General features: G+C 66.2%; 44 protein-coding genes and 1 tRNA gene. 18 read left to right on the forward strand and 27 right to left on the reverse strand.

Features of this window, described 5'->3' with window-relative positions; all coding sequences use genetic code 11:
- Positions 1-198: 198 nt before the first annotated feature.
- Positions 199-283: transfer RNA gene (locus RR928_RS09215), tRNA-Leu, on the reverse strand.
- Between the two features lie 41 nt (positions 284-324).
- Here RR928_RS09215 and cysM point away from each other — a divergent pair.
- The 3 genes from cysM (at position 325) to RR928_RS09230 (ending at position 2081) form a co-directional block, all read left to right on the forward strand.
- Positions 325-1230, forward strand: coding sequence for a cysteine synthase CysM (cysM, locus tag RR928_RS09220; protein ID WP_332535631.1), 906 nt, complete (start codon positions 325-327; stop codon positions 1228-1230).
- Positions 1231-1293: 63 nt separating this feature from the next.
- Positions 1294-1842, forward strand: a complete 549-nt coding sequence (locus RR928_RS09225; protein WP_332535632.1) for an NUDIX hydrolase — start codon at positions 1294-1296, stop codon at positions 1840-1842.
- Between the two features lie 11 nt (positions 1843-1853).
- The gene (locus RR928_RS09230; protein WP_332535634.1) at positions 1854-2081 is read left to right on the forward strand and encodes a sulfurtransferase TusA family protein; all 228 of its coding nucleotides are present in this window, start codon (positions 1854-1856) and stop codon (positions 2079-2081) included.
- 120 nt (positions 2082-2201) lie between these two features.
- Here RR928_RS09230 and galU read toward each other — a convergent pair whose 3' ends face one another.
- The 10 genes from galU to hemC form a co-directional block, all read right to left on the reverse strand.
- On the reverse strand, positions 2202-3092 hold the full coding sequence (gene galU / locus RR928_RS09235) for a UTP--glucose-1-phosphate uridylyltransferase GalU (RefSeq protein WP_332535636.1): 891 nt from the start codon (positions 3090-3092) through the stop codon (positions 2202-2204).
- Positions 3093-3163: 71 nt separating this feature from the next.
- The gene (locus RR928_RS09240) at positions 3164-6073 is read right to left on the reverse strand and encodes a valine--tRNA ligase (protein ID WP_332682270.1); all 2910 of its coding nucleotides are present in this window, start codon (positions 6071-6073) and stop codon (positions 3164-3166) included.
- 145 nt (positions 6074-6218) lie between these two features.
- The gene (locus tag RR928_RS09245; RefSeq protein ID WP_332535640.1) at positions 6219-6845 is read right to left on the reverse strand and encodes a VOC family protein; all 627 of its coding nucleotides are present in this window, start codon (positions 6843-6845) and stop codon (positions 6219-6221) included.
- A gap of 263 nt (positions 6846-7108) precedes the next feature.
- Entirely contained in the window at positions 7109-7684 is a 576-nt protein-coding gene (locus RR928_RS09250; protein WP_332535641.1) for a YceI family protein, read from the reverse strand.
- A gap of 76 nt (positions 7685-7760) precedes the next feature.
- Complete coding sequence (locus RR928_RS09255) at positions 7761-8330, reverse strand: YceI family protein (protein ID WP_332682273.1); 570 nt, start codon at positions 8328-8330, stop codon at positions 7761-7763.
- A 61-nt stretch (positions 8331-8391) separates the two neighbouring features.
- Positions 8392-8967 carry a cytochrome b gene (locus RR928_RS09260; protein WP_332549052.1) on the reverse strand — a complete coding sequence of 192 codons (576 nt, stop codon included), beginning with the start codon at positions 8965-8967 and terminating at the stop codon, positions 8392-8394.
- Positions 8968-9191: 224 nt separating this feature from the next.
- The gene (locus RR928_RS09265) at positions 9192-10469 is read right to left on the reverse strand and encodes a heme biosynthesis HemY N-terminal domain-containing protein (RefSeq protein ID WP_332535646.1); all 1278 of its coding nucleotides are present in this window, start codon (positions 10467-10469) and stop codon (positions 9192-9194) included.
- A gap of 21 nt (positions 10470-10490) precedes the next feature.
- Complete coding sequence (locus RR928_RS09270; RefSeq protein ID WP_332535648.1) at positions 10491-11588, reverse strand: uroporphyrinogen-III C-methyltransferase; 1098 nt, start codon at positions 11586-11588, stop codon at positions 10491-10493.
- Entirely contained in the window at positions 11585-12379 is a 795-nt protein-coding gene (locus RR928_RS09275) for a uroporphyrinogen-III synthase (RefSeq protein WP_332535650.1), read from the reverse strand. The genes RR928_RS09270 and RR928_RS09275 overlap by 4 nt, the downstream gene beginning before the upstream one ends.
- 15 nt (positions 12380-12394) lie before the next feature.
- Complete coding sequence (gene hemC, locus RR928_RS09280) at positions 12395-13342, reverse strand: hydroxymethylbilane synthase (protein ID WP_332535652.1); 948 nt, start codon at positions 13340-13342, stop codon at positions 12395-12397.
- Between the two features lie 82 nt (positions 13343-13424).
- Here hemC and ppc point away from each other — a divergent pair, with 82 nt between their 5' ends.
- Positions 13425-16262, forward strand: a complete 2838-nt coding sequence (gene ppc, locus RR928_RS09285) for a phosphoenolpyruvate carboxylase (RefSeq protein WP_332535654.1) — start codon at positions 13425-13427, stop codon at positions 16260-16262.
- Positions 16263-16316: 54 nt separating this feature from the next.
- The gene (gene yccS, locus RR928_RS09290; protein ID WP_332682276.1) at positions 16317-18488 is read left to right on the forward strand and encodes a YccS family putative transporter; all 2172 of its coding nucleotides are present in this window, start codon (positions 16317-16319) and stop codon (positions 18486-18488) included.
- Positions 18489-18532: 44 nt separating this feature from the next.
- Here the strand turns inward: yccS and RR928_RS09295 are convergent, their stop codons facing one another.
- The 6 genes from RR928_RS09295 to RR928_RS09320 form a co-directional block, all read right to left on the reverse strand.
- Positions 18533-20596: a TonB-dependent receptor domain-containing protein gene (locus tag RR928_RS09295; RefSeq protein ID WP_332682278.1), complete on the reverse strand. Its 2064-nt coding sequence runs from the start codon at positions 20594-20596 to the stop codon at positions 18533-18535.
- Positions 20597-20975: 379 nt separating this feature from the next.
- A complete protein-coding gene (flhC, locus tag RR928_RS09300; RefSeq protein ID WP_332540111.1) occupies positions 20976-21518 on the reverse strand; it encodes a flagellar transcriptional regulator FlhC in 543 nt (180 codons plus the stop codon).
- Between the two features lie 42 nt (positions 21519-21560).
- Positions 21561-21887 carry a flagellar transcriptional regulator FlhD gene (gene flhD / locus RR928_RS09305; protein WP_159918110.1) on the reverse strand — a complete coding sequence of 109 codons (327 nt, stop codon included), beginning with the start codon at positions 21885-21887 and terminating at the stop codon, positions 21561-21563.
- A gap of 325 nt (positions 21888-22212) precedes the next feature.
- Positions 22213-23121, reverse strand: a complete 909-nt coding sequence (locus tag RR928_RS09310; RefSeq protein WP_332682282.1) for a sulfurtransferase — start codon at positions 23119-23121, stop codon at positions 22213-22215.
- A gap of 107 nt (positions 23122-23228) precedes the next feature.
- Complete coding sequence (locus RR928_RS09315; RefSeq protein WP_332540109.1) at positions 23229-24113, reverse strand: DMT family transporter; 885 nt, start codon at positions 24111-24113, stop codon at positions 23229-23231.
- An 87-nt stretch (positions 24114-24200) separates the two neighbouring features.
- The gene (locus tag RR928_RS09320) at positions 24201-25340 is read right to left on the reverse strand and encodes an aromatic ring-hydroxylating oxygenase subunit alpha (RefSeq protein WP_332540108.1); all 1140 of its coding nucleotides are present in this window, start codon (positions 25338-25340) and stop codon (positions 24201-24203) included.
- A gap of 327 nt (positions 25341-25667) precedes the next feature.
- Between RR928_RS09320 and xseB the strand changes: the two genes are divergently transcribed.
- From xseB to RR928_RS09365, 9 genes are all read left to right on the forward strand, one after another.
- The gene (gene xseB, locus RR928_RS09325) at positions 25668-25910 is read left to right on the forward strand and encodes an exodeoxyribonuclease VII small subunit (RefSeq protein ID WP_332540107.1); all 243 of its coding nucleotides are present in this window, start codon (positions 25668-25670) and stop codon (positions 25908-25910) included.
- A gap of 53 nt (positions 25911-25963) precedes the next feature.
- Positions 25964-26836, forward strand: a complete 873-nt coding sequence (locus RR928_RS09330) for a polyprenyl synthetase family protein (protein WP_332540113.1) — start codon at positions 25964-25966, stop codon at positions 26834-26836.
- A 127-nt stretch (positions 26837-26963) separates the two neighbouring features.
- Positions 26964-28847: a 1-deoxy-D-xylulose-5-phosphate synthase gene (gene dxs / locus RR928_RS09335; protein WP_332549495.1), complete on the forward strand. Its 1884-nt coding sequence runs from the start codon at positions 26964-26966 to the stop codon at positions 28845-28847.
- A gap of 244 nt (positions 28848-29091) precedes the next feature.
- Entirely contained in the window at positions 29092-30174 is a 1083-nt protein-coding gene (locus RR928_RS09340; RefSeq protein WP_332537932.1) for a TRAP transporter substrate-binding protein, read from the forward strand.
- Positions 30175-30314: 140 nt separating this feature from the next.
- Positions 30315-31394, forward strand: a complete 1080-nt coding sequence (locus RR928_RS09345; RefSeq protein WP_332537933.1) for a TRAP transporter substrate-binding protein — start codon at positions 30315-30317, stop codon at positions 31392-31394.
- Between the two features lie 144 nt (positions 31395-31538).
- Entirely contained in the window at positions 31539-32543 is a 1005-nt protein-coding gene (locus RR928_RS09350; protein WP_332537934.1) for a Bug family tripartite tricarboxylate transporter substrate binding protein, read from the forward strand.
- 26 nt (positions 32544-32569) lie between these two features.
- Positions 32570-33172, forward strand: coding sequence for an amino acid synthesis family protein (locus RR928_RS09355; RefSeq protein WP_332549494.1), 603 nt, complete (start codon positions 32570-32572; stop codon positions 33170-33172).
- Positions 33159-33959 carry an alpha/beta fold hydrolase gene (locus RR928_RS09360; protein WP_332549493.1) on the forward strand — a complete coding sequence of 267 codons (801 nt, stop codon included), beginning with the start codon at positions 33159-33161 and terminating at the stop codon, positions 33957-33959. Before RR928_RS09355 ends, RR928_RS09360 begins: the two co-directional genes overlap by 14 nt.
- A gap of 171 nt (positions 33960-34130) precedes the next feature.
- A complete protein-coding gene (locus RR928_RS09365; protein WP_442881642.1) occupies positions 34131-34736 on the forward strand; it encodes a GntR family transcriptional regulator in 606 nt (201 codons plus the stop codon).
- Positions 34737-34805: 69 nt separating this feature from the next.
- Here the strand turns inward: RR928_RS09365 and RR928_RS09370 are convergent, their stop codons facing one another.
- From RR928_RS09370 to RR928_RS09395, 6 genes are all read right to left on the reverse strand, one after another.
- Positions 34806-36629 carry a TRAP transporter large permease gene (locus tag RR928_RS09370; RefSeq protein ID WP_332537938.1) on the reverse strand — a complete coding sequence of 608 codons (1824 nt, stop codon included), beginning with the start codon at positions 36627-36629 and terminating at the stop codon, positions 34806-34808.
- A gap of 18 nt (positions 36630-36647) precedes the next feature.
- A complete protein-coding gene (locus RR928_RS09375; protein ID WP_332682286.1) occupies positions 36648-37262 on the reverse strand; it encodes a TRAP transporter small permease subunit in 615 nt (204 codons plus the stop codon).
- 228 nt (positions 37263-37490) lie between these two features.
- Positions 37491-37859, reverse strand: coding sequence for a hypothetical protein (locus RR928_RS09380; protein ID WP_332537940.1), 369 nt, complete (start codon positions 37857-37859; stop codon positions 37491-37493).
- Positions 37860-37895: 36 nt separating this feature from the next.
- Positions 37896-38723, reverse strand: a complete 828-nt coding sequence (locus RR928_RS09385; protein ID WP_332537941.1) for a LytR/AlgR family response regulator transcription factor — start codon at positions 38721-38723, stop codon at positions 37896-37898.
- Positions 38720-39805, reverse strand: coding sequence for a sensor histidine kinase (locus tag RR928_RS09390; RefSeq protein ID WP_332682289.1), 1086 nt, complete (start codon positions 39803-39805; stop codon positions 38720-38722). Before RR928_RS09390 ends, RR928_RS09385 begins: the two co-directional genes overlap by 4 nt.
- Before the next feature lie 35 nt (positions 39806-39840).
- The gene (locus RR928_RS09395; protein ID WP_332537943.1) at positions 39841-40140 is read right to left on the reverse strand and encodes a 2TM domain-containing protein; all 300 of its coding nucleotides are present in this window, start codon (positions 40138-40140) and stop codon (positions 39841-39843) included.
- A 228-nt stretch (positions 40141-40368) separates the two neighbouring features.
- On the opposite strand from RR928_RS09395, the gene RR928_RS09400 reads away from it, so the two are divergent.
- Positions 40369-41196, forward strand: coding sequence for an undecaprenyl-diphosphate phosphatase (locus RR928_RS09400; protein ID WP_332537944.1), 828 nt, complete (start codon positions 40369-40371; stop codon positions 41194-41196).
- A complete protein-coding gene (locus RR928_RS09405) occupies positions 41193-41498 on the forward strand; it encodes a hypothetical protein (RefSeq protein ID WP_332682291.1) in 306 nt (101 codons plus the stop codon). Before RR928_RS09400 ends, RR928_RS09405 begins: the two co-directional genes overlap by 4 nt.
- Here RR928_RS09405 and RR928_RS09410 read toward each other — a convergent pair.
- Positions 41477-42256 (reverse strand): AraC family transcriptional regulator, encoded by a 780-nt coding sequence (locus RR928_RS09410; RefSeq protein ID WP_332682293.1) that lies wholly within the window; start codon positions 42254-42256, stop codon positions 41477-41479. The genes RR928_RS09405 and RR928_RS09410 overlap by 22 nt on opposite strands.
- Positions 42257-42340: 84 nt before the next feature.
- Between RR928_RS09410 and RR928_RS09415 the strand changes: the two genes are divergently transcribed.
- Together RR928_RS09415 and RR928_RS09420 are read left to right on the forward strand one after the other, a co-directional pair.
- The gene (locus RR928_RS09415; RefSeq protein WP_332537947.1) at positions 42341-43522 is read left to right on the forward strand and encodes an MFS transporter; all 1182 of its coding nucleotides are present in this window, start codon (positions 42341-42343) and stop codon (positions 43520-43522) included.
- Between the two features lie 70 nt (positions 43523-43592).
- The gene (locus RR928_RS09420) at positions 43593-44297 is read left to right on the forward strand and encodes an SDR family oxidoreductase (protein ID WP_332549762.1); all 705 of its coding nucleotides are present in this window, start codon (positions 43593-43595) and stop codon (positions 44295-44297) included.
- Here RR928_RS09420 and RR928_RS09425 read toward each other — a convergent pair.
- From RR928_RS09425 to mutS, 3 genes are all read right to left on the reverse strand, one after another.
- Positions 44294-45109: an alpha/beta hydrolase gene (locus RR928_RS09425; RefSeq protein ID WP_332537949.1), complete on the reverse strand. Its 816-nt coding sequence runs from the start codon at positions 45107-45109 to the stop codon at positions 44294-44296. The genes RR928_RS09420 and RR928_RS09425 overlap by 4 nt on opposite strands.
- A gap of 13 nt (positions 45110-45122) precedes the next feature.
- A complete protein-coding gene (locus tag RR928_RS09430; protein ID WP_332537950.1) occupies positions 45123-46139 on the reverse strand; it encodes a proteasome-type protease in 1017 nt (338 codons plus the stop codon).
- The coding region (mutS, locus tag RR928_RS09435) for a DNA mismatch repair protein MutS (protein WP_332682296.1) at positions 46136-48736 on the reverse strand (2601 nt) is incomplete at its 5' end. The genes RR928_RS09430 and mutS, both read right to left, overlap by 4 nt.

Raw genomic sequence — 48736 nt, forward strand, 5'->3', positions numbered from 1 at the left:
GCGCGGCGCGGGCGGGCGTTGAAAGGCGAAGGTACAGCGGTCTTTGCAGGGGGGGCACGCATGCGGTGTGCAGGCCCGTTTTTCCATTCCCTCAAGGTGGGCATTTGGAGATTTTGCGCCTATGTCTCTCCGCTGCGCAGGCAGAAAAGACCATGAAAAAAGCCGCTAAGTCATTGAAACTTAACGGCTTTTTGCGTTTGGTGCCCGGGGCCGGAATCGAACCGGCACACCTTTCGGTGGGGGATTTTGAGTCCCCTGCGTCTACCAATTTCACCACCCGGGCTTGAATTTGTGCAGACGCGAATTATGGCACATTTGAGGCTTATGAAAACGTATTTGACCATCGAAGACGCAATCGGCCAGACGCCCCTGGTTGCGCTGCAACGTATTGGCGCTGAGGACAACAAGGAGCGCGGCAACGTGGTTCTTGGCAAGCTGGAGGGCAACAATCCGGCGGGTTCGGTCAAGGACCGGCCGGCGGTGTCGATGATCCGCCGCGCGGAGGAGCGCGGTGAGATCAAGCCCGGCGATACGCTGATCGAGGCGACTTCGGGCAATACCGGGATTGCGCTGGCCATGGCTGCGGCGATCAAGGGCTATCGCATGGTGCTGGTCATGCCCGAAGACCTGTCGGTCGAGCGCGCCCAGACCATGAAGGCCTATGGCGCCGAGCTGATCCTCACGCCCAAGAGCGGCGGCATGGAATACGCGCGCGATCTGGCCGACCAGATGGTGGTGCAGGGCAAGGGCCGCATCCTCGACCAGTTCGCCAACCCCGACAACCCGCGCTCGCACTACGAGACCACGGGCCCCGAGCTGTGGGAGCAGACCGGAGGCGAGATCACCCATTTCGTCAGCGCCATGGGCACGACCGGCACCATCACCGGCGTGGCCAGGTACCTCAAGGAAAAGAATCCCGCGATCCGCATCATCGGCGCCCAGCCCCAGGAAGGTTCGCGCATTCCCGGCATACGCAAGTGGCCCGAGGAATACATGCCCAAGATCTACGACGCTTCGCTGGTCGATGAAACGGTGTCGGTGAGCCAGGATGATGCCGAAGACCTGTGCCGCCGGCTGGCGCGCGAGGAAGGCATTTTTGCCGGCATCTCGGCGGCCGGTGCCTGCTGGGTCGCGCAGGAGATTGCCAAGCGCGAGAAAAACGCGACCATCGTGTTCGTGGTCTGCGATCGCGGCGATCGCTACCTGTCCACCGGCGTCTTCCCGGCCTGATCCGGCGGCCTGCCGGGCTTTGCTGCGCTGGCAGCGTTTCGCGTTCTGTTCAAGGATCTGCGCATGCAGTATGAAACCCGGTTTTGCAGCCATTGCGCCACCCCGCTGCAGTGGCTCACCGTTGCCGAAGACGGCGGCGACGTGCAGCGCCTGCGCTGCCCGGCCTGCGGCTGGACGCATTGGAACAACCCCACGCCCGTGCTCGCGGCCATCGTCGAGCACGAGGGCCGGGTGCTGCTGGCGCGCAACGCCGCCTGGCCCGAGAAGGTCTTCGGGCTGATCACCGGCTTCATGGAAGCCGGCGAATCGCCCGAGCAGGGCATTGCGCGCGAAGTGCTGGAGGAAACCGGTCTGGTGGTGCAGTCGCAGCAGCTGATCGGCGCCTACGAGTTCCTGCGCATGAACCAGGTGATCATTGCCTACCATGTGGAGGCCACGGGGCAGGTGCAGCTGTCGCCCGAGCTGCTTGAGTACCGACTGGTTGCGCCCGAGAAGGTGCAGTGCTGGCCCGCGGGCACGGGCCAGGCGCTCGCGACCTGGCTGCGCAGCCGCGGCCATGAGCCCGAGTTCATCGATTTCTGGCGCCGCGACGAGAATGCCGCGACGGCTTAAAATGCAGCGCTATGGACATCCACAAAGAAATCGATACCCGCGGCCTCAATTGCCCGCTGCCCATCCTCAAGGCCAAGAAGGCCCTGGCGGAGATGGTGACCGGTCAGCTGCTCAAGGTGGTTGCCACCGACACCGGTTCGATGCGCGACTTCCAGGCGTTTGCACGCCAGACCGGCAATGAGCTGGTCGAGCAGCAGACGCAGGGCAACGAGTTCATTCACATACTGCGCCGGCGCTGAGCCTTCGGCGCGGCCGTTCCCGTCTGGAGGACGGGCCGTTCATGGTTCGACAAGCTCACCACGAACGGTTTTGCGCGTTCACACCTCGATCAACAAGCTGTGCTCCAGGCGAGCCGGCGATCAAAGCGCCAGCGTCTTGAGATACGCGCGGAACTCGTCGCCCACCTGCGGGTGCTGCAGCGCGAGTTCGACCGTGGCCTGCAGAAAGCCTTCCTTGCTGCCGCAGTCGTAGCGCTTGCCCTGGTACTGGAACGCATAGACGGCTTCGTGCGCCATCAGGCGTTCGATGGCATCGGTCAACTGGATCTCGCCGCCCACGCCCTGGGGCTGGTTGCGGATCTCATGGAAGATGCGCGGCGTGAGCACATAGCGGCCGGCCACGCCCATGCGCGAGGGCGCGTTTTCGGGCGAAGGCTTTTCCACGATGCGGTCCACGCGCATCAGCGCGCCGCCCGCGGCTTCGCCGGCCACAATGCCGTAGCGCTTGACCTGGTCCAGTGGCACTTCCTGCACGGCCAGCAGCGAGCGGCCCTGCTTCTGGAAGGCTTCGGTCATCTGCGCGAGCACCGGCTTGCCGCCTTCGGGGCCGACCATCAGGTCGTCGGCGAGCAGCACCGCGAACGGTTCATCGCCGACCAGCGCTTCGGCGCACAGCACCGCATGCCCCAGGCCCAGCGAACGGTGCTGGCGCACGAAGGCACAGTTCATGTCGGCGGGCTGGATGGAGCGCACCAGTTCCAGCAGCTCCTGCTTGCCGGCGGCTTCCAGTTCGTTCTCGAGCTCGTAGGCGGTGTCGAAATGGTCTTCGATCGCGCGCTTGCTGCGTCCCGTGACGAAGATCATGTGGCGAATGCCGGCGGCATAGGCCTCTTCCACGGCGTACTGGATCAGGGGCTTGTCGACCACAGGCAGCATTTCCTTGGGCGAGGCCTTGGTCGCGGGCAGGAAGCGCGTGCCCAGGCCGGCGACGGGAAATACGGCTTTGCGCACGTGGGTGGTGGTAGTGGGCATGAAGTCTCTCTACGGGAAGCGGGAAAAGGCGTGCACTGCGCGCCGGGGGCAGGCCCCCGGCGGCCGGTGCATCAACCCAGGCGGGCGAGCTGGTCGCGCAGGCGGTTGAGCGTGGCGCCGAAATCGGCGACGCGCTTCTTTTCCTGCTCGATCACGGCCGGCGGCGCCTTGGCGACGAAAGCTTCGTTGCCGAGCTTGACGTTGGCGCGGGCGATCTCGCCTTCGATGCGCGCGGCTTCCTTGGCCAGGCGGACCTTCTCGGCGGCAATGTCGATCTCGATGAACAGGCACAGGCGGATGTCGCCGACCACGGCCACGGGCGCGGCCTGGGCGGCAGCGGCCCAGGCGGCCTCGTCATCGAACACCTTGACTTCGCTGAGCTTGGACAGCGCCTGCAGCACGGGCGCCACGGTGCGCAGGAAGGCGCTTTCCTCGGCGTTGCCGGCGACGGCAAACAGCGGCACGCGCTGTGCGGGCGAGACGTTCATTTCGCCGCGCAGCGTGCGGCAGGCGTCGACCATCGACTTGATGCGCGCCACATGGGCGATCGCGGCTTCGTCGATCTTCTCGGGCTGGGCTTCGGGGTAGCGCGCAATGCTCACCGACTCGCCGGGCAGGCCGGCAACCGGTGCGACCTTCTGCCACAGTTCTTCCGTGACGAACGGAATGATGGGGTGGGCCAGGCGCAGGATGGCTTCGAGCGTGCGGATCAGCGTGCGGCGCGTGGCGCGCTGCTGGGCGGCATTGCCGTGCTGGATCTGCGTCTTGGCGATTTCCAGGTACCAGTCGCAGAACTCGTTCCAGACGAAGTCATAGAGCGTGTTGGCGACGTTGTCGAGGCGGTACTCGGCAAAGCCCTTGGCAATCTCGGCCTCGACCTTCTGCAGCTGCGAGGTGATCCAGCGGTCGCACTGGCTGAACTCCATGTAGCCTTCGAACTCGCCGCCGCTTTGGCATTGCTCCTTGGTGTGGGCCTGCAGGCCGCAGTCCTGGCCTTCGCAGTTCATCAGCACGAAGCGGCTGGCGTTCCAGAGCTTGTTGCAGAAGTTGCGATAGCCTTCGCAGCGCTTGCTGTCGAAGTTGATCGAGCGGCCCAGCGAGGCCAGCGCGGCAAAGGTGAAGCGCAGCGCGTCGGCGCCGTAGGCGGGAATGCCTTCGGGGAATTCCTTTTGCGTGTTCTTGCGCACCTGGGGCGCGGTCTCGGGCTTGCGCAGGCCCACGGTGCGCTTGTCGAGCAGCGCGTCGATATCGATGCCGTCGATCAGGTCGACCGGGTCCAGCACATTGCCTTCGGACTTGGACATCTTCTTGCCCTGGGCGTCGCGCACCAGGCCGTGCATGTAGACATGCTTGAACGGCACGCGGCCCGTGAAGTGCGTGGTCATCATGATCATCCGGGCGACCCAGAAGAAAATGATGTCGTAGCCCGTGACCAGCACGGACGAGGGCAGGTAGAGGTTGAAGTCGTCGTCGGCGGCGTCGGTCTGGTTGGGCCAGCCCATGGTGCTGAACGGCACCAGTGCCGACGAGTACCAGGTGTCGAGCACGTCTTCGTCGCGGCGCAGCGTCTTGCCCGGGGCCTTGGCCTGGGCTTCGGCTTCGTCGCGCGCGACGATCACGTTGCCGTCCTCGTCATACCAGGCCGGAATCTGGTGGCCCCACCAGAGCTGGCGCGAGATGCACCAGTCCTGGATGTTGTTCATCCACTGGTTGTAGGTGTTGACCCAGTTCTCGGGCACGAACTTGACTTCGCCCGAAGCCACGGCGTCGATCGCCTTCTGCGTGATCGACTTGCCCGTGGCATCGCCTTCGCCGACCTTGGTCATGGCGACGAACCACTGGTCGGTGAGCATGGGCTCGACGACCTGGCCGGTGCGCGTGCAGATCGGCACCATCAGCTTGTGTTTCTTGGTCTCGACCAGCAGGCCCAGCGCGTCGAGGTCGGCAACGATGGCCTTGCGCGCCACGAAGCGGTCCATGCCGCGGTACTTCTCGGGCGCTTCGTCGCTGACGGTGGCCTGCAGCGTCAGCACCACGATCATCGGCAGGTTGTGGCGCTGGCCGACCTGGTAATCGTTGGGATCGTGCGCGGGCGTGACCTTGACCACGCCGGTGCCGAATTCCTTGTCTACATAGTCGTCGGCAATGACCGGAATCTCGCGGCCCACCAGCGGCAGCGTCACGGTCTTGCCGATCAGGTGCGCATAGCGTTCGTCTTCGGGGTGGACCATCACGGCCGTGTCGCCGAGCATGGTTTCAGGGCGTGTGGTCGCGACCACGAGCTGGCCCGAGCCGTCGCTCAGCGGATAGGCGATGTGCCACAGCCAGCCATCCTTTTCCTCGCTCTCGACTTCGAGATCGGAGACCGCGGACTGCAGCTTGGGGTCCCAGTTCACCAGGCGCTTGCCGCGGTAGATCAGGCCTTGCTCATAGAGGCGCACGAAGGTCTCGTTGACCACCGTGGACAGCTTGGGGTCCATGGTGAAGTATTCGCGCTGCCAGTCCACGCTGTCGCCCATGCGGCGCATCTGCGTGGTGATGGTGTTGCCCGACTGTTCCTTCCACTCCCAGATCTTGCTGACGAAGTTCTTGCGCGCTTCGATGGGCGTGGAGCCCATGTCGTGGCGGCTGATGCCCTGCTCCTGCAGCTGGCGCTCGACGACGATCTGCGTGGCAATGCCCGCGTGGTCGGTGCCCGGCACCCAGGTGGTGTTGAAGCCCTTCATGCGGTGGTAGCGCGTGAGGGAATCCATGATGGTCTGGTTGAACGCATGGCCCATGTGCAGCGTGCCGGTCACATTGGGCGGCGGCAGCTGGATGGAGAACGAAGGCTGGGCGGCGTCGGCCTTGCCCGTGCCGCGCACGCCGCCCGCGCCGTAGCCGCGCTTTTCCCATTCGGGTCCCCAATGGGCTTCGAGGGCCGCGGGTTCAAAGGATTTGGAGAGGCTGTCGAGGCCCGGCTGTGCAATGGAGTCGCTCATGGAGGGGGTGCCAATGCAAACGGCATCGCCCCCATCGAAGGGGGAAGATGCCGTCCACAGGGGTTAGTAGATGACGGATTTGCGTTGATTTTACCGACCCTGCCGGTCTGCGGGCGCGCCGCGGCCAATATCCGTCGCAAAGCCCTCAGGCCTGGCTCTTTTGCGGCACGAATTCGGGGCGGTCGTTGCCTTGGGGCTTGAGCGGTTCGGCGGCCTTGCCGGCTGCGCGCTCGCTGCGCCACTGCTTCTTGCGCTCGGTCCATTCGGCCAGGCGCGCATGGGCGGTGGTGCTTTCCTTGGCCATCTGCACCGCATCGGCGAGCTGCGCGGAAAGCTCCAGGCGTATGCCGTTGGGGTCGAAGAAGTAGATGCTCTTGAAGATGTGGTGGTCGGTCACGCCCAGCACTTCGACGCCATGGGCCTGCAGCCGCACCTTGGCGTTCTCGAGTTCCTCGACGGTGTCGACGCGGAATGCGATGTGGTTGACCCAGGCGGGCGTGTTGGGCGAAGGCTCGGCCGCGAGGTCGTCGCCCAGGTCGAAGAACGCGATGAACGAGCCGTCCTGCAGGCGGAAGAAGAAGTGGGTGTAGGGGCAGTACTCGCCCGTGCTGGGCACATAGTCGCTCTGGATGATGTGATAGAGCGGCAGGCCCAGGATGTCTTCGTAGAAGTGGCGCGTTTCCTCGGCGTCACGCGCCTTGTAGGCGAAGTGATGCAGCTGCTGGATGGGCGCGGCGGGCGGCAGCGCGGACAGGGGCGAGAGGGCAGCCATGGAATCTCCTGAAATAGTGAGTTGCTCTATTTTAAATCAATTCACCTAAACGTAATCTTTTTTCTTTCGAGCGCGCGCCGAAGGCGAAAAAAAACCGACACCTCTTGCGAAGTGCCGGTGGTGGCGGCCCGTCAGTGATTCATAGCGATGGCCACAGCCTATGAAACTGGCGCACCCCAGCATGGGGGCACCGAGCAAGGGCCGCCCCGCAGCGATGGTGCCGTCCCCTGGGGGAAGCGGCGCCAGCCGCTCAGGGGGGCTAATTACTGCTTGACGGCTTCGATCTGCAGCACCAGGCGCACTTGCTTGGCCGCGCCGAAGTTCACGCCGTAGTCCAGGCCGAAGGCTGTGCGGTCTATCGTGGCTTCGAAGTCGCCGCCGCAGACTTCACGCTTTTGCAGCATGGGGCTGGGGTAGCAGTTGAACTTGTTGGCCTTGAAGGTCACGGGCTGGGTCTTGTCGAGCAGCGTCAGCTGGCCCGTGACTTCCTTGACCTTGTCGCCGTCGAACACGAACTTGTCGGAAACGAACTTGGCGGTAGGGAACTTGGCGACATTGAAGATGTCGGCGCTTTGCAGGTGCTTGTCGAAGTTGGGCGTGCCCGAGTTCACCGACGTCATGTCCAGCGTCACTTCGACCTTGCCGCTCTTGCCTTCGCGGTCGAATTCCACCGTGCCCTGCTTCTTGTCGAAGCGCGCGCGGTTGGTGGTCGCGCCCATGTGGTCGATCTCGAACGTCGCGAAAGTGTGGGTCGGGTCGATGGCGTAGGTCGCGGGAGCGGCCTGGGCAGCGGAAGCGAACAGGCCGGCGGCGGCGAGAGCGAAAAGCGTGGTGCGCATGTAAAAACTCCTGAGTGAAAAGGGGTAGCGAGACAAAAAATCATGTCCTGGCCGCAGCCAGGGCGCGGGAAAAGGGTCAGAGCTTGCCGACGCCGGTCAGCGCGAGCTTGAACGTGACCTGCACATCATCGGCGACCATCGAGGTGTCGGTCCATTCGCCTTCGCCGATCTTGAACGTCAGGCGCTTGATCGGCAGCGTGCCGGCGGCAATGGTGGTGGCACCGGTCTGCGTCAGCGTGACGGGCACGCTCACGTTCTGCGACTGGCCCTTGATGCTCAGCTTGCCGTCGACCTGGTACTTGCCGCTGCCCAATGCCTTGACGGCCGTGGACTCGAAGCGTGCCTGGGGAAACGCGGGCACGTTGAACCAGGTGGCCTTGGGCAGTTCGGCGTCCGTTTCCTTGGAGCCCATGGTGGCGCTGCCGGTGTTGACGGTGAACTGGATCTTGCTGGTTTCGGGCTTGGCGGTGTCGAACTGCACATTGGCGTCGAACTGCTTGAACTGGCCTTGCAGCGGCACGCCCATCTGCTTGATGGTGAAGCCCACCGAGCTTTGGGCGGGCACGAGCTTTTGCTGGGCAAAGGCGGCGGGCGAGAGCACGGCGCCGGCCAGGGCGATGGAGGAAACCAGGGTACGCAAGGTCATGAAAAACTCCGGATATTCAAAGAATCAAGGCAGAAAGTGGGTGCAGGTACGGGTGCTGGATTCAGCCGCGGCGCTCGGGCAGCATGCGCAGCAGCAGGCCGTCGCGGTCGATGAGCTGGTGCTTGAGCGCCGCGGCAATGTGCAGCACGATCAGGCCGGCCAGCGCATAGGCGCTCCACTGGTGCAGCGGCTTGATGGTTTCGGCCAGCGCGGGGCTCACGGGCACCCAGTCGGGCAGCTGCACCAGGCCCAGGAACACGATGGGAAAGCCTGCCGCCGAGCTATACGCCCAGCCCAGCAGCGGAACCAGGAAGAACAGCGCGTAGAGCGCATGGTGCGTGCCGTGGTGGGCCTTGTGCTGCCAGGCGGGCATCTTGGCCGCCATGGCCGCGGGCAGCGCGGGCGGCCTGTTGGCCAGGCGCCAGCCCAGCCGCAGCAGGCTCAGCGCCAGGATGGACACGCCCAGCCACTTGTGCCAGTTGTAGAGCTTGAGCCGCTGGGGCGAGAACGACAGGCTGACCATGTACAGGCCTATGCCGATGGCGGCGATCAAGGCCAGCGCCAGAATCCAATGCAGCAGCTTGGCGGTGGCGGTATAGCGGGCGGGAGCGTGGGTTGTTATTGGTTTTGAAGACATGGCTGGGAATTGGCGGACTGTCCGTCACATGCCGGCTGGCATGTTTTTCCCAGTATAGGAAGCGTTGGAATGAAAAGAGTTCAGTGAGATTGATGGCTCAATTCAAAAAAGATGAAGTCGAGCGATTCTGGCGGGCTCAACCCGTTCGGGCTGAGCTGGTCGAAGCCGGATTTCTCTGGAGCCCACCCCGAGCGCGGCCGGCGCGTCGGGGTGAATGCTGCGGCTCAAATCCCCAGCGCTGCCTGCTTCCACGCCGCGGCCGCGGCTTCGCTGTCGTTGCGGTGCTCGGCCATGCGCGCGAGCTGCTGCCAGGCGTGCACGCGCAGCGGTCCCGGGCCCAGCTGCGGTGCGCACTGGGTCAGCTGCTGCTGGGCCTTGCCCCACAGCTGGCGCTGCACGCAGGCCATGCCGGCAAGGTATTGCAGCCGCGGCTCGCGCGGGTTGTTGCGGCTTGCGGTCTCGATGCGCGCCAGCCACTGGCTGTCGAGGCCGTCGAGGCAATCCTGCAGTGCCAGCACCAGCGTCTGCATCTGGCTCTCACTGAGCACATCCATGCGCGCGGTCGCATATTCCCAGACCGGCAGCAGCCAGGCGCGCGCCTGCGACAGGTCGCCGCCCAGGCGCACCAGCTGGCGCGCCGCGGGAATCGCGATCTCGGGCATGGCGCGCTCGTCGGGGTCCAGGTCCAGCCAGAGTTGCTGCAGGCGGCCGGTGTCGCGCGCGTCATTGATCAGCTCGAGCACCAGTCCGCGCACGATGCTGGCCGAGGCCGCAGGCGAGAACGCGCGGTGCTTGGCGAGCATGCGCGCGGTTTCCAGCGCATTTTCGGTATGGCGAGCGAGGCGCGCGGCCTTGAGCTTGATGCGCAGCGCCAGCGTGCGCCGGCTCGCGCCCTGGGGCAGGGCCGCGAGGCGTTCGAGCGCCAGCAGCGCGTCGCGGTCGTCGAGTGCCCAGCGCGCGGCGCGCATCTGCGCGCCTTCGCGGGTCTCCTGCTCGACGGCCGTGCCGTCGTGCGGCGCGCATTCGAGCACCTGCGCCAGATGGATTTCGCGCTGCGGCGTGTCCTGCAGCGCATGCGAGCCTTCGGCTGCGACCATGTGGGCCGTGGCGCGCAGCTGGCGGCCGTGCGGCACGTCGGCCAGGGCCGTGGACAGCGATTCCTCCAGCGCGAGCGCCGACAGCGCGGACTTGCGCGCGCGCAGGAAGCGTCCGGCCTGCAGGTGCGACAGCGCGTCGAGCAGCGCGTGGTGCATGGCGCGCTCCTTTTGCTGCTCGCGCCAGCGCCGCGCCTGGCGGGGCAGCTGGGTGAGCACCGACAGCCCGCGCAGCGCCGCATGGCACAGAAAGAAGGATGCGACCAGCAGCAGCAACACCATGTTGAGCGACAGGTCGATGCGATAGGGCGGCCAGAACAGGGTGACCGTGCCCTGGTTGTTGCCCACGAACAAGGCCACCGCGACAGCGATGCCAAACAGGCCGATGAACCAAAGTGCAGCGCGCATGGATATTCCTCGTCGTACGGACTAGCGCCCGGCAGCGGCTGTTGCCAGCGCGGCCAGGGTTTCGTCCAGTGAGGGTTGCTCGTTGCTCTTGAGGTGCAGCTGGATCTGCTCCAGCAGCGCCTGGGCGTTGCGCGTGCGGCGCGACGCCGGATCGAAATACTTGCCCATGGCGACGCTCGCCGAGACCAGGTCGTTGCGCGCGGCGTCGTACTGGCGCGCGAGCACGCCCAGGCGCGCGTTGAGCAGCGTCAGCTTGAGGTTTTCACGCAGGAAGAAACCCTGGTCGGGCGACAGCAGCACGGCTTCGGGCTGGTCAATGCGGCTCACGCGCACCAGATCGTAGATTTCCGCGCGCACCACGTTCCAGGCGCGTCCCCCCCAGGCCTGCCACCAGGCCCAGTCGGCTGCCGACAGCGCGGGATCTTCGGGCGTCGCGGGCACGGGCGCGGGTGCGCCACCGCGCACGGCGCTGGGCTTGGCGACGGCATTCGTCAGCGGCAGGTCGTCGACGCCGCGCGACAGGTCGTCGAGCCGCGCGAGCAGGCCCGCGGTGTCGGTCACCGCAAGGCGAGAAATGGATTCGAGGTCGCGCTCTATGGCGCGCTGCACGGGCGTCAGACGTGCCTGTGCCGTGCGCTCTATGCGCTGGCTCGCGCTGCGCAAGGTGGCGACCAGCGGATCGAGGCTGCCGGTCAGCTGCGACTGCTGCTGGGCCATGCGGACCGCGGTGTCGATATCGACAATCAGCGTGTCGTCGCGCGTGCGCGAAAGGCTTTGCACCAGTTCTTCCAGCTGGCTGCGCTGCAGCGCGACTTCGCCTACGCGTGCTTCCATGACCGAAATGCGCGCCGCGCTGTCGCGCGCCAGATCTTGCGCATCGCGCGCCATGGTGCGCGCCTCGATGGCCTGGGTGCCGGAATCGGCGCTCTGGCGGGCAAGCTGTTCCTGGATGCTGCTCATGCGCTGCCACAGCATGCCGCTGCCGACCAGCGCCACCACGGCGACCGTACCCAGCAGGTACAGGGCCAGCGGCGAGGAAGGGCGCGCTGCGGGTGCGGCAAGGCCCTGGGCCGCATGGGGCCCAGAGGTTGGCTGGTCGTGGACGGCTTCTGTGCTCATGGTGCTGATTCTATCGAGGCCGCCACGTCATTTAGCGAAGGCCGGCATTCCTGTACATGGCCAAAGCCCGCGCGGCGTGCGGCGGCAGCGATGCGCGGGTGGGTGGCAAGAGCGCGCGCCTGCTGCCAGTCTGTGTCGGGCAAGATTTGTTGTAAATTAGCAACGGCCTCGGAACTGCTGAACAGCCACAGCGTGCCGTCTTGCGCGGCTTCGCGTGCCAGCGCCTGCTCCGATGGCGCGAGTTGCGGCGCGCGGCGCTGGTAGACGGCGATGAACTCGAGCGTGGCACCGGCCTGGCGCAGCTGGTCGGCAAGCCACTCGCGGCCCTGGCCGTTGGCGGCCGCCGCCTGGCCCTGGCTGCCGCGCACGATCAGCACGCGGTCTGCGGGCAGGATCTGCGCGCGCACTTCGGGCCACAGCGATTCGGAGTCGAATTGCGCGGCGTCCGCCGGCGGGCCGTCGATCTGCTGCACGGGCACGCCCGCGGCCTGCAGCGCCCTGGCCGTGCCCGGGCCCGGCGACCACGCGCGCGTGGGCGCTGCAATGCGCGTGGGCGCGCACGGGTCGAAAAAGAACTGCACCGCATTGCCGCTGACGAACATCACGGCGCGGTAGTGGCCGGGCGTGGCGCAGTCGCGCCGCGCCTGTTCCAGTTGCGCGGCCGCGGGCGTGCAGGCGACGATGTCGATCAGCGGCAGCGCCACGGCGTTCAGGCCGCGCGCCTGCAGCAAGCCGGCCCAATGCTGGGCATCGGGCGCGGGGCGGGTGACGAGGATGCGGGCCGGGCGCATGGATGCGCTCGCGGCTCAGTCGCCGCTGCCGGGCAGGGCCGTGCGCGCGCCGGCGGCGCGCAGCTGGGCCGCGACGGCTTCGCCCAGCGCTTCGGCCTGCGCATGTGTGGTGACCACGGCGTGGTCGTCGACCTGGACCAGCGCGAGCTGGCCGTCGAGATCGCCCCAGGCGGCCTGCAGATGCAGCTCGTCGCCATGCCAGATGCCGTGCGCGGCCAGCGGCATGGAGCAGCTGCCGCCCATCGCGCGGCTGACCGCGCGCTCGGCCGCGACGCCCAGCCAGGTGGGCTGGTGGCTCAGCGGTGCGAGCGCGGCGATCAGGTCGGCGCGCTCGGCGCGCACTTCGATGCCGAGCGCGCCCTGGCCGGCCGCGGGCAGCATGTCTTCAATCGCAAAGCAGCTGCGGATGCGCGCTTCGAGGCCCAGGCGCTTGAGGCCGGCGGCCGCGAGCACGATGCCGTCGTAATGGCCTTCATCGAGCTTGCGCAGCCGCGTGTCGAGGTTGCCGCGCAGCGGCGTGATCTTCAGGTCGGGGCGCAGCGCCTGCAGCAGCACCTGGCGGCGCAGGCTCGAGGTGCCGACGTTCGCGCCCTGGGGCAGGTCGGCAAGCGAGGCGTAGTTCGGCGACACGAAGGCATCGCGCGGGTCTTCGCGCTCCATCACGCAGGCCAGCACAAAGCCTTCGGGCAGCTCCATGGGAACGTCCTTGAGCGAATGCACGGCGATATGGGCGCGGCCTTCCTCGAGCGCGACCTCGAGTTCCTTGACGAACAGGCCCTTGCCGCCCACCTTGGACAGCGAGCGGTCGAGAATCTGATCGCCCTTGGTGGTCATGCCCAGCAACTCCACCGCATGGCCCAGGGCCTGCAGCCTGGCCTGCACATGCTCGGCCTGCCACAGGGCCAGGCGGCTTTCGCGCGTGGCGATCACAAGGGGGGTATCGGGGGAAGTAGCGGTGTTCATGGCATCGACGGCATCGGCCTCAGGGCAACGGGGAATGCTAGCATGCTGCGCTGCACTCGTTTTGGCTCAGGAAATATCCACCATGACCCACCCTTCTCGCAAGAATGACGACCTCTCCGCCGGAAAGAACGGCCGCAAGACAGACAAAGACGGGCCGCTGATCGAGGACATCCGCCTTTTGGGCCGGATTCTCGGCGATGTGATTCGCGAGCAGGACGGCGTTGCCGCCTACGAGCTCGTGGAGCAGGTGCGCCAGCTGTCGGTGGCGTTCCGCCGCGATGCCGACCACGACGCCGACCGCCAGCTCAAGAAGCTGCTCAAGAGCCTGAGTGCCGACCAGACCGTGAGCGTGATCCGCGCATTCACCTATTTCAGCCATCTGGCCAACCTGGCCGAGGACCGCCACCATATCCGCCGGCGCGCGCTGCACGAGCGCGCGGGCAACACGCAGGAAGGCAGCATTGGCGTGGCGCTGGCGCGGCTGCGCTGGGCCGGCATCGCGCCCGGCACCATTGCCGAGACGCTGGCGCAAAGCTATGTCGCGCCCGTGCTCACGGCCCATCCGACCGAAGTGCAGCGCCACAGCATTCTGTCGGCCGAGCGCGACATCGCCCAACTGCTCGCCACGCGCGATGACGTCAGCGAGCGCGCCCAGCTCTACAACAGCGCCAAGGACGCGCTCACGCCGCGTGCACTGGCCGACAACGAGGCCCAGCTGCGCGCGCGCGTCGCCCAGCTGTGGCAGACGCGGCTGCTGCGCCGCTCCAAGCTCACCGTGGCCGATGAGATCGAGAACGCGCTGACCTATTACGAAGCCACGTTCCTGCGCGAGATTCCCAAGCTCTATGCCGAGCTCGAAGAGGAGCTCGGCGACCTGCCCGTGGCGAGCTTTCTGCGCATGGGCCAGTGGATAGGCGGCGACCGCGACGGCAATCCCAACGTCACGGCCGACAGCCTGCAACTGGCGCTGCGCCGCCAGGCCGAAGTCGCGCTGCGCCATTACCTGACCGAAGTCCACTACCTGGGCGGCGAGCTGTCGCTGTCGGCCCATCTGGTGCAGCTCACGCCCGAGATGCAGGCGCTGGCCGAGCGCTCGCCCGACACCAATGTGCACCGCCAGGACGAGCCTTATCGCCGCGCGCTGACCGGCATCTATGCGCGCCTGGCCGCGAGCCTCAAGACGCTGACCGGCGGCGACGCCGCGCGCCATGCGGTCGCGCCGCAGAACGGCTACGCGCGCGCCGAGGAGTTTCTCGCCGATCTGCAGGTGATCGACCAGTCGCTGCGCAGCCACCATGGCGGGCCGCTGGCCGCGCAACGCCTGCGCCCGCTGATACGCGCGGTGCAGGTGTTCGGTTTCCATCTGGCCACGGTGGATCTGCGCCAAAGCTCCGACCAGCACGAGATCGTTGTTGCCGAGCTGCTGGCGACGGCGCGGCTGGAGCCCGACTACAGCCGCCTGCAGGAGCACGCCAAGCAGGCGCTGCTGGTGCGCCTGCTTGAAGACGCGCGCCCGCTGCGCGTGATGGGCGCGCAGTACTCGGCGCACACCGAAAGCGAACTCGCGATCTTCGAGACCGCGCGGCGCATGCGCGAGGCCTATGGCACGCAGGCCATACGCCACTACATCATCAGCCACACCGAGACCGTCAGCGATCTGCTCGAAGCATTGCTGCTGCAAAAGGAAGTCGGGCTGATGCAGGGCACGCTCGACAACGACGGCCGCTGCGATCTGATCGTCGTGCCGCTGTTCGAGACCATAGAAGACCTGCGCAATGCCGCGCCCATCATGCGCGCCTACTACCAGCTGCCCGGCGTCGCGGCCCAGGTGCAGCGTTCGGGCGGCGAGCAGGACATCATGCTGGGCTACAGCGACAGCAACAAGGACGGCGGCATCTTCACCAGCAACTGGGAGCTGTACCGCGCCGAGATCGCGCTGGTCGAGCTGTTCGACGAACTCGCTGCCAGCCACGGCATACGGCTGCGCATGTTCCACGGCCGCGGCGGCACCGTGGGCCGCGGCGGCGGTCCGAGCTACCAGGCCATCCTGGCCCAGCCGCCGGGCACGGTGCGCGGCCAGATCCGCCTGACCGAGCAGGGCGAAGTCATTGCGTCGAAGTACGCCAACCCCGAGATCGGCCGGCGCAACCTGGAAACCCTGGTCGCGGCCACGCTCGAGGCCACGCTGCTGCAGCCGACCAAGTCGGCCACGCCGGCGTTTCTCGCGGCCGCGGCCCAGCTGTCGCAGGCCAGCATGGGCGCCTACCGCTCGCTGGTCTACGAGACTCCGGGCTTCACCGCCTATTTCTTCGGCAGCACGCCGATACGCGAAATCGCCGAACTCAACATCGGTTCGCGCCCGGCCTCGCGCAAGCCGTCGCAGAAGATCGAAGACCTGCGCGCGATTCCCTGGGGCTTCAGCTGGGGCCAGTGCCGGCTCACGCTGCCGGGCTGGTACGGCTTCGGCGCGGCGGTGCAGGACTTCCTCGCGCAGCCGGGCAAGGACGCAAAGGCGCAGATGGCGCTGCTGCAGCGCATGTACCGCCAGTGGCCGTTCTTTCGCACGCTGCTGTCGAACATGGACATGGTGCTGGCCAAGAGCGATCTCGCGCTGGCCTCGCGCTACAGCGAACTCGTCAGCGACACGCGCGTGCGCCGGCGCATCTTCGAGGCCATAGAGGCCGAGTGGCATCGCACGGCCGACGCGCTCACGCGCATCACCGGCGACAAGCAGCGCCTGGCGCACAACGCCGCGCTGGCGCGCTCCATCCGCCACCGCTTCCCCTACATCGACCCCTTGCACCATCTGCAGGTCGAGCTCGTGCGCCGCTGGCGCGCGGGGCAGGGCGACGACCGCGTGCAGACCGGCATCCACATCTCCATCAACGGCATTGCCGCCGGGCTGCGGAATACGGGCTGAGCGCCGCTGCGGGCGCGAAGCTTGCTGGCAGGTCGGGGTGAACGAAAGGACGATGTGAGATCCGGTATTGCAACAAGCGTGCAACGCGCGCTGGCCCAGGGTGCGTGGGCGTATGGGCTGCGCATCAGCATCGCGCTGGGCGCGGTCATGGCGCTGTGCTGGTGGCAGGACCGCCTGCCGCAGGTGATCGCGCTGTTCCTGGGCATCATCGTCAGCGCGCTGGCCGAGACCGACGACAGCTGGCGCGGGCGCACGCGCGCGCTGGCGGCAACGCTGCTGTGCTTTGCGCTGGTCGCTTTCAGCGTCGAGGCGCTGCTGCGCCAGCCGCTGGGCTTCGTGCTGGCGCTGGTGCTGTTCACTTTCGTGTTCACGCTGCTGGGCGCTGCCGGCGAGCGCTACCGCGCGATCGCCTCGGCGTCGGTGATCCTGGCGCTCTACACGGCCATCAGCATGGCGCCGGGGGCTGGCCATGCGGCCGCGCCCGGGGCCTGGCCGGTGCCGGTGCTGCTGCTCGCGGGCGCGGCCTGGTACGGGCTGCTGTCGGTCGGCTGGTGCGCGCTGTTTCCGCATGCGCCCGTGCGCCAGAACCTGGCGTCGCTGTTCGAGCAACTGGGCGCCTATCTGCGCCTGAAAGCCAGCCTGTTCGAGCCGGTGCGCGCGGTCGATCTCGAGCGCCGGCGCATGGCGCTGGCCCAGACCAATGGCCGCGTCGTGGCCCAGCTCAACATCGTCAAGGAAAGCCTGTTCAATCGGTTGGGCCCCAGGCCGCTTGCCGATGGCGAGATGCTGCGCCACATGAACCTGTACTTCATTGCCCAGGACATCCACGAGCGTGCCAGTTCTTCGCACTACCGCTACAACGAATGGGCGCAGCTGCTGTTCCACAGCGACGTGCTTTACCGTTGCCAGCGCGTGCTGAGCCTGCAGGGTGCGGCCTGCAGCCAGCTCGCCGAAGCCTTGCGGCTGCGCGCGCCGTTCCAGCCCGACGCCGAAGGCGCGCGCGCGATGGAAGACCTGCGCGGCGCGATCGACTACCTCGCGGCGCGGCAGCAGCCTGCCTGGCAGCACGCCTTGCGTTCGCTGCGCGCGCTGGTGCGCAACCTGAGCACGCTGGACGCGCAGATTGCCGCGGCCGCGCATCCCACGGCGGGCGCGGCGCTGGCCGACCCCAGCCTGTTCAACCGCCGCCCGCGCACGCTGGCCGAAGCCTGGGCGCGGATTCGCGCCCAGCTGCATCCCAGCGCGCCGCTGCTGCGCCATGCGCTGCGGCTGTCGCTGGCGCTGGGCGCGGGCTTTGTCGCGATGCAGTTCACCGACCCCGAGCATGGCTACTGGATTTTGCTGACCACGCTGTTCGTCTGCCTGCCGACCTACGGCGCGACGCTGGCGCGCGTCGCCCAGCGGATTCTGGGCACGGTCATAGGCCTGGTCGCGGGCTGGGCGCTGATGCGGCTGTTTCCCGGCCTGCCCGCGCAGGCGCTGATCACCGTGGCCGCGGGCGTGCTGTTCTTTGTCACGCGCACCCAGCGCTATGTGACGGCGACGGCGGCCATCACGCTGCTGGTGCTGCTGTGCTTTCACCAGACCACGGGCAACGCCTATGCGCTGATCTGGCCGCGGCTGCTCGATACGCTGATCGGCGCGGCCATCGCCACCGCCGCGATGCTGCTGGTGCTGCCCGACTGGCAGGGCCGGCGCCTGCACCTGCTGGTCGCGCAGGCGATTGCGGCGCACGCGGCCTATCTGCGCGAAATCATGTCGCAGTACGCCAGCGGCAAGGACGACGACCTCGACTACCGGCTCGCGCGGCGCAACGCCCACAACGCCGACGCGGCGCTGTCCACCGCGCTGTCGCAGCTGCTGCTCGAGCCGCGCGCCGTGCGCCGCCATGCGCGCGTGGGCATGCAGCTGCTGCTGCTGTCGCACACGCTGCTCAATTACCTTTCGGCGCTGGGCGCCCACCGCGACAAGCTGGCCCAGAGCGACAGCCATCCGCTGGCTGTCGAGGCCGCGCGCCACGCGGCCGACAGCCTCGAGCAGATGGCCCAGGCGCTCAAGGCGCGCCAGACGCTGCCCGCCGACGACGGCCGCGCGGCCGCGCTGGCGCAGGAACTCGAGCAGCAAAGCGATACGCTGGCCGATCCGTTCAGCCCGCTGGTGCTGGTGTGCCAGCAACTCGAGCCGCTGCGCGCGGCCTGCGCGCAACTGCAGGCCGAGCCGCAGTAGCGGGCCCGCCCGGCCGCTGCGCCCGACCGGGAAGGGCAAGGCGCTTAGAAGCGCGCGGTCAAGCCCACGAAGTAGGTGCGGCCCCCGTTGTCGTAGTTGCTGCCAAGGTCACGCGTCTGCTTGTCGCCGACGTTGACCACGCCGGCGCGCAGCGTCAGCGTGTCGTTCACGTGGTAGTTGGTCGAAACGTCGAACGTCGTGTAGGCCTTGGCGAAGCTGGTGGCCGTGCCCGTGGTCACCAGTTCCTTGCCCGTGTGGCGCAGGCTCAGGGCCGCGCTCCACGCGGCCTGCAGCCGCCACTGCAGCGACGAGTACACCGTGAGCTTGGGCACGGCGAGCAGCGAGGCACCCGTGGTCAGGTTCTTGGATTCCAGCATCTTGGTGAGGTTGGTGTTCCATGCGAGGTTCTTCGCCAGCGGCACGTTGAACGTGCCTTCGAGGCCGCGCGTGCGCGCGCTCTGGACGTTGGCCATGCGCGTCCACCAGAAGCCGTTGTACAGGCCCAGCGGCTGGTAGTCGATCTTGTTCTTGAAGTTGGTGTGGAAGTAGGTGGCGCCCAGCGACCAGCCGTTGCGGTCCCAGCTCGTGCCCAGCTCGAAGTTGGTGCTGGTCTCGGGCTGCAGGTTGGGGTTGCCTGCCATGTAGCAGCCGCGCGAGCCGTCGCCGTTGATGCTGTTGCTGGTCCAGCCCATTCCCGCCAGGCTGCGGCAGCCGTTGCCGCCCGACTGGGTCGCGGCGCTGGGCGAGTTTTCCTTCAGGCCCGGCGCGCGAAAGCCGCGCGAGACGCCGCCGCGCAGCGTCCATTCGGGCTGCGGGTGGTAGACCAGATAGGCGCGCGGGCTCCAGTTGTTGCCGTACTTTTCATGGTGGTCCATGCGCAGGCCCAGCGTCAGCGCCAGGTTTTCGCGCAGGAAGATCTGGTCTTCGCCAAACAGCGCCCAGGTGCTGGCGCTGAGCGCCGAGCCGGTCACCGGATTGCCTGTGTAGTCGATGGGCGCCAGGCCTATGGTGTCGCGGTTGTCGAGTTGCTCGCGCTTCCACTGGCCGCCCAGTGTGAGCGCCTGGTCGAAGCCAAGCAGCTTGAGCGGCAGGTCCACGCGGCCGTCCAGCGCGGTCTCGCTGGAATGGTTGCCTATGGTGTCGTTCTTGTCTTCGTATTTGTTGTGCACCAGGTTGAGCCTGGAGCGCACCTCGCCCCAGCGGCCCTCGTGGCTCAGGCCGAAGTTGCTGTGCTCCAGCTTGCTCAGCCCCCATTGCCCGATGGCCTGGTTGCCATTGGCCAGGCGCCTGTTGGAGCCGGTGGCGCGCTGCGTGCCCTGGCCGGCTTCAAAGCCTATCACCTGGTCGGGCGTGAGCTGCCAGTTCAGCAGGGCGTTGAAGTTCTGCTTACGCGAGCCCGCCGTGGATTGGTAGGCGCCGGGAAAGCCGCCGTTGCCTTCGTCCGATTCGCGTTCGGTGTAGTTGCCGCCCAGGCGCAGGCCGAACCTGTCGGACAGCGGGCCGCTGATGTTGAAGCCCAGCTGGCGCGTGTCGCCACGCTCGCTGTCTTCTGGCCGGCTGTAGTTGAGCGTGCTCGAGCCTGACCAGCGCTTGGCGATCTTGCGCGTGATGATGTTGATCACGCCGCCCATGGCGTCCGAGCCGTAGAGCGAGGACATGGGGCCGCGCACGACTTCGATGCGCTCTATCATCTCGGGCGATATCCAGTCCAGGTCCTGCTGGCCCAGGTCATCGCGGTAGTTGACCGCGGCCGAGTTGCCCTGGCGCTTGCCGTCCACCAGGATCAGCGTGTATTTCTCGGGCAGGCCGCGCAAGCGGATCTTCGACTGCGCGCCCGTGCCCGACAGCCCGCCGGTCACGCCCGGCACCGTGGACAGCAGCTCGCCGATGCTGGTCACGGGCTTGCGCTCTATGTCCTCGCGCGTGATGACGCTGATGCTCGCGGGTGCTTCGCGGATCTCCACGGCCGTGCCCGAGGCCGTGACCACCACATTGGACAGGACTGCCGGCGTATCCGCCGTCTGGGCCCGGGCGGGCAGGGCCGCCATGGCGGCGCAGGCCAGCGAAACGGCCAGTGGCAGCGGACCACGCATTGAAACTCGAAGCATCTGTAATCCCTCTCTAAATGTAATTGCTAATGATAACAATTTGTATTTAGATTATTGGGTTGGCGTAAAGAAATCTGTGGGCTGGGTAAATTTTTGTGGCGTGATGCGTGCTGCGCGGCGGGTTTGCGGTTGCAGCCGCTGGGGAGGGCAGGGCGCTCATCCTGCAATGCGGTCGGCGGGACAGGCTCGGGGCGAACGGGATTTCCAGCGCTTGCTGACTCTTGAACCATTGGCGTCTTGTGTGCCCGGGTTCACGCGTTTGTGGCCAGCCTTTCTGCCGGCTGCGGCCCGTGCTTGACGCCGGTTCTTCGCTGCCCCAAACGCACAACGCCCCGAGGGCCAGGCCATCGGGGCGTTGCAGGAAATCAGTGGGGGCAGATCAGTGCAGCATCAATGCGCCAGCGTTCTTGCTCTTGCCTGCACGTGCGGGCGGGTTGCACAGGCCGCATTGGTAGTGGCGCGCGTTCTCGTAGGGCTCGGTCACGAACTGGCCCTTGCAGGAGGAGCAGGCGGTGCGCGTGAGCATGTTGGCATCGACGAACTTGACCAGGCGCCAGGCGCGGGTGAACGACAGCAGTGCTTCGAGGCCTGCGGTTTCGATCTGTTCGGTGTAGAGGCGGTAGGCCTTGGTCAGCTGCTCGGCCGTGTCCAGCTCCACGGCCTTGGACAGGTATTCGTAGATGTTGAGGAACAGCGAGCTGTGGATGTTTTCCTGCCATGTCAGGAACCAGTCGGTCGAGAAGGGCAGCTGTCCCTTGGACGGCGACTTGCCCGCGATTTCCTTGTACAGGCGGATCAGGCGCTCATAGGACAGCGTGGTTTCCGATTCCAGCACTTGCATGCGCGCGCCCATCTGGATGAGCATTGCAGCGCGTTCGATCTGCTTGGATTCGTTGAGAACGCTTTTGGTGGGGGCTGACATGGGGCAGGTCTTTCGCGAAAGGATGAGGCGGGGACGAGGTGCTCAGAGCACTTCGGAAACGCGGCTGGCCATCAGGATGTTGGCGTGCAGCGTGTTCGTCGCGTCGTTGCCGATCTTGTTGGACGAGTGGTTGGTCAGCAAGCTCCAGACCAGTTCGTCGTCCACGCGGAAGCTGCACAGCAGCGTGTTGCGCGAAGCCAGCTTGAGCACCTGGGCCGACGACAGCGCGGTCAGGATGTCTGCGGCTTCCTCGTTCAGACCCAGACGGAACACGGCTTCGGCCTTGTCCTGGCGAATCATGGTTTGGGCCAGCATCAGGTAGGTGAGGTTGGCTTCGCGGATTTCGGCAAGCAGTTGTTCGTTAGTCATGGATCAATCCTTTTCAAATGCGTCAGAGCGGGAACAGAGCACAAAAACCGGCAGGTGTGTGGTGTCGCGATCTGTTGAAATGGATTGTTAAACAGGGCCAAACAATAATTAAGTCGGGTGAGGGAGGTGCGTCGTGTCTGGTTAGGCCGGGGGGCTTGTAAGGCAAATTCCTACAAGCACTGTTGGAAAATGGGCGTTGCGCTTCTTGAATCTCCTGCTGCCAATGCCAGCCCTCAGGCCAGATGCCTGGCCCTATCCCGCAAATCCTGTAACCAATTAATTCGCGCAGCTGTGGTTTTTTCGAACCATGCGCGAATCTGTCATATCACCCGCGTTCCACGGGCCGGCTGGCGTCTGCGCACCATTCGCTCCAGCTGCCGGCGAACAGCGCGGTCTGGCCCAGGCCAGCGACTTCCATCGCCAGCAGGTTGGGCAGGGCGCTGACGCCGCTGCCGCACTGGTGCACCACGCTATCGGCCGGGCGCTCGCCCAGCAGCTGCTGGAATTCGGCGCGCAGCAGTTCGCGCGGCTTGAAGCGCCCGTCGGCCGCGAGGTTCTCGCTGAACGGGCGGTTGAGCGCGCCCGGAATATGGCCGGCCACCGGGTCCAGCGGCTCGACTTCGCCGCGATAGCGCGCACCGGCGCGCGCATCGATCACCGTCTGCGCCGGCGAGCCCAGGCCGGCAAGCACTTCGCGCGCGCTGATCAGGCGGCGCAGCGGCGGCTGCAGCGTGAAGCTGGTCTGGAAGTGGCTGGGTTCGCTGCCCTGGTTCACGGGCTGGCCCGCGGCCTGCCAGGCCTGCAGGCCGCCGTCGAGCACCGCCACGGCGTCATGGCCGGCCCATTTGAGCATCCACCAGAGCCGGCCGCAGTAGTTGGCGCCGTTGCGGTCATAGACCACGGCCTGCATGTCGTTGGAAAAGCCCACGCTCGACAGCCAGACCGAGAAGCGCTCGCGGCTGGGCAGCGGGTGGCGCCCGCCCGAGGCGGGCTGGTCGGCCTGCGAGACCGCGACCGAGCCGTCGCTGCTGGGCATGCCGTGCTTGGCGCTCAGATCGTGGTCCAGGTCGGCAAAGACCGCGCCGGGAATGTGCGCCTGCTCGTACTGCTGGCGGCCGAGACTGGGTTTTCCCAGGTCGAAACTGCAGTCGAACACCATGCACGGCTGGCCGCTGAGCTGCAGCGCATCGAGCTGTTCGGGGGAAATGAGGGTGGTGTAGGTGGTCTTGGACATCAGCGCTCCTCGGCAGACAATCAGAACCCCCGCTGCGCGGAGGCGTGTTCTATCAGTCCATTATCCGACGGCGCGCGCCGCCATGGAGGCCTGCGGCTGGGGGGGCTTCAGTTCCTGGCGCGCAGCACGGTGGCCGCGATGCCACTGCCCACGATGAGTGCCATTCCCAGCCAGCCCATGGGCGGAATCAGGTCGCCAAACACCAGCACGCTGTAGGCGCCGCCAAACGCAATGCCTGAATACTGCAGGTTGGCGACGACCAGGGTCGCGCGGCGCGTGGTTGCATTGGCGTAGGCGCGCGTCATGCACAGCTGGCCGCCGGCGGCGAAAATGCCCACGGGAATGAGCCACAGCGCGGGCCAGCCCGGGAAGTCGGAAACGCCGATGAACAGCATGGCGGCGGCGCCCGCAACAGCCGAGCCCACCGAGAAATAGAACACCACGCGCTGCTCGGGCTCGCCCAGGCGCGACAGCGCGACCACTTGCATATAGGCAACGGCCGAAATCATTCCCGACATCAGTCCGACGATGCCGGCGAGGCCTTGGTCGGCGCCAATGCTCGGGCGCATCATCAGCACCACGCCGACGAAGCCCACCAGCAGGCTCACGATCACCGGCATGTGCAGCGCGGGCCGCGGCGTGGCCGGCGAGGGCCGCCAGGCCATCAGCGCTCCGCCCACCATGAAGGCCGCGATCCACAGGCTGCTCATATAGTTGAGCGTCATCGCCGTGGCCAGCGGCAGCTTGGCGATGGCGTAGAACCAGGCGGCCATCGAAACCACGCCGACCAGCGAGCGCCAGGCATGCATTCCCGGCAGGCTGGTGCGCAGCGTCACGCCTTGTTTTCTTGCCAGCACCCAGAGCAGCGCCATGCTGATCAGGCCGCGGTAGAAAATGATTTCGGCGGTATTGAAGTATTCAGCGGCGAACTTGATGCTCACGCCCATCGTGGCGAAGAAGAAGGCCGCGAGCACCATCCAGAGAACTTGCATACAGAAAACTAGCGCAATCCAAAAAAAAGCTGCAAACGCCTGCGGGGTCAAGCGGTTGCAGCTGGGGTGTCATCAAAGGGCGCAGGCTCAGGGTTTGGGCTGGTCGGCGCCTAGGGCATTGCGGTACCACTCGTGAAAGTGCTGCATGCCGTCTTCCATGGGGCTCTGATAAGGACCGACTTCGTTGTCGCCGCGCGCCAGCAGCGCGCGCCGGCCCGCATCCATGCGCTCGCCGATCTCGTCGTCCTCAATGCAGGTTTCCATATAGGCGGCTTTCTGCGCGTCGACGAATTCGCGCTCGAAGGCGGCGATTTCCTCGGGGTAGTAGAACTCCACCATGTTCATGGTCTTGGTCGGGCTCACCGGGTGCAGGGTCGAGACCGTCAGCACATGCGGATACCACTCGACCATGATGTGCGGGTAGTAGGTCAGCCAGATCGCGCCGCGCTCGGGCAGTTCGCCGTTGCGGTAGTTGAGCAGCACCTCGTGCCAGATCTTGTAGACCTCGGAGCCCGGCTTGCCGAACGAGGGCGCCACGCCCACGGTCTGCACCGAGTACTCCTTGCGGAACTCCCACTCGAGGTCGTCGCAGGTCACGAAGTTGCCCAGTCCCGGGTGGAACGGGCCTACGTGGTAGTCCTCGAGGTAGACCTCGATGAAGGTCTTCCAGTTGTAGTTGCACTCGTGCATCTCGACATGGTCGAGCACGTAGCCGTCGAAGTTCAGCTGCGAGCGCGGGCCCATGTCGGCCAGGTCGCGCGCGATGTCGCGGCCGTTGTCCTCGAACAGCAGACCGTTCCACTCGCGCAGTCCGTAGTTGTTGAGGTTCAGGCAGGGGTCCTGGCTGAAATGCGGCGCGCCCAGCAGCTCGCCGCTGGCGCTGTAGGTCCAGCGGTGCAGCGGGCAGACGATGTTGCCGCCCGCATGGCCCTTGCCATGGCCTTGCAGCGAGCCGCGGCCCTTGAGCATGACGGCCTGGCGGTGGCGGCAGACGTTCGAGATCAGCTCGATGCCGCCCTGGGCATTGCGCACCAGTGCGCGGCCCTCGCCCTCCTGGGGCAGGGCGTAGTAGTCGCCGGGATTGGGAACGCTCAACTGGTGCCCGACATAACGTGGGCCGGACGCAAAGATAGTATCCAACTCGCGCTTGAAAAGCGCTTCGTCGAAATAGCTTGAAACTGGTAGTTGGCTTGCGGCCTGCTGCAGTTGAAGACTTAAATCAGACATGGGTGACCTGACCTAAAGACTCCCCACAGGGAGGGTGCGCGTGCGCACACGAAGAAAAAACAAAACCGGCCACGGACGCGGTCACTTCACGGGAATTGCAACCTCGGCAACCAAGCCGCAAATGCTGCAGAACCCGGACAGATGGCCATGCGCCAGGCCGGTTCGACGGGAATGGGATTATAGCCGGCAGGGTTATTTCCGCCTTGCAGGTACGTGTATTGATGGCATAGGCGCAGACCTTGTGAATTGTGCTGTGCGTCCGGCTTTGTGCAGGGGTTCAGACACAGCGCCTAAAATCAATCGCTTTATCTCATTCTGCTCGCACCCATGCCCAAGGCTTCCGCTGCCCCAACCCCCCCGTCCGAGCCATCCAGTTATGAAGCTGCGCTGGAGGAGCTGGAGCAGCTGATCGCCCGCATCGAGTCGGGCCAGCTGCCGCTGGACCAGATGCTCAGCGGCTACCAGCGCGCCGCAACCCTGCTGGCCTATTGCCGCCAGCAGCTCGATGCCGTGCAGAACCAGATCCAGCTGCTCGACGATGGCGCGCTCCAGGTCTGGAGCCAGGAATGAACGCCGTGACGCTTCCCACTCCGGTCCATGCGGACTTCGATCTGTCTGCCTGGATGCAGCGCCATCTGACCGATGTCGAGCAGGCGCTGTCGCGCTGGGTCGGTGTGGACGCGCCCGCGCAGTTGGGCGAAGCCATGCGCTATGCCGTGCTCGATGGCGGCAAGCGCCTGCGCCCGCTGCTGGTGCTCGCGGCCTGCGAGGCCGTGGGCGGCCTGCAGACTGCGGCGCTGCGCGCGGCCTGCGCGGTCGAGCTGATCCATGCGTATTCGCTGGTCCATGACGACATGCCCTGCATGGACAACGACGTGCTGCGCCGCGGCAAGCCCACGGTGCATGTGCAGTTCGGCGAAGCCCGGGCGCTGCTGGCCGGCGATGCGCTGCAGGCGCTGGCTTTTGAATTGATCGCGCCCGCGGGTGACGAGCATGCCGAACTGCCGGCCGCCATGCAGGCGCGGCTGTGCAGTCTGCTGGCGCGCGCCGCCGGCGCGCGCGGCATGGCCGGCGGCCAGGCCATAGACCTGGCCAGCGTGGGCCTGCAGCTGTCCGAAGACCAGCTGCGCCAGATGCACCGCCTCAAGACCGGCGCGCTGCTCCAGGGCAGCGTGCTCATGGGTGCGGCCTGTGCGGATGTCAGCCCGGGCACGCGCGCCGCGCTGGCCGAGTACGGCGCGGCGCTGGGCCTGGCGTTCCAGGTGGTGGACGACATCCTCGACGTGGTCGCGGATTCGGCCACGCTGGGCAAGACGGCAGGCAAGGATGCCGCCAACGACAAGCCGACCTATGTCTCGCTGATGGGGCTCGAAGGCGCACGCGCCTATGCCGACCTGCTCGCAGCCCAGGCCCATGCAGCGCTGGCGCAAACCGGCCTGGCCGATACGCGCGCGCTGTCGGCGCTGGCCGACCAGGTGATTCGCCGCTCGCACTGAGGCAGCGCGGCCGACCTGCGCGCGCGCGGGTCTTGTCGCCCGCCCGGTGCGCCGAATGTGAGAACTACAGTAAATTGGCCTATTGCATATGCTCGATGAGCATTGGCTGCTACTAGAAAAATAGCAAATGTCCACGAATTCCTATCCCCTGCTGCAGACGGTCGAAAGCCCCGCCGACATGCGCCGCTTCTCGCGTGCCCAGCTCAAGACGCTGGCCGCGGAGCTGCGCAGCTATGTGCTCGACAGCGTGTCGCGCACGGGCGGCCACCTGAGTTCCAACCTGGGCACGGTGGAACTCACCGTGGCGCTGCATGCGGTGTTCAACACGCCCTATGACCGCCTGGTCTGGGACGTGGGCCACCAGACCTACCCGCACAAGATACTCACGGGCCGGCGCGACCGCATGCCCAGCCTGCGCCAGCTCGGCGGACTGTCGGGCTTTCCGCTGCGCAGCGAAAGCGAGTACGACACCTTCGGCACCGCGCATTCGTCGACCAGCATCTCGGCCGCGCTGGGCATGGCCCTGGCCGCCAAGCGCAAGGGCGAGAAGCGCCGCGCCGTGGCCATCATCGGCGACGGCGCGATGACTGCAGGCATGGCGTTCGAGGCGCTCAACAACGCGGGCGTGTCGGACGCCAATCTGCTGGTGATCCTCAACGACAACGACATGAGCATCAGCCCGCCCGTGGGCGCGCTCAACCGCTACCTGGCCCAGCTGATGAGCGGGCAGTTCTACGCCAAGGCGCGCGACATGGGCAAGAGCGTGCTCAAGCAGGTGCCGCCGCTGCTCGAGCTCGCCAAGCGCCTGGAGCAGTCGGCCAAGGGCATGGTCGTGCCGGCCACGCTGTTCGAGAACTTCGGCTTCAACTACATCGGACCCATCGACGGCCATGACCTCGACTCGCTGATTCCCACGCTGGAAAACATCAAGGGCCTCGAAGGTCCGCAGTTCCTGCATGTGGTGACCAAGAAAGGCCAGGGCTACAAGCTCGCCGAGGCCGACCCCGTCACCTATCACGGCCCGGGCAAGTTCGATCCCGAAGTCGGCATCGTCAAGCCGTCGACCCCGCCCAAGACCACGTTCACCCAGGTCTTCGGCCGCTGGCTGTGCGACATGGCGGCCCAGGACGAGCGCCTGGTCGGCATCACGCCCGCCATGCGCGAAGGCTCGGGCATGGTCGAGTTCGAGCAGCGCTTTCCGCTGCGCTACTACGACGTGGGCATTGCCGAGCAGCATGCGGTGACGTTTGCCGCGGGCATGGCCTGCGAGGGCGTCAAGCCCGTCGTGGCCATCTACTCGACCTTCCTGCAGCGCGGCTATGACCAGCTGATCCACGACGTGGCGCTGCAGAACCTGCCCGTGGTGTTCGCGCTCGACCGCGCAGGCCTGGTCGGTGCCGATGGCGCGACGCATGCGGGCAACTACGACATCCCGTTCGTGCGCTGCATTCCCAACATGGCCATGGCCTGTCCCGCCGATGAACGCGAATGCCGCCAGCTGCTGAGCACGGCGTTCGCGCAGAACGGCCCGGTCGCGGTGCGCTATCCGCGCGGCAGCGGTGCGGGCGTGCAGCCGCTGGCAAGCCTCGAAGGCCTGCCTTTCGGCAAGGGCGAGATCCGCCGCGAATCGACGGTCCAGGCCGAAGCCGGTCCGCGCATCGCCATCCTCGCGTTCGGCAGCCTGCTGTATCCCGCGCTCGAGGCGGCCGAAGCGCTGGACGCGACCGTGGTCAACATGCGCTGGGCCAAGCCGCTGGACGTCGAACTGCTGCTCGAAGTCGCGGCGCGCCACGACGCGTTGGTGACGCTCGAAGAGGGCGCGATCATGGGCGGCGCGGGCAGCGCCGTGCTCGAAGCGCTGCAGGCCGCGGGCGTGCAGCGCCCGGTGCTGCAGTTGGGCCTGCCCGACCAGTTCATCGAACATGGCGATCCGGCCAAGCTGCTGGCGCTGCAGGGGCTGGATGCCGCTGGCATTGCGCAATCGGTGCGCGCGCGTTTTCTGCGCGATTGAGCGCGTCTGCGCCATGACCCCAAGCCGCCGCCAGGCGGCTTTTTTCGTTTCTGGCCACGGTATGCGCGTGTTCGCGCGCTTTGCATGCAAAAAATATGCTCCGAATGCGGGTAAAGCCGGGTTTACCCAGGACGGTTTGCGACCGTGGCGTTTTTACAATCTCTGACAACCAGCCTGGATGGGTAGCCCATCTCCACGGGGGAGCTGACCGTCGTTCAGCCAGGCCTATTACCGGAGTGTTTACATGGATCGTCGTTCATTGATCAAGCAGGCGGGTATCGCTGGCGTTCTGGCCGCGGGTGTCGCGCCTGCCGTGCATGCGCAGGCCGCCGTGCGCTGGCGCCTGGCATCGAGTTTCCCCAAGTCGCTTGACACCATTTTCGGCAGCGCCGAAATGTTCGCCCGCACCGTCAAGGCCCTGTCGGGTGGCAAGTTCGAAGTTTCCCTGCATGCCGCAGGCGAGCTGATGCCGGCATTCGGCGTGGTCGATGCGCTGCAGAACGGCACGATCGAAATGGCGCAGACCGCGCCTTACTACTTCACCGGCAAGGATGCGATCTTCGCGTTTGCCTGCGCCGTGCCGTTCGGCCTGACCGCGCGCCAGATGGATGCCTGGATGGACCATGGCAACGGCCGCAAGCTGATGGATGCGTTCTTCGCCAACTACAACTTCAAGAGCTACAGCGCGGGCAACACCGGCACGCAGATGGGCGGCTGGTACCGCAAGGAAATCAAGTCCGTTGCCGACCTCAAGGGCCTGAAGATGCGCCTGGGCGGCGGTCTGTTCGGCGAAGCCATGGACAAGCTGGGCGTGGTCGCGCAGAACATGCCCGCGGGCGATGTCTACCAGGCGCTGGAAAAAGGCACGCTGGACGCCACCGAGTTCGTCGGCCCCTACGACGACCAGAAGCTGGGCTTCAACAAGGTCGCGCCTTACTACTACTATCCCGGCTGGTGGGAAGGCGGCGCCGAGCTCGAGTTCTTCGTCAACACCAAGGCCTACGCCGCGCTGTCGACCGAGAACAAGGCCATCGTCGATGCCGCGACCAAGATCGCGGCGCGCGACATGACGTCCAAGTACGACGCCTTCAACCCCATCGCGCTCAAGAAGCTCGTGGCCGACAAGACCCAGCTCAAGCCTTTCCCCAAGGACGTCATGGACGCCGGCTTCAAGGCCTCGATGGAAGTCTTTGCCGAGCACGAGGCCAAGTCGCCCGAGTTCAAGAAGATCCACCAGGACATGCGCGCCTTCCAGCGCGACCAGCTGCTGTGGGAGCGCTTCTCGGAGTTCCGTTACAACAGCTACATGACTTCGGTCAAGCTGTAAAAAGAACATGGCTGGCAACGCCTACGCGATCCAGCCCATGGCACGAAACCGGTATCAGGACTGTCCAAGCCCTGGCCGGTTTTTTTTCGCCCTGCCGCCGCTGCGGGCGCGCAGGCTCGGTATCACACAGGAGACACAAATTGGATCGTCGTTCCATCTTGAAAAATGCCGGCATTGCCGGTGTTCTGGCGGCCGGGGCCGCGCCCGCCGTGCATGCACAACCCGTGGTGCGCTGGCGCATCGCCTCGAGCTTTCCCAAGTCCCTGGACACCATCTACGGCTCGGCCGAAGTGTTTGCCCGCGCGGTCAAGGAAATGACCGGCGGCAAGTTTGACGTCACCGTGCATGCGGCCGGCGAGCTGATGCCGGCCTTCGGCGTGGTCGACGGCGTGCAAAACGGCACCGTCGAAGTCGCGCACACCGCGCCTTACTATTTCTTCGGCAAGAACGAAGCGTTTGCCATTGGCGGAGCGATTCCCTTCGGCATGAATTCGCGCCAGCTCACGGCCTGGATGGTCGACGGCAACGGCCAGAAGCTGATGCGCGAGTTCTACGCCAAGTTCAACATCGTCAATTTCCTGGGCGGCAATACGGGCGCGCAGATGGGTGGCTGGTTCCGCAAGGAAGTGAAGTCGCCGGCCGACATCAAGGGCCTGAAGTTCCGCGTGGGCGGCTTTGCGGGCCGGGTGATCGAGCGCATGGGCGGCGTGCCGCAGAACATCCCCGGCGGTGAGATCTACCAATCGCTGGAAAAGGGCACGATCGATGCGGCCGAGTGGATAGGACCCTATGACGATCTGAAGCTGGGCTTCAACAAGGTCGCTCCCTACTACTACTACCCCGGCTGGTGGGAAGGCAGTCTGAACCTCGAGTTCTATGTGAACCAGAAGGCCCTGGCCGCGCTGACGCCCGAGTACCGTGGCATTGTCCAGGCCGCTGCCCACGAGGCCCATGTGATCACGCAGGGCCGCTATGACGCGCGCAATCCCGGTGCGCTCAAGCAACTGGTGGCCGCCAAGGCCAAGGTGCTGCCGTTCCCGCAAAGCGTCATGGATGCATCGTTCAAGGCAACCATGGAACTCTACGCCGAGCTCGACAAGAGCAATCCCGAGTGGAAGAAGATCTACGCCGACTACCGCAACTTCCAGCGCGACCAGATCCTCTGGTTCCGCTTTGCCGAGTCGCGTTTCGACAACTACATGGCGGCCCAGAAGCTCTGACCGCAGCATTCCGTTCTCACCCCGAAGCCAGGCCCTGCCTGGCTTTTTTTATCTTTTGAGCCCGGGAAAACACCAACGACATTTTGCTTTTCTTTGACTTGTCTGTTGGTATACCATCTGACAAAAGATACTAAGGAGACAGCTGTGAATGGATTGCATGGTGCTTTGAAGAATCGTTGTCTGCGCTTCACGCGCCGGGCAATCCTTGTGGGCGCGGTGGCGGCGGCTGCCGGCAGCGCCTGGGCGGTCTATCCCGACAAGCCCATCATCCTGATCGTGCCGTTTGCGCCCGGCGGCAGCTCGGACATCATCGCGCGCACCATTGCGCCCGAGCTGTCAGCCAGGCTGGGCCAGTCCATCGTGGTCGAAAACACCGCGGGTGCGGGCGGCGTGCTGGGCATGACGCGCGCCGTGCGCTCCCCGGCCGACGGCTACAGCCTGCTGCTGGGTTCGGGCTCGGAAGTGCTGATCAACAAGCTGATCAACCCGGCGCTGCAGTTCGACGGTCTGAAAGACTTGAAGCCCGTGGTGTTCGTCGGCACGGGTCCGATGGTGCTGGTCGGCAAGAAGGCCTTGCCGCCCAATACGGTGGCCGAACTCATCAGCTACGCCAAGGATGAAAAGAACGTGCTGAACTTCGCATCGGCCGGCAACGGCACGCCCATGCATGTGGCCGGCGAACTGTTCAATCTCAAGGCCGGCACCAGGATCTCCCATATCCCGTACCGCGGCGCCTCGCCGGCGCTGGTCGATGTGATGGGCGGGCAGATCGAGCTGGGCATTTCCACGCTGACCGCGGCCCAATCGTTCATCAAGGCCGGAAAGATCAAGGCCTACGGCGTGCTCGGCCGCGAGAAATCGCCGCTGGCGCCCGACATTCCCGCCATAGGCCAGGTACCCGGTCTCGAAGCCGTGGATCTGGGCGTGTGGTTCGGCCTGTTCGTGCCGACCAGGACGCCGGCCGATGTGACCAGCAAGCTGGAAACCGCGGCGCGCGCGGTGATGGCCAATCCCGAGATCGTCAAGAAGCTCGCCGAGCAGGGCGTGATCGCCTCGGGCGAGTCGGCCGGCAAGCTCAACAGCTTCATGGCGCAGGAAGTCGAAAAGTACCGCGCGGTCATCAAGGCCGCGGACATCAAGCCCCAGTAACCGTGCATTCCATCAGAGAGAAGACCATGACCGATCTGCAGAACATTGGCGTACGCAAAATCGTCGCCTATACCGAGGAAAGCCTGATCGAAGGCGGCAAGGCCTGCGCCACGCCGCTGCAACTGTTCGGCGTTGCCGCCGTGCTGCGCAACCCCTGGGCCGGCCGCGCGTTCGAGGAAAACCTGACGCCCGAAATCATGCGCATCGCACCCGTGCTGGGCAAGGCGCTGACCGACCGCATCGTTGCGCTCGCGGGCTCGGCCGCGGCCATCGAGGCCTATGGCAAGGCCGCCGTGGTCGGCATAGACGGCGAAGTCGAACACGCTTCGGCGCTGATCCACACGCTGCATTTCGGCAACTTCTACCGCAAGGCCGTGGGCGCCAAGAGCTATCTGAGCTTCACCAATGTGCGCGGCGGCCCGAACTGCTCGCTGGCGATTCCCATGATGCACAAGGACGATGAAGGCAAGCGCTCGCACTATCTGACGCTGCAGTTCGCGATCAACGATGCGCCGGGCCCGAACGAGATCGTGGTGGCGCTGGGCGCATCGGTCGGCGGCCGTCCGCACCACCGCATTGGCGACCGTTACCAGGATCTCGCGGCGCTGGGCTCCAATGAAACTGTCTGAGCCAAGCTGCGCTTTCGACGGCACGGCCTATCGGAGCCGGGGCGCGGGTGAAACCATTGTTCTGATCCATGGCGTGGGCATGGACCAGCGCAGCTGGCAGCCGCAGATCGAAACGCTGTCGCAAGCCCACCGCGTGCTGACCTACGACATGCTGGGCCATGGCGAAAGCCGGCTGCCGGCCGAGGGCGTGCAGCTCGCGGATTTCGCCGATCAGCTGCTGCGCCTGCTCGACCATCTGCAGATTGCCCGGGCCCATGTCGTGGGCCATTCCATGGGGGCGCTGGTGGCCATCGAGTTCGCGCTGCGCCACCCCGGGCGCTGCCAGCGCCTGATGGCCTTGAACGCGGTGTTCCAGCGCTCGCCCGCGCAGCGCGCAGCGGTCCTGGAGCGCGCGCGCACCTTGCAAAGCGAAGGCGTCGCGGCCACGGTCGACTCGACCATTGCACGCTGGTTCGGCACGCCCGTGCCCGCGCACCTGCATGCGATCGCGGCCTTGACGACCGACATCCTGGCCGACGTGAATGCGCTGGGCTATGCACGCGCCTACGGACTGTTTGCGGCCTCGGACGAAGTCCATGCGCAGCAGCTGCCGCAGCTGGCCATGCCCGCGCTGTTCATGACCGGCGAAGGCGACCCGAACTCCAGCCCGGCGATGTCGCAGGCCATGGCCGCGCTTGCGCCCCAGGGCCGGGCCGAGATCGTTCCGGGCGCGCGCCACATGATGAATCTGACCGATGCCGATGCGGTCAATGCACGGCTTCTGCGGTTCATCAGCGCCGCTGCGTGAGGCGTTGTTGGTGTCTGTTACAGGTACTAGAATGCCGCTTGGCTGGCCGCACATTCAAGCCCTTTGCCACGGCGCTCTGAACCAGGAACCCCCTCTGTGCTTGAATCACTTTCTCCCTCGCTCAAAGTAGACCGGTCGGCCAAGACCTTGCGCGAGCTGACGCTGGAGAAAATGCACGAGGCCATCTTCGGCGGCTATTTTCCGCCGGGCGACAGGCTGGTGGAGCGCAAGCTCTGCGAGTTGCTGGGTGTGAGCCGTTCCGTGATCCGCGAAGTGCTGCGCCAGCTCGAGTCCGAAGGCCTGGTCGAGACCATAGCCCATCAGGGGCCGGTGGTTGCCACGGTGGATGTCGACCGCGCGCGCCAGATCTATGATCTGCGCGCGCTGCTCGAAGGCCAGGCCGCGCGGGTGTGCGCCGAGAAAGCCTCGGACGAGACGCTGCGCGAACTCGCTCAGCTGAACGAGCATATCCAGCAGGCGTTTGCGCGCGACGAATTCGCGCTGGTGATGGAGCGCACCACGGCGTTCTACCAGCGCATGTTCCTGGGCAGCGGCCTGGACGTCGCCTGGGAGATGGTGCAGTCGCTGAACGCGCGCATCAACCGCCTGCGCGCCATGACCATCAGCTCGGCCGAGCGCAAGTCCGCGACGGGGCAGGAAATGGCGGCGCTGGTCGACGCGCTGCTGCGCCGCGACGCCGACGCTGCCGAGAAAGCTTCGCGCAGCCATATCCAGAAGGCCGCCGAAATCGCGATCAGCAAGCTTTCGCGCAGCTGATACGCAGCCCATGTAAAAAGCCCCTGCGGGCGAACCGGCAGGGGCTTGGGGGCAGGGTGCAGGCCTGGCTTATTCCTTCTTGCCTTCGCGCTCCAGCGCTTCCTGCATGGCCTTGAGGGCGTCGTTGTCGCTGCCCGCAGCGTCGGCAGCGGGTGCATCTGCCGCAGGCGCGTCGGGCGCCGCGGCGTCGGCAGGGGCGGCGCCTCCGGGCATGTTCAGGCTCGGGTCCTCGAAGTCCATTGCGGGCGGCATGCTGGCTTCCATTTCCAGGCGCACCTTGTCGAGGTCGTATTCGACCTTTTCATCGAGGCCGCTGGAGACAATGCCCGGGAAGATGATGATCAGCGCGACCATCACCAGCTGGATCACCAGGAACGGAATCGCGCCCGCGTAGATCTGCATGGTGGTCACGGGCTCGACCATCTTCTTGGTGACCTTGTCGACATAGGCCTTGGTGGGCGCGACGCTGCGCAGGAAGAACAGCGCAAAGCCGAACGGCGGGTGCATGAACGAAGTCTGCATGTTGACCGCGAGCAGCACGCCGAACCAGACCAGGTCGATGCCCAGCTTGTCAGCGACGGGCGCGAGCAGCGGCACGATGATGAACGACAGCTCGAAGAAGTCGAGGAAGAAGGCCAGGAAGAAGACCATCACGTTGACGACGATCAGGAAGCCCAACTGGCCGCCCGGCAGACCGGCCAGCAGATGCTCGACCCACAGCGGTCCGTCCACGCCCTGGAAGGTCAGGCCGAACATGGTCGCGCCGATCAGGATGAACAGCACGAAGCACGACAGCTTGGTGGTCGACATCAGCGCCTGGCGCAGCAGCGCCATGTTGAGGCGGCCGCGCAGCAGCGCCATGATGCCTGCGCCCAGCGCGCCCATGGCGCCGCCTTCGGTGGGCGTTGCCACGCCCAGGAAGATGGTGCCCAGCACCAGGAAGATCAGCAGCAGCGGCGGGATCAGCACAAAGGTCACGCGTTCGGCGACCTTGGACAGCAGGCCCAGGCGCGTGATGCGATTGAACGAGGCGGCGATGAACGCCAGCGCCACGCCAAAGCACATCGAGACGACGATGGTCTCGTCGAGCGCGACCTTTTCCACCGCTTCGCCGGTCCACCAGGTGTGCAGGTCTGCCATGTGCTGGCCGACATAGATCGACGCGCCCACGCACAGCACGGTGAGCACCAGCAGCGAAGGCATGCCCGACTTGCCGTTGTCATCGCGCAGCGTGCGCGCTTCGGGCGGCAGTGCGGGCACCATGTGCGGCTTGAAGATCGCCAGGGCGATGATGAACAGCGCGTAGAAGCCGGTCAGCATCAGGCCGGGAATGAACGCGCCCTTGTACATGTCGCCGACGCTGCGGCCCAGCTGGTCGGCCAGGATGATCAGCACCAGCGATGGCGGAATGATCTGGGCCAGCGTTCCCGAGGCCGCGATCACGCCCGAGGCAATGCGTCGGTCGTAGCCGTAGCGCATCATGATGGGCAGCGAGATCAGGCCCATGGAGATCACCGAGGCCGCGACCACACCCGTGGTTGCGGCCAGCAGCGCGCCGACGAAGATCACCGCCAGCGCCACGCCGCCGCGCACCGGGCCGAACAGCTGGCCTACGGTGTCGAGCAGATCTTCGGCCATGCCGCTGCGTTCAAGTATCAGCCCCATGAGGGTGAAGAACGGGATCGCCAGCAGCGTGTCGTTCTGCATGATGCCGTAGATGCGCAGCGGCAGGGCCTGCAGCAGCGCTTCGGGCAGCACGCCCAGCTCGACGCCGATGAAGGCAAAGAACATTCCGCAGGCGCCCAGGCTGAACGCGACCGGAAAGCCCAGGAGAAGAAAACAGATCAGGCCCGCGAACATGATCGGGGCCAGGTTGTGGGTCAGGAATTCCATGAAAAGTGTCTCCTGCGCTCAAGCGTTGGGCTTCTTGCTTGGGCCCTTGGAGGCTTCGGCCAGGTTGCGGATGGCTTCCGCCAGGTCTTCTTCGGCCGTCTTCTCGACTTTCTTGGCGGTCGGGTCGTCGATCAGGCCTTGCAGAAACGCAATGCGCTTGATGAGCTCGGACCAGCCCTGCAGCAGCAGCAGGCCAAAGCCCAGCGGCATCATCAGATAGACGGGCCAGCGGATCAGTCCACCGGCGTTGCTCGACATTTCGCCGGTCTGGAACGCTTGCCAGAAGAACGGAATGCCCAGCCACAGAACGGCCAGGCTCATGGGCGTGAGAAACAAGGCGAAGCCGAAGATATCGATCCAGATCTGCTTGCGCTTGGACAGGCGGCTGGCGATCACGTCGACCTTGACATGCTCGCCCTGCAGCAGGGTATAGCCGGCGGCAAGCAGAAAGGAAGCAGCGAACAGATACCACTGCACTTCGAGAAAGGCGTTGGAACTGGTGTTGAACACCTTGCGCACCACCGCGTTCACGCCGCTGATGACGGTGGAGGCAAGAATGAGCCAGATGATGTATTTGCCGACCTGGGTGTTAAGCCAGTCGACCCCTCTCGAAAATTTGAGTAAAGCCTGCATGGTGTCTCCAATCAAAAGGCCGTTTGTCTTGCCGGGCCGGCCACGGGTAGGAGGCTTCCGGTGATTTTTTGCAAGCACCGATTTTAAAGAGCAGATGCAGGAAAATTACTACGTTCAATATAGGACTTTTACTATATTTTTAGTGCATATATTGCTATTGATTTGGTAGCAATAGGGGTTTACCTTGGTCGGGTAAATTGTCGTTTTTTTGACGTTTTTACGCCATTTTCAGTCGATGCCAAAACGGCTGCGCAAGGCGTCGCTGAAGGCCGCGCTGGCGCTGAGCGTGAGCCCCAGCGTGGTGCGCTGTCCCGTTGCCTGTGCCGCGGCAAGCTGCAGCCGGCCCGTGGATTCGTCATAGCGCACGTTCAGGGGCGCGCCGTCCTCTTGCTGCGCATGCAGGTCGAAATCCCAGTCGCCGCCTTCTTCTATCGGTCCGCGCCGGCCGGCGAACGCGCGGCTGGCCCAGCGCAGCAGCTGCTCGACTTCGGTGGTCAACGCGGGCAGGCGCTCGGTCGTGACGCTGGCCAGCGCGTCCCAGGTGGCCGTGCCTTCGTCGTCTTCGCTGTAGTCAAAATCCAGATAGTCCAGTGCCATGTGCGTTCCCCGAAAAAGCCGCCATTGTGGCGCCGGCTACATGGCCTTGAAGCGGTGGGCATAGAGCCGGCTCACGGGCAGGCGCTCCGTGCGGCCGCGCAACTGCAGCTGCAGGCGCCCGGATTCGTCGCGCAGCGCCGCGCGAATCGCGCTGGCGCGCACCAGCGTGCTGCGGTGTATCTGCCAGAACACTTCGGGGTCGAGCTGGTCGCAAAGTTCCTTGAGCGGCGTGCGTATCAGGTACTCGCGTTCGGCCGTGAGAACGCGCACGTACTTGTCGGCGGCTTCGAAGCAGAGCACTTCGTCCACGGGCACCAGATCTATATGCGCGCCCGCGCCGGCCTGTATCACCGTGAGCCGCGGCAGCGCCGCTGGCGTGCTCGGCGCCTGCAGCAGCTGGCGCAGTTGGGCCAGGGTGCGCTCCAGGTCCTGCGGCGCGGCCGCGTTGCGGCTGGACGCGCGCTGCGCAAGCAGGCGCTGCAGCCGGGCTACCGTGGTCTGCAGACGCTGCGCCTGCACGGGCTTGAGCAGATAGTCGACCGCCTGGGCTTCGAATGCCTGGACCGCGTACTGATCGTAGGCCGTGACCAGCACCAGCGCGGGAAAGGGCGGGCCGCCTTCTTGGGCATGGGGCCAGGCATCTGCCAGTTCGGCTGCGGCTTCGAGCCCGCTCAGGCCGGGCATGCGGATATCGAAGAACAGCACGTCGGGCTGCAGCTCCAGTGCCTGGCGCACGGCACTCAGGCCGTCGCCCACGCTGGCAACGATCTCGAGTCCGGGCCAGGCGCGCGCCAGCGCCTGCTCCAGCGCCTGGCGCAGCAGGGGTTCGTCTTCGGCGATCAGCGCGCGCGCCGGGGATGTCATTGCGGGTTCTCCAGATGCAGCGGCAGCACCACGCTGCAGCGCGTGCCGCCTTCGGCGCGGGCTTGCAGCAGCAGCCCGGCCTGGTCGCCGTAGAGCGTCAGCAGGCGCTCGCGCACCTGCGCCAGGCCGAAATGCCGTGGCGCCGGACCGTTGGCGAAATCCTGCGCCGCCAGGCCCGCGCCGTTGTCCAGTACCTCGAGCCGCAACCTGCCATCCGGCGTTGCGCAGGCGCGCACCACGATTTCGCCGCCCGCGATCTGCGGCTCCAGGCCGTGGCGTATCGCGTTCTCGACCAGGGGCTGCAGCAGCAGGGCCGGCACGGCTGCGGGCGCGAGTTCGACGGGCAGCTCCAGCTGGTAGCGCAGGCGTGCGCCCATGCGCACCGCCATCAGTTCGAGGTAGTCGTGCAGGCGCGCGAATTCGGCGCGCAGCGCATGCTGCGGCGCGCGCGCGCCATCCAGCGTGGCGCGCAGATAGGCGATGAAGTGGTCGAACATGGCCTCGGCGCGCGGCGCATCGCTGGCAATCAGCACGCGCAGGTTGGCCAGGGTGTTGAACACCATGTGCGGCTCGAGCTGGGCTTCGAGCAGCTTGAGCCGCGCTTCGGCGGTGTCGCGCTGGCTCTGGACGATGGCGCGCTGCAGTTCCTGCGCCTTGCCGCGGTGAAACAGCACCAGGCACATGGCGATGCTGATCGCCGCAGTGAGCGCCAGCGTGGTCAGGCCCGCGGCGCTGGTCAGCGCCTGGGTTAGCGAGAACGGCTGCTCATCGCCGCGGTAGAGCCGGCCCATGGTGCCGCCCAGCAGCGCGCCGGCGGCGATGCCCGCAACCACCAGCGCCGGGCCGCGCCAGCCCGCAGGCCAGGGGATGGCCTGGCGGCGCGTGAGCAGCAGCCGGCCCAGGTCGATCACCAGCCAGCTGATCAGGCCCACGCACAGCGAGTAGACCAGTTGCGCGTCCCACGCGCCCTGGCCCGTGGCCTGCAGCGCGAGCGCGGTCAGGCAGCACAGCACGGCCGTGCACAGGCCGTGCAGGCCGAAGGTCCGCGCATTGAAATGCGGCATCAATGGGGCGATGGACATGGTCGGTGGCATTGTCGCGCATCGCTGTGCACGGCTCAGCCCTGACGCTGGCGCTGCAGCAGCCGGCGCTCGCGTGCCAGCAGGCGGTCATGCAGGCTGCCGCCGGGCAGGTGGAGCCAGACGACAGCGCCATGGATCAGCAGACCCAGGCCCCAGCCCAGCGCGGGGTAGACGGCCCAATGCCGACCCTGCTGCGCCGACAGTGCGGCCAGCAGCAGGTTGACCAGCACATAGACCGTGGCGTGAATCGCCCAGCCCATCTTCATGCCCGCGCGCCGGCGCGCCAGGCGCTCGAGCGCGTCTTCGTTCATTGCAGGGGAGGTGGAAAAGGTCATGGCAGGGCTCCGTTCGGTGAAAGCGATGGCATGACTGTGCGCGCCGGCCGGCGCTGCCGCCAGCGCCCTGCGACGGAATGCAGATGCATGGCGCGGAATGACAAAAAACAGGCGCCAATCGGAATCAGGATCCGATAGGGGAAATCTTTTGTTACGCGCCTGCAGCGCGGGCATTTTGCGGCGCGCGTCCATAATCTCTGGCTTTCAACCGCCAAACAGGACATTTCCGTGGATATCGTATTGCTGGTCAAGGCCGCCATCATGGGCGTGGTCGAAGGCCTGACCGAGTTCTTGCCCATTTCATCGACGGGTCACCTGATTCTGGCGGGCGCCCTGCTGGGCTTCGAAGGCGAGAAAGCCAAGGTGTTCGACATCGCCATCCAGACCGGCGCGATCTTCGCGGTGATCCTGGTCTATTGGCAGAAGATACGCAGCACCGTGGTCGAGCTGCCGACCAGCGCCCATGCGCGGCGCTTCGCGCTCAATGTGTTCATCGGCTTCCTGCCTGCCGTGGTGCTGGCGCTGGCCTTCGGCAAGCTGATCCAGGCCCATCTGTTCACGCCCATGGTGGTCGCGACCACGTTCATACTGGGCGGTTTCGTGATCCTCTGGGCCGAGCGCCGCCCGAACGCTTCGGTGCGCGTGCATTCGGTGGATGACATGACGCCCATGGACGCGCTCAAGGTCGGCCTGGCGCAATGCCTGGCCATGGTGCCGGGCACCAGCCGCAGCGGCGCGACCATCATCGGCGGCATGCTGCTGGGCCTGTCGCGCAAGGCGGCGACCGATTTCTCGTTCTTCCTGGCCATGCCCACGCTGATTGGCGCGGGCGTCTACAGCCTCTACAAGCAGCGCGCGCTGCTGACCGCGGCCGACATTCCGATGTTTGCCGTGGGCCTGCTGTTCTCGTTCATCAGCGCCTGGTTCTGCGTGCGCTGGCTGCTGCGCTACATCTCCAGCAACAGCTTCGTGCCGTTTGCCTGGTACCGCATCGTGTTCGGCATCATCGTGCTGGTCACGGCCTGGACCGGAGTGATCGCCTGGCACGGCGAATGAGCGCTGGCGAGTTCCATCGCCTGACGCACAACGCCACTGCCGATGTCGTGGCGTTCGCGCGCTGCGTCGCGCAAACGGAGTTTCTGTTCGACCACGCCAGCGATGCGGATGCGCTGGCGCAATATCGGGCGGCCTGGCTTGACGCCGAAATCCTCAATGCGCTGGCGCTCGAGCGCTGGGACAGCGATGGCCGACCCGCGGACTGGAGCGCTGTGTGGCGCGCCGAATTCGCGCGCGATGCGGCCCACACTGTCGCGGCGCTGCAGGCGGTGGTCGCACTTCATTTCAAGCCCGCGAAGTAGCGCCCGGGCGGCTGCCCCAATGCTTTCTTGAACATGGTGATGAACGCGGTCACGGAGTCGTAGCCCAGATTGCCCGCGACCTGCTGCACGGTCGCGCCCTCGGACAGCTGGCGCAGCGCAACGAGGATGTGCAACTGCTGGCGCCAGCGGCCGAAGGTGAGCCCGGTTTCCTGCGTCACCAGCCGCGCAAGCGAGCGCTCGCTCATCGCTAGGCGCTGGGCCCACTGTGCAAGGGAAGTGCGGTCCGATGGATCCTTGGTCAGGCAGCGGGCCATGCGGCGTATCTTTGCATGGTCCGAGACCGGCAGGTAAAGCTGCTCCACGGGCGCAGTCACCAGCAGTTCCAGCAGCAAGGCTTCGACGCGCGCGCTGCCGGCTTCCCCTGCGGCCGCAAGATGCAGGATCAGCTCGCGCAGCAGCGCGCTGATGGCCAGCGTGCAGCATTGTTCGGGCATGCGCGCTGCGGCCGGCTCTATGAACAGAAAGCAGATGCGTGCATTTTCGGTCGCGCGGTTGCTGTGCGGCATGCCGCCGGGAATCCAGACGCCGTGCTGGGGCGGCACCATCCACATGCCCTGGGGCACTTCGCAGGTCACGCTGCCGTGCAAGGCCAGCACCAGCTGGCCCTTGCGATGGCGGTGAATCGGCTGCTCGGCGTCGTTCTGCGAGATTTCCACATGCAGGCCCACGGCCGGCCGGGTGTCGAGGTCGGCGTCATAGCTGCACAGCAGGCGCGAAAGGGAGGCGTGATTTGTCATGATTTAGCGATCATCTGTCTTTTCTTCTATATTCAAGCACGACCGGGCTTCGTACAGTAAGGCTTAGTACTTCGAGCCTTAGCGATGACCACTCTGACGAAACAGCGATCCGCGCGCCACGCGGTGCTTCTTGCCGGCACCCTGCTGGTCGCCGCCAACCTGCGCGTTCCCGCGACCGGCCTGCCGCCGCTGCTCGGGCCCATCACCGAGCACTTCGGCCTGAGCACCGCGGCCGCGGGAGCGCTGACGACGCTGCCGCTGCTGGCCTTTGCGCTGCTGTCGCCGTTCGCCGCGGCAATTGCGCGCCGCCTGGGGCTGGAGCGCACGCTGCTGTGCGCCATGGCGACGATAGCGCTGGGCATAGGCCTGCGCTCCAGCGGCTGGGAATGGGCTTTGTATCTGGGAACCTGGATTCTCGGCATGGGCATAGCGGTGGGCAATGTGCTGCTGCCCGGTCTCGTCAAGCGCGACTTTCCCGACAACGTGGCGGCGATCACCGGCGCCTATGTGCTCTCCATGGGAGTGGTAGCCGCCCTGGGCTCGGCCGTGGCCGTGCCGCTGGCAGATGCCTACGGCTGGCAGGCCGCGCTCGCGGGCTTCGTGCTCGTGCCGCTGGCGGCGATGGCGGTCTGGGCAACGCAGTGGCGCAGCGCCGGCGTGCCGGCACCTGCAGACGCGCGCGCGCAGCCGCCGGTGCCCATCTGGCGCTCCGCGCTGGCCTGGCAGATCACGTTCTATCTGGGCCTGAACTCGACCATTTACTACGTGGCGATAGGCTGGCTGCCGTCCATCCTGGCAGAGTCGGGCATCTCGGCCCAGCAGGCCGGAACGCTGCACGGCGTGCTGCAGCTGGCTTCGGCGATTCCCGGCCTGGTGCTCGGGCCCATCGTGCGGCGCATGACCGATCAGCGCCTGGCCGCGGCGCTGGCCGCGGCAATGTCGACCCTTGCGCTGCTGGGCTTCTGGCTGCTGCCTTCGCTTTCCTGGCTGTGGTCCGTGCTGTTCGGCATGGGCACGGGCGCGACGTTCATTCTGGGCCTGACCTTCGTTGCGCTGCGCACCCGGGATGTGGCGCAGTCGACCGCGCTGTCGGGAATGTCGCAAAGCGTGGGCTATCTGCTGGCGGCGGTGGCACCCATGGCCATGGGCGCGCTGCATGACAGGCTCGGGGGCTGGCAGGTTCCGCTGCTGGTCTGCGCGGCCCTCGCGGCGGCGGCCGTGGCCATGGGCGTGCTTGCCGGACGCAATCTGCGCATCGGTGCCTGAAGGCAGGGCAGCGTCCCTATGATGACGGTCCATGCCCGCAGCGGGCTGGCAATTCAATCAAGGAGAATTCATGGCAGCAGAAAAAGTGGCACTGATCACCGCCGGCGGTTCCGGCATGGGCGCGGCCGCGGCGAAGAAGCTGGCGCAGGACGGCTACCGCGTCGCCATCCTGTCGTCTTCGGGCAAGGGCGAAGCCCTTGCCAATGAGCTCGGCGGCGTGGGCGTCACGGGTTCCAACCAGTCCACCGAAGACCTGCAGCGCCTGGTCGATCTGGCGATGCAGCGCTGGGGCCGCATCGATGCGCTGGTGAATTCCGCCGGCCACGGCCCGCGCGCACCGATTCTCGACATCACCGATGAAGACTGGCACAAGGGCATGGAAGTCTATTTTCTCAACGCCGTGCGGCCCGCGCGCCTGGTCGTGCCCATCATGGAGAAGCAGGGCGGCGGCGCCATCGTCAACATCTCCACGGCCTGGGCGTTCGAGCCTGTCGACACCTTCCCCACATCGGCGGTGTTCCGCGCGGGCCTGGCGAGCTTCACCAAGATCTTCACCGACCGCTACGGCGCCAAGAACATCCGCATGAACAATGTGCTGCCGGGCTGGATAGACAGCCTGCCGCAGACGGATGCGCGGCGCGAGACCGTGCCCATGGCGCGCTACGGCAAGGCCGAGGAAATCGCCGCGACCGTGGCGTTTCTGCTGTCGGACGGTGCGGGCTACATCACGGGACAGAACATCCGCGTCGACGGCGGGCTGTCGCGTTCCGTTTAAGCGCTGCCCAGCGACGCCAGATTGAGCAGTGACGCCTCGATCGCCGCGGCCGTGGCTTCGGGGCGTTCCATCGGGAACAGATGGCTGCCGTCGAGAATCATGCTGCGGCCCTGCGTGATGCGCAGCGTCATGTCCATGCCCACCTGCTTCATTTCCTGCGAGCTGCGCCCGCCGATGAAAGCCGCGGGGCAGCGCAGCGGATGGCGGCGCAGCAGCGCGTCGAGGTTGTGCGGCAAGGTGTTGTAGATTGCGGTCTCGACTTCGCGCTCGAAGGCCAGCATGCGCTTGCCGTCGTGGTCCTTGAGGCAGCGCGTCACGTAGTCGTGCAGCACGTCGGGGTGCCAATGCGCAAAGGCCTTCTTGGTGCGGAAATATTCCAGCGCCTCGTCGTCGCTGGCCCAATGGTTGCGCCGGCGCTGGCTGATCTTTCCCGGCGAGACCGAGCCCACGAGCTGGGTGCGCTTGGCCATGCCCAGGGCATTGGCGCGCCAGCCGCTGATCAGCGGCGAGTCGATCAGCAGCACGCCGCGCGCGAGTTCGGGGTGCAGCGCCGCGGCCATCACGCTGAGGAAACCGCCCAGCGAATGCCCGACGAAGAACACCGGCTCGCCGCGCCGCTCGACTTCGGCGCGCGCGAAGTCGGCCAGCTGCTGCACCAGATGCGGCCAGTTGTTGCTGACGGGGTAGCGCGGGTCATGGCCGAAGCTGTCGACGGCCCGCGTCTCGCAGCCGCGCTTGCGCAGCAGCGAGAACAGCAGGCGGTAGGTGGCGGCTGGAAAGCTGTTGGCGTGGGAAAAGACGATGGGCAGCATGGGACGGCTGCGCTCAGGGCGTGGAAGTGTCTTCGTCGTCCTGGGCGTCGGGCGCCTTGGCCGGCGGATTCGCGGGATCGGCTTCGCCGGCCATCAGATGGTCGGGGTGCACGGGAGCGATGGGCAGGTGCGCGGGCGCGCGCAGCGACGAAGCCGCGGAGTAGGCGCCTGCCTGGCGCAGGCCCGCGGGCGCAGCCGGTGCGGGCTGGGCCGCGACGATGGCCGGCGTGATCTTGTGCAGCGGGTGGCAGCGCCGGCTCGCGACACGGATAGGCGCATTGGTCGCGCCGCCGTCCCAGGCCGGGTCCTCTATGCTGTCGAACACATGGCGCAGGCGTTCGCCCCAGTTGTCGTGCAGCAGCCGGTAGTAGGGATTGGTCTCGTCGATGCAGACGATCTTGTCGCTGGAGAACTGGTCGGCCTCGTAGACGATCAGGTCCAGCGGCAGGCCCACCGACAGATTGGACTTGATGGTGCTGTCCATCGAGACCAGCGCGCACTTGGCGGCTTCGTCCAGCGGCGTCTGCGGCGTGATCACGCGGTCGAGCACGGGCTTGCCGTACTTCGATTCGCCGACCTGGAAGTAGGGCGTCTCGTGCGTGGCCTCGATGAAGTTGCCTGCCGAGTACACCTGGAACAGCCGCATGCCTTCGCCGCGGATCTGGCCGCCCAGCACCAGCGAGACATTGAAGTCCAGGCCCGCGCGCTTGAGCGCCACGCCGTCGCGGTCATAGACATGGCGCACGGCCGCGCCCAGGATGCGCGCGGCATCGAACATGCTGCGCGCGTTCCAGATGGTCAGCATTTCGCCGGTGTGTTCGTCGCGCAGCTGCTGCAGCTGCAGGATTTCGCGCACCGACTGGGAAATCGACAGATTCCCGGCCGACAGCAAGACCATGAAGCGGTCGCCCGGCGACTCGTAGACCATCATCTTGCGAAAGGAGCTGATGTGGTCGAGTCCGGCATTGGTACGCGAGTCGGCCAGAAACACCAACCCCGCGTCTAGTTTGATGGCTACACAGTAGGTCATGGCTTTTGAGCGAGTCCTTGAAGAGCGTACAAAATATCGAGGGCCTCACGCGGGCTCAGCGTATCGAGTTCCAGGCCCAGCAGGCGTTGCTGCAGCAGACTGACTTCGGCGTGGGGTTCGGGCGCTTGCGGCGCGGCGAACAGATCCACCTGACGCCGGTCTTCGCCGGCGCGCTCTTCCAGCGCTGCCAGCGTATGTCTCGCATGGTAGAGCACTGCGGTGGGCATTCCCGCAAGTTTAGCCACCTGGATACCGTAGCTTCTACTGGCAGGCCCTGGCTGTATTTCATGTAGAAACACAATGTCACTTCCTGATTCAGTTGCGCCCACGTGCACATTCACTGCCTGGCGCGCTTTCGCCGGCAGGTCGGTGAGCTCGAAGTAGTGGGTGGCGAACAGCGTGAACGCGCGCGTCTTGTCGTGCAGATGGCTGGCGATGCCGCTGGCCAGCGCCAGGCCGTCGAAGGTGCTGGTGCCGCGGCCGATCTCGTCCATCAGCACCAGGCTGTGCGGCGTCGCCGCATGCAGGATCTGCGCGGCCTCGGTCATCTCGAGCATGAAGGTCGACTGGGCGTTGGCCAGGTCGTCGGCCGCGCCAATGCGCGTGTGGATGGCGTCTATGGGCCCCAGACGGCAGGCCGTGGCCGGCACATGGCTGCCCATGCTGGCCAGCAGCACGATCAGCGCCACCTGGCGCATATAGGTCGACTTGCCGCCCATGTTGGGGCCGGTGATGATCTGCATGCGCGCATTGGCGTTCATGCGCGTGTGGTTGGCAATGAAGGCACCGCTGGAGGTTTCGGCCAGACGTGCTTCGACCACGGGGTGGCGGCCGCCTTCGATCTCGATGCAGGGCTGGCTGACGAACTCGGGCGCGCACCACTGCAGCGTGAGCGAGCGTTCGGCCAGCGTGCACAGCAGATCGAGCGTGGCCAGCGCGCCGGCGACCCGAGTCAGGCCCGGCACATGGGGCTGGAGCTGGTCGAGAATCTGCTCGTAGAGCCACTTCTCGCGCGCCAGCGCGCGCTCGTTGGCCGACAGCGCCTTGTCCTCGAAGTTCTTGAGTTCGGGCGTGATGAAGCGCTCGGCGTTCTTGAGCGTCTGGCGGCGGCGGTAGTCGTCGGGCACGCGGTCCAGATAGCTGGTCGTGACTTCGATGTAGAAGCCATGCACCTTGTTGAACTGCACGCGCAGATTGGGAATGCCGCTGCGCGCCTTCTCGCGCGTCTCGAGGTCGAGCAGAAAGCTGTCGCAATTCGTCTGGATGGCGCGCAGCTCATCAAGCTCGGCGTCGAAGCCGCCCGCTATCACGCCGCCGTCGCGCACCAGCGCCGCGGGCTCTTCCAGCAGCGCGGCCAGCAGCAGCGCTTCGCAGCCCGCGGGCGGCAGGGTGTCGGCAAAGACCTGGTTCAGATAGGCGGACGGCGAGGCGCCGGTCGCGGACAGCAGCTGGGCCTTGGCCAGCGTCCTGGCCAGCGCCACCAGTTCGCGCGGGCGCACCTGGCGCAGCGCGATGCGGGCCGTGATGCGCTCGACATCGCTCACGCCCTTGAGTTCGGCGCGCAGCATCTGCCAGGGCGCGGTGCCCGAGCCCTGGCTGCCGCGCAGCACTTCGGTGGCCTGGAGGCGCTCGCGCGCGGCGCTGCGGTCGCGCCTGGGCTCCAGCATCCAGTTCTTGAGCAGGCGGCTGCCCATTCCGGTCTGGCAGGTGTCCAGCAGCGAGAACAGCGTGGGGCTGTCTTCGCCGCGCAGCGTCTTGAGCAGCTCGAGGTTGCGGCGCGTGGCCGGCGGCAGGTCGATCAGCTCGTCGTCGCGCTGCACCTGCACGCTGTGCAGGTGGGTCAGCGTGCGCCCCTGGGTGTGCTCGGCATAGGACAGCAGCGCGGCCGAGGCCGCATGCGCCAGGCCCAGGCCTTCGGCGTTCCAGGCCAGCAGGCTGGCCGCGCCCAGCTGCTCGAGCAGCTTGCGCTCGCCCAGCGCCTGGTCGAACTGCCAGTCGGGCCGCGGGCTCAGCGGGCAGGCGAGGCTGCCGCTCTGGCGCAGGCCGTGCAGCTGTTTCTCGAAACGCTCGGTCACGCCCGCGCTGTAGATCACTTCGCTGGGCGCGATGCGCACCAGCCAGTCGCCGAGCTCCTCGGGCGTGCATTCGGCCAGGTGCACCCGGCCCTGGGTCACGCTGAGCCAGGCCAGGCCGCAGCGGTTGCGCGCGCCCGCATGCACGGCCAGCAGCATGGCTTCGCTCTTGTCGGACAGCAGCGCCGCATCGGTCAGCGTGCCCGGCGTGACGACGCGCACCACCTTGCGCTCGACAGGACCCTTGTTCGCACCGACTTCGCCGACCTGCTCGCAGATCGCCACCGACTCGCCCATCTTGATCAGCCGCGCCAGGTAGTTCTCCAGCGCGTGGAAAGGCACGCCGCACATGGGAATCGGCTGGCCGCCCGACTGGCCGCGCTGCGTCAGCGTGATGTCGAGCAGCCGCGTGGCCTTTTCGGCATCGGCGTAGAACAACTCGTAGAAGTCGCCCATGCGGTAGAACACCAGCGTGTCGGGGTACCCGGCCTTGAGACCCAGGTATTGCTGCATCATGGGCGTGTG

Origin of the sequence: Comamonas sp. (assembly GCF_036666375.1) — a bacterium.
Classification (GTDB): domain Bacteria; phylum Pseudomonadota; class Gammaproteobacteria; order Burkholderiales; family Burkholderiaceae_C; genus Comamonas.

Excerpts from the sequence above, each read along its gene's own strand:
- RR928_RS09275 (WP_332535650.1), bottom strand. The coding sequence starts at position 12,379 with ATGCGCCCGGCCCGCATCCTCGTCACCCGCCCCGCGCCCGATGCCCAG.
- RR928_RS09420 (WP_332549762.1), top strand. The coding sequence starts at position 43,593 with ATGGCAGCAGAAAAAGTGGCACTGATCACCGCCGGCGGTTCCGGCATG.
- flhD (WP_159918110.1), bottom strand. The coding sequence starts at position 21,887 with ATGACTAACGAACAACTGCTTGCCGAAATCCGCGAAGCCAACCTCACC.
- RR928_RS09375 (WP_332682286.1), bottom strand. The coding sequence starts at position 37,262 with ATGCAGGCTTTACTCAAATTTTCGAGAGGGGTCGACTGGCTTAACACC.
- hemC (WP_332535652.1), bottom strand. The coding sequence starts at position 13,342 with ATGAACACCGCTACTTCCCCCGATACCCCCCTTGTGATCGCCACGCGC.
- RR928_RS09380 (WP_332537940.1), bottom strand. The coding sequence starts at position 37,859 with ATGGCACTGGACTATCTGGATTTTGACTACAGCGAAGACGACGAAGGC.
- RR928_RS09395 (WP_332537943.1), bottom strand. The coding sequence starts at position 40,140 with ATGACCTTTTCCACCTCCCCTGCAATGAACGAAGACGCGCTCGAGCGC.
- RR928_RS09430 (WP_332537950.1), bottom strand. The coding sequence starts at position 46,139 with ATGACCTACTGTGTAGCCATCAAACTAGACGCGGGGTTGGTGTTTCTG.
- RR928_RS09260 (WP_332549052.1), bottom strand. The coding sequence starts at position 8,967 with ATGTCTTCAAAACCAATAACAACCCACGCTCCCGCCCGCTATACCGCC.
- ppc (WP_332535654.1), top strand. The coding sequence starts at position 13,425 with ATGACCCACCCTTCTCGCAAGAATGACGACCTCTCCGCCGGAAAGAAC.
- RR928_RS09390 (WP_332682289.1), bottom strand. The coding sequence starts at position 39,805 with ATGTCCATCGCCCCATTGATGCCGCATTTCAATGCGCGGACCTTCGGC.
- RR928_RS09410 (WP_332682293.1), bottom strand. The coding sequence starts at position 42,256 with ATGACAAATCACGCCTCCCTTTCGCGCCTGCTGTGCAGCTATGACGCC.
- RR928_RS09340 (WP_332537932.1), top strand. The coding sequence starts at position 29,092 with ATGGATCGTCGTTCATTGATCAAGCAGGCGGGTATCGCTGGCGTTCTG.
- RR928_RS09355 (WP_332549494.1), top strand. The coding sequence starts at position 32,570 with ATGACCGATCTGCAGAACATTGGCGTACGCAAAATCGTCGCCTATACC.
- RR928_RS09310 (WP_332682282.1), bottom strand. The coding sequence starts at position 23,121 with ATGTCCAAGACCACCTACACCACCCTCATTTCCCCCGAACAGCTCGAT.
- RR928_RS09240 (WP_332682270.1), bottom strand. The coding sequence starts at position 6,073 with ATGAGCGACTCCATTGCACAGCCGGGCCTCGACAGCCTCTCCAAATCC.
- RR928_RS09365 (WP_442881642.1), top strand. The coding sequence starts at position 34,131 with ATGCACGAGGCCATCTTCGGCGGCTATTTTCCGCCGGGCGACAGGCTG.
- RR928_RS09255 (WP_332682273.1), bottom strand. The coding sequence starts at position 8,330 with ATGACCTTGCGTACCCTGGTTTCCTCCATCGCCCTGGCCGGCGCCGTG.
- RR928_RS09330 (WP_332540113.1), top strand. The coding sequence starts at position 25,964 with ATGCAGCGCCATCTGACCGATGTCGAGCAGGCGCTGTCGCGCTGGGTC.
- RR928_RS09295 (WP_332682278.1), bottom strand. The coding sequence starts at position 20,596 with ATGCTTCGAGTTTCAATGCGTGGTCCGCTGCCACTGGCCGTTTCGCTG.
- RR928_RS09315 (WP_332540109.1), bottom strand. The coding sequence starts at position 24,113 with ATGCAAGTTCTCTGGATGGTGCTCGCGGCCTTCTTCTTCGCCACGATG.
- RR928_RS09245 (WP_332535640.1), bottom strand. The coding sequence starts at position 6,845 with ATGGCTGCCCTCTCGCCCCTGTCCGCGCTGCCGCCCGCCGCGCCCATC.
- cysM (WP_332535631.1), top strand. The coding sequence starts at position 325 with ATGAAAACGTATTTGACCATCGAAGACGCAATCGGCCAGACGCCCCTG.
- RR928_RS09370 (WP_332537938.1), bottom strand. The coding sequence starts at position 36,629 with ATGGAATTCCTGACCCACAACCTGGCCCCGATCATGTTCGCGGGCCTG.
- RR928_RS09360 (WP_332549493.1), top strand. The coding sequence starts at position 33,159 with ATGAAACTGTCTGAGCCAAGCTGCGCTTTCGACGGCACGGCCTATCGG.
- RR928_RS09425 (WP_332537949.1), bottom strand. The coding sequence starts at position 45,109 with ATGCTGCCCATCGTCTTTTCCCACGCCAACAGCTTTCCAGCCGCCACC.
- dxs (WP_332549495.1), top strand. The coding sequence starts at position 26,964 with ATGTCCACGAATTCCTATCCCCTGCTGCAGACGGTCGAAAGCCCCGCC.
- RR928_RS09250 (WP_332535641.1), bottom strand. The coding sequence starts at position 7,684 with ATGCGCACCACGCTTTTCGCTCTCGCCGCCGCCGGCCTGTTCGCTTCC.
- RR928_RS09225 (WP_332535632.1), top strand. The coding sequence starts at position 1,294 with ATGCAGTATGAAACCCGGTTTTGCAGCCATTGCGCCACCCCGCTGCAG.
- flhC (WP_332540111.1), bottom strand. The coding sequence starts at position 21,518 with ATGTCAGCCCCCACCAAAAGCGTTCTCAACGAATCCAAGCAGATCGAA.
- galU (WP_332535636.1), bottom strand. The coding sequence starts at position 3,092 with ATGCCCACTACCACCACCCACGTGCGCAAAGCCGTATTTCCCGTCGCC.
- RR928_RS09270 (WP_332535648.1), bottom strand. The coding sequence starts at position 11,588 with ATGAGCACAGAAGCCGTCCACGACCAGCCAACCTCTGGGCCCCATGCG.
- RR928_RS09230 (WP_332535634.1), top strand. The coding sequence starts at position 1,854 with ATGGACATCCACAAAGAAATCGATACCCGCGGCCTCAATTGCCCGCTG.
- RR928_RS09415 (WP_332537947.1), top strand. The coding sequence starts at position 42,341 with ATGACCACTCTGACGAAACAGCGATCCGCGCGCCACGCGGTGCTTCTT.
- RR928_RS09320 (WP_332540108.1), bottom strand. The coding sequence starts at position 25,340 with ATGTCTGATTTAAGTCTTCAACTGCAGCAGGCCGCAAGCCAACTACCA.
- xseB (WP_332540107.1), top strand. The coding sequence starts at position 25,668 with ATGCCCAAGGCTTCCGCTGCCCCAACCCCCCCGTCCGAGCCATCCAGT.
- RR928_RS09385 (WP_332537941.1), bottom strand. The coding sequence starts at position 38,723 with ATGACATCCCCGGCGCGCGCGCTGATCGCCGAAGACGAACCCCTGCTG.
- RR928_RS09265 (WP_332535646.1), bottom strand. The coding sequence starts at position 10,469 with ATGCGCGCTGCACTTTGGTTCATCGGCCTGTTTGGCATCGCTGTCGCG.
- RR928_RS09405 (WP_332682291.1), top strand. The coding sequence starts at position 41,193 with ATGAGCGCTGGCGAGTTCCATCGCCTGACGCACAACGCCACTGCCGAT.